Here is a 57,671-nt window from a genome sequence, read left to right as displayed (position 1 = left end):
GAGTAGCGCCATATCATCAACCACTAACAGGCGTTTATTTTTGCCTGCTGGTGTCATTGCCATTCCCGGTAATTTCCAGATACCTTCACTGCCACCCAGCGCTCTCACGCCGTCACTGGTTATCAGTAATAAATCCGGCGCACTGGCAATCACCCCTTCCTGTGATAACGGGCGATAGCGGCTAAAACCTTGCATCGCGTTGTTACCACCGGCGGCGCGGATCATGGCGTCCGCGGCGGTATTTTGACCAGCTGCCATCGGGGTTAAGCCGCCATGACTCATAACAAACAGCACTTTAACCGGCAGTGGTGTGTTGTTCACTGCGGCTAAACGTTGCTGATAGTCTTTGATAAGTGCTCGTCCTTTTTCCTGTTGATGCAGTGCGCTGGCAACAGCATCTATCTTCACTGCCACACTTTCAGGTGCGGTTTGACCCGGTACAGTGACAACATTTACACCACTGTCCGCGACTTGTTTGAGTACCAGTGAAGGTTGCGCCAGCTCACTGACCAGCAGCATGGTCGGCTTCATGGCCAAAATCCCTTCGGCATTAAGCATGCGCATGTAACCAACATCAGGCAGCTTTTGCACTGCCTGAGGCTGTAGACTGGTACTGTCACGAGCCACAATCTCACCACCCGCACCCAGTGCGTAGGCGATTTCTGTGACATCACCGCCAATGGTGACGATACGTTCTGCGGCGAAAGAGTTCAGCGGCAGAAGACAGGCGCTCAGCGACAGAATGAAAGGGAGTGACAGTAACCTTAGTCTCATGCGGCGATATCCTTATTATTGAGGCGAGCAATTTGCTCACGCCATTGCGTTTGTTCTGGCTGGCCTTCAGTACGCTGACCGTAAAGTTGTGCAATTTGGGTGCCATCAGCAGCAAACAGTTCCAAACTGGTCACGAAACCGTCTTTTGTTGGCTTGCGGGTAATCCAACTTTCAGCAATCGTTGTTTCAATCAGATGCAACGTGAAGCGCTTGTTGAAAACATTAATCCAATCTTGATGTGGGGTAACCTTTTCAATCATGCCGGTGAAGATTTGTACACAACCACGGTTGCCCACAAAAATCATGATTTCATTCTGTTCTTGCTGAGCAATGTTCAGCAACTGGGTCAGGGAACTGTTATCAACCTGATAAGCCAGATCATTACCCACGGCGCGGAAGGCTTGCTGACGGGTCAGATTATTGCGTTTGAGCAACTGGAAGAACTGATGCACGTCAGTCATGGCGCGCCATTCAGCATCTACAGCTTCATCGCTGGCTGTCGGTTCAGTGACTTCAGGTGCGCTCAGTGGCTCTAGCTGCAACTCTGGGTTTTCTGTGGTGATAAACTGCGCCAGTAGCGCTTCCCAAGCTGGGATGTCAGTTTGTTCAGTGACATACACTTTATGCAAAGCATCACCTTGAGGGTCGAAGAACTGGATGCTGTGGCGTACACCGTGGCGAGTTTCTTCTGTCAGTGTGAATGCACTGGCCCACTGGTTGAGGAACAGACGTAAATCTAAATTGCGTGGATTGAGGATCAAACCAGCATGACCATTCAAATGTTGATTTTCGTAACGGCCCATTTGCTCATGCACAGCATAGGTGTTGCGGGTGATAGCTTTGACCTCACCGACAGCTTCCAACGCGGCCAGCAGAGTGCGGGCATCACCTTTCAGACGTTTGGCATCATGACCAACGCGGCTGTGGGTCAGTTCCGCTTCTGAAATCCCCATCAGGGTGGCCAAATCACGCGCATATTTGCCCGGATTATCTGCTTTGGCTTGTAGATACTGCTCGTATATTGATTTGCTCATAATAACTTCCTCGTTCTATTGATTTTTTATATGCAGGTGACAGGTAGAAATGATAATCCGGTAATTCGCTGAATGAATTACCGGAAGTGTTATTTCAGACTAACTTTTATGTTCAATTACCACTGATAGCTCACGAAGAACTTCGCGTTACGACCATCCTGTGGCACGCCTTGTGGTGCGTAATACTCTTTATCGAATGCGTTGCCTAAGACGACGGTGGTGGTCACGCCTTTAAACTGCTCCTGTCCTTTATAGCTGACATAGAAGTCATTGAGACCATAACCGGCCTGGCGCTTACCGGTACTTAGCGGCTGAGAGCGGTCAGCAAATGTGGCAATCCAGCCGACGGCGAAACCACTGTTAGCGACCGGAACATCCAGGATGCTGGTGACGGTATCCGGGTTAATGGATTCGAGCCATTTATTGGTATCCTGGTTTTTACCACGCGTACGGTTATAGGCCAGATCCCAATTAAACAGGGCGGTTTTGTAGCTCATGGTGGCATCCCAGCCCCAGATTTTTGCTCTATCGATATTGGCTGAAGTGGTGGTCATGGCCGCCATATTTACCTTGGTATCGATATAGTCTTTAGCTTTGGTATCGAAGTAACTGGCTTTGAATTGCAGGTCATCTTCGGCCATCAGCAGATCGTTAAAGCGCAGCCCAAAACCGTACTCTTGAGTTTCGTTAGTTTCCGGTTTTAAGTTTGGATTGGGCACCCAGTTGTTGGTAATAAAGCGTCCGCCGCCGATAGGAATGGAGAAGTGTTTCGAATCGTTGTACATCTCACCCATAGTCGGTGCGCGGAAAGCTTGAGCATAGGAACCGAACAGCATCAGCCAGTCAGTGGGTGTCACCGTCAGGGCACCGCGTGAGGACCATTTATCGGCATCCACATCAGCATAGCCTTCACTGCTGCCGCGATAGTTGTCGTAACGGGTACCAGCTAAAATGGAAACAGGTAGGTCACGTAAGGTGATTTCATCTTGTAGCCAGCCGGAACCAAAACGAATATCTGCTTGTGGGAAGCTTTCAGTCGCACCGCCCGGTGTTTGCTCTTGTTTATACGCTTCGGTGCCGTAAGTCAGTAAGTGTGATGCAAAGCTGTCGGTGAATAGACGGGTACGGTTCTCCAGCTTGCCACCATTGGTGGTTTGCTTGCGCCCCTCTTCTGGTGTGCCTTGTGGCCGTGTATTGATTTCCACTTCGGAGTAGTAAACCTGCGCTGTAGCATTCAACCACTCTTGGTCAAGGGGGTTAATATTGTATTTAAGTTGAGCATCACGTTGAATTGTCGAACGATTAGCCATGACATTGGTACTGGACGCGGCGCTGGTTTGTGCGTTCTTGGGTTCTATCGCATTGTTGTTGTAATAGCGCAGATTGGCACTCAAAGACTGAATCTGGTCAATACGCCAGGTGCCTTTTGCCAGCACATTACTGATAGTTTCGTCATTCGGTGCATTAAAGCCGTCGCTTTGGCGAATATTGCCGATATCACGAGTACCGAAAGAGAGAATGCCATCAACATCATCCGTGCGGCCAAAGGCGCTGGCGCCTAAGCCAAAGCTGTGATCACCAGTCGCTGCAGAGCTGTAAACTCGATAACCGGTATTTTGACCCGGTGATAATAGGTCGGCGGCATCAACAGTTTCATAAGAAATGACGCCACCCAATGCACCGCTACCATACAGCAGGGCCGATGGACCGCGGACGATTTCAACTCGCTTGACTAGCGCCGGATCGAGGAAAGTTGCATTCATGTGACCGGTATCCGTGCCTTGACGAATACCATCCACCAGAGTGAGGACGCCGGTTTTACCATAACCACGTAATGTGACATCCTGCCCGTTAACACGCCCGCTGCCCGTCACGGTCAGCCCCGGGATTTTACGCAGCATATCTGCGGCGGAGGTGGCGGTTTCGCTGGTGGGGGTGTTGGCTTCAATCACTGTGACCATCATCGGTGCTTCAAAACTGCTGCGCTCATTACCGGTCGCAGTCACTACCATTGTATCGTTAGCGTGTTTTTTGCTGTTGGTTTGAGTGGAAGAAGTATCAGCAGCTTGAACAGCAAGAGGCAAAGTACAAGCGATTGCCAAACTGAGTGAGGACCAGCGGAAACGGTCGGAAGTGGAACGCGGCATGTCGGCAATTCTCCATATTTTTATGCAAAAAAAATCATATGCAAAACAAATAAATAGGTTGCTGGCTGCCTTGATTCTAAAATCTGGGTGGCTTGCGATGTATCCTTTGCCCTTGACGCCACAGCAGTGCTAGCGGGAACCGCTACCTTGCTGTCACGACATTGGCATTGGGTTATTATTTAGTCAGTATCAGTTTCCCTGCTTTGGTCTGGCGCAGTTGGTAGCATTCGCCCTGATGGATGATAAAAGCGACACCGTGCTCTCCCAGCAATTGCTCGCTGGAGACAGACAGGGGCTTGTTGCCCGCTAGAGGTTTGGCCGCAGGCTCGTCATTCATTGTGGGTGCTTTGTTCAACTGTTTATCCATATAACCGGCAAGGCAATGATAACTAATATCAATATGATAATCATTATCAATCATGTTTCGGTGTTACATCAAGACATATTTATTGTTAATTTATTTTTACTCAGCGAACTAATCCGGGATCGATGAGTGCATAAATCTGATGATAGGTCGTGGGCTCTTCGATCATCTGACTCAGCTGAAGGGCAACATCTTCACGAGTCACCAGGCCATGAGCCTCTGCTTGCAGGCAGATAGAGTTTCCCGTCGCGGGTTTATCCAGTAAGCCACCAGGTCGAATCAGGGTATAAGTCAGGTTGCTGGTTTGTAACCAGCTCTCAGCCAGTGACTTCTCGCGCACGGCCTGACCAAAAGCGGCTCGAGCGGCGGGGGAAAGTGTCGGCCAACTATCTCCGCAACCAATGGACGTCACTAAAAGCATACGTTTCAGGCCTAGCTTCTCGGCGGTATCAATGATCAATCGGTTACCTTGATAATCCGCAGTACGACTACCTAATGTCGAAATAATGGCAGCGTCCGGGCCTGCGAGTTGACAGGCCTGATACACACTGTCTGGATCACAGGCATCCCCGCACACTACTGTTAGCCCCTTGCTGCGGATTACGTATCAATAATGTGACAGGGCGCGGGTTCTGGGCTGTATTGGCATATTGGTTTGCCAGCGCAAGCAGATGTGCACCAACGCCATGACCTGCACCGAATATCAACCAGGGTTTCATGGTGTTTCCTTGATTTTTTTATCAAAAACAGACGATTCTTGAGTAAGCTGTTGAGCCAGTTGGTGGAAGGATGCAAGGCCGTCAGCACGTAACTGACGATGTTCATCACGGCCAACATAGACTTTCAGCATCACATCACCTTGCTGATTAAAAAACTGAACCGATGCGGTCGCCATGCCCATAAACGGGCGTTCCAGTAGGGCAATGGCTTGGCAGTTTTGTGATCTGATATGACCGCTAAGACCTTGTTTCTCGCGAAGGTTGAAATAGCCGTGACGATGAAAACCGCTCGGCAGTGGGCCTTTATGTTCCAAAATAATATCGGCGGTATGTACCAGGGTGGTGACATCTCCCCACGCCGTCATACTGTCCCAGACGCGATCAAAATGCTCCGCGCTGACTAATACGCGCTCTGGTAATTCACGTACCACATCAAGTGGGCTGACCTGGTAATCCTGAGCAATTTGTTCCAGCGTGCCATCGGGTTGAGTGGCAAGAAATTCGGCCAAAGAGGGGCTGTTTTGGAGAGTTGGAGCGTTCATGAATGGCTTTCCGTGGTAATAAGTGAAGGAATAATATTTTGCAGAGCCTGCATGATATTACTGGCCCAAAAACGCCCGCTGTTGGTGAGTCGCAAGCAGAAACTCTCATCTTTTAGTAGGTGACTCTGATGCCACTGTGCGATCAATGGCATTAACGGGTAGGGGTCTGTGATTAATTCACTCAAATCTAAACGACCGACTTCGATACCGCTTTGCAATTTAGCTCGCCACAGATGTTCGCCGCTGGCTTGCGTCATCATCATCAATGGTTTTTGCCCGCTGTCGATTAATCGGTAGTAGTTATCCAGACTGCGGTGCTGCATGTAGGCGTGTCCTTGTAAAGATCCTCCCGCACCGCTACCTAATGCAAGACAATCCGCGCCTTGTTTAATCAACAAGTTATAAAGATTTCGTTCACGAGTGGTGCGTGCCCAATGGCTATTACTTAATTGATGCCAGCCGGCTTGGGCGAGGCTCTCAGCGCCGCTGCAGTAAAAATCACACTGCTGCGCCAGTGTCGGCAGCTCTATCCGGTTATTTTCTACCGACTTGGCCAGTGGTGTGGTGGGCAACAGATTAAGGGCATACAGGTCTACACCATCTAATGGCAGTTGGCGCACGATAGCCAAATCTTCCTGCCAGGTTTCCGGTGTTTGATGGGGCAAGCCGAACATTAAATCGCAAACCACAGCGGCACGATCGCGGGAAGCTAGATTCGTCAGAAAATGAATCGCCTCATCACGACTGGCCTTACGGCCCATGCGCTGACGAATGCGGGTATTAAAGGTTTGTACCCCGACAGAGAAACGGTTAGCACCCGCTTCCAGACAAGCATCAATCCGCTCATCATCAAAATTGAAAATTCGCCCTTCAACGGTTATTTCACAGTCAGGAGCTAGCGGTAAGCTTTTACGCAACTGGCTGATAATATTATGCAACTGTTGTGCTGAAAGCGCACTAGGTGTGCCACCACCGAAGTAAATGGCATGAATTGGCCCCCCTTGTAGCAGTGGGCTGCTAGCCTCCAGGCTTAACTCCCGCAGCAGGTAGTCGGTGTAGCGCGCGGTACTGTCAGGCTGCAATGGGTTTTGGTAGAAACCGCAGAAAGTACAATGAGTAGCACAAAACGGAATATGTAAATAAAGCAGACGCTTATTAGGCGGTAGCGCCTTTCTTAGCAGTGCCTGCCAGCTATCCTGAAGTGACTCGGCTGGCAATGGGCGACTATCTCGCCAGGGCATTGTGGCCCAGCGTTTTGGGAAAGGTCGTGGCCCCTGGCGGGCGTGATATGGCATCAAATCAATATTCATAACAGGCTCTATTGCATTCTTAATGATAAATTAAATGATAATCATAAGCATTCGATCAATGAGTAAAGCCAAATATCTTGATCCAAATCATCAAATACAAGCGAAATGTACTCACATTCGTCGGGGTGTAAGAAAGAAACTGGGTTGAGGCGCTTTTATGTCGAAAGCTAAATCGGCGTTATCGCTGTTGGCGGGTAAATATACTGACAAATCGAGAGGCAATAGTTGACGTCGTTAAATGGGCTTTGTGATGGAAACCGCAAAAGAAGAGCAAGTGATGGGAATTTATAAACTGAGGGGGAGTAAAAGAGTGAGAATCTAGTATTTTATGCTGCATATGTGACTGTAAATAGCATGTTAAATTATTGTTTCCGTCTTTTTGACCGTTCCCCGCAATTTTACCCAATAATTCATCGAACTATCGTTTTTGATGCCATTTATTTTTTTAACATTATAAAAACTAATCCTAAAAAAGGAACGTCGACCCCATTGCATTTTTCAAAATAAACAGCTGATCGCATGATCACCTGCATAGTTTTTTGCTGCAATTGTCACATTAATCCAGTTTTTTGTACCGTAGCATCCTGCCATATGAAATACATTGTCCTTAAAAATATTACTCTGCAAGGCTATTAAAAATGAAAATTTACAGCAACTTACCGATAACAATAAATGATGTGATTGAAGCACAGAAAAGATTGCAAGGACATATTTACAAAACCGGGTTAGCGAGGTCGAACTATCTGAGTGAGCGCTGTCATGGAGAGATTTATCTCAAGTTTGAGAATATGCAACGTACCGGGTCATTCAAGATCCGTGGGGCGTTTAATAAGCTCAGCTCACTCAGCGAAGAAGAAAGAAAACAGGGTGTTGTGGCCTGCTCGGCGGGTAACCATGCGCAAGGTGTCTCTCTGTCCTGTGCCATGTTGGGGATTAACAGCAAGGTGGTCATGCCAAATTGCGCGCCTAAATCCAAAATTGCGGCAACCAGTGAATACTCTGCTGAGGTGGTGCTACATGGTGAGAACTTTAATGACACCATTGCTAAAGCCAGCGAAATTATTGAAATGGAAAACCGTATTTTTATCCACCCATTTGATGATGAAAAAGTCATTGCTGGGCAGGGGACAATAGGGCTGGAAATACTCGAAGATCTTTATGACGTCGATAATGTGATTGTACCCATTAGTGGTGGTGGATTAATTTCCGGTATTGCATTGGCGATTAAATCTATTAACCCAACCATTAATATCATTGGTGTACAGTCAGAAAATGTTCATGGCATGGCGGCATCCTATTATAGCGGCAATATTACCAATCACCGTAAAGCTAGCACGCTAGCTGATGGTTGTGATGTCGCTCGCCCAGGCACTTTACCTTTCGAAATAGTTAAAGCACTGGTTACTGATATTGTATTGGTCAGTGAAGATGAAATTAGAAGAAGTATGGTCGATCTTATTCAACGTAATAAGATTATTACTGAAGGCGCAGGAGCATTAGCATCCGCAGCATTATTAAGCGGGAAATTAAAAGATTATATTACAGGTAAAAAAACCGTCAGCATCATATCAGGCGGGAATATTGATTTATCGCGCGTATCACAAATAACGGGACTAGACAGTATTTCGTAAAATATATTAATAAGGAATTTATTAATGCATATCGATAATGCTATTACAACCACAATAGAAACAAAAACGTGGCGCAAATCAGATACCACTTGGACTTTGGGATTATTTGGTACAGCTATCGGGGCCGGGGTTTTATTCTTTCCTATCCGCGCGGGTTTTGGCGGGTTAATTCCTATTTTAATTATGCTAGTGTTGGCATATCCCATCGCCTTCCTCTGCCACCGTGCACTTGCTCGCTTATGTTTATCTGGTAGCAATTGTTCGGGCAATATCACTGAAACTGTCGAAGAACATTTTGGCAAAACCGGTGGTGTGGTTATTACCTTCTTGTATTTCTTTGCCATTTGTCCGCTGCTGTGGATTTATGGTGTGACTATCACCAATACCTTTATGACTTTCTGGGAAAATCAACTCCAGTTAGCGCCATTAAATCGGGGTGTGGTAGCACTAGCGCTATTGCTACTAATGGCCGTGGTCATTTATTTCGGTAAAGACCTAATGGTTAAGGTAATGAGTTTCCTGGTATTCCCGTTTATTGCTTGCCTGGTACTTATCTCACTCTCATTAATTCCTTACTGGAATGCCTCGGTTATTGAACAAGTGGATTTGAGCCAGATTTCGTTGCTAGGGCACGACGGCATATTGGTGACAGTATTGTTGGGGATTTCCATTATGGTGTTCTCCTTCAACTTCTCACCGATTGTTTCTTCTTTCGTGGTGTCGAAACGTGAAGAATACGAACCAGAATTTGGTCGTGAATATACGGAGAAGAAATGCTCTCAGATTATCAGTAGGGCCAGCATATTAATGGTGGCAGTGGTGATGTTCTTCGCCTTTAGCTGCCTATTTACCCTTTCACCACAAAATATGGCGGAAGCCAAGGCACAAAATATTCCAGTCCTGTCTTATTTGGCCAACCATTTTTCTTCGATGGCCGGTAGCCGGTCGACTTTTTCAATCACTCTGGAATACGCCGCTTCGCTAATAGCGCTTGTCGCTATTTTTAAATCTTTCTTCGGACATTATCTCGGTACGTTGGAAGGTCTTAATGGTTTAGTCATTAAGTTCGGTTATCAAGGTGATAAAACAAAAATATCCAGTGGGAAGCTTAATCTGATCAGCATGTTCTTTATTATGGGATCAACCTGGTTAGTGGCTTATATCAATCCTAATATACTCGATTTAATTGAAGCTATGGGCGCACCGATTATTGCTTCGCTACTGTGCCTGTTGCCAATGTACGCTATTCATAAATTACCTTCTCTGGCTCTTTTCAGAGGCCGGCCAGAAAACTATTTTGTCACTATCGTCGGTCTGCTGACCATCTTCAACATCGTCTACAAATTATTATAAGTACGGCGCTAAAAGCCCGTGTTTGACCCAATGAAGCACGGGCGGAGTAATCACATGATATTAAATCCTACAGTTTTGGTTATTAACTGTGGTTCATCATCCATTAAATTTTCAGTACTGACAGCCGACAATTGCGAAGCGGTAATCTCTGGGATTGCCGATGGTATCGGCACTGAAAAGCCTTTTTTGCGGATTGATAGAGTCACACAATTTCAATTGGCTAAATGGAATTATTCTGACGCATTGGCTGCTATTGCCGATGAATTAGAGAAACGTGGTTTGAATAAATCTATTTCACTCATTGGCCACCGAATTGCTCATGGTGGCGAAATATTCAGTGAGTCGGTTTTGATTGATGATCGGGTGGTTGAGGAAATCAAAAAAGTTTCGCCGCTGGCCCCGCTGCATAACTACGCCAATTTACACGGCGTCGAAGCTGCACGTCAGTTATTCCCTGGAATCAAGCAAGTGGCGGTATTTGATACCGGCTTTCATCAGACCTTAAAACCAGAGGCTTATCTCTACGCACTACCTTACCGCTATTTTCGCGAACAAGGGGTACGGCGCTATGGATTTCATGGCACCTCTTATCGTTATGTGGTTGGAGAAGCGGCGAGTGTTCTCGGATTTGACGGCAGCGATTGCGGCTTGATTATCGCGCATCTCGGTAATGGTGCGTCTCTCTGCGCCGTTCAGGATGGTAAAAGTGTCGATACATCAATGGGCATGACACCACTGGAGGGGTTGATTATGGGAACTCGCAGTGGTGACGTCGACTATGGTGCATTGGCCTACCTGGTGCGCCAAACCGGTCAAAGCTTGGAAGACCTGGACCATATGGTGAATAAGGAGTCCGGGTTACTGGGGATCTCCGGTCTATCCGCAGATATGCGCGTGCTGGAAAATGCCTATCACGAGGGGCATGAAGGGGCGTGTCTGGCGATAAATACTTTTGTGCACCGATTGGCACGGCACATCGGCGGGCACGCCAGTTCGCTACGCCGACTCGATGCTCTGATTTTTACTGGGGGGATAGGCGAAAACTCATCATTGATCCGGCAGTTAACACTGGAGCATCTGGCTGTTTTTGGTATTGATATTGATCACACCAAAAATAAACGGTTGCAGCATGGATCATCTCAAATCATCACCACCGCACGTTCACGAGTGACCGCCGCAGTGATACCCACTAATGAAGAAAAAATGATTGCGCTTGATGCTATTCGTCTCGGCTATGCACAACAGAATACGGCCGTTCCTGAGGCTGTTATTTAATTGTTACTGGCATTTCTTCATGAAAATTGATGTAGATGTTAGTAACAAGAAATATACAAACATCTGGCTGGGATTTAGTGGTAACGACTCGTGTAGCGAAATTAACGTTAGGAGTTATATCCAGAAAAACTATCAGCCATGCGTAATAATAATCTACTTGGCATGTTGCTGGATGCTATTGCTCATCGGGAGAACGACCTGAGTATCACCACCCCCTCCTTTATAAAGGGGCGACATAAAATGACTATGTTCTCCATCAGAGAGAATTATTTCTGTGATGGAGAATAATTTTATTTTTTATGTTTCAGTAGACCCGACTCTGGTGTTGATGCATCACGTACGGATACTTCTCTTGCTTTGACAGATGTGTCATTAACTAAGTTTTCTGACTTATCAGAGTGATGTAATGCACCTATTACAGTGGCTCCATGTTGGATGGATAAAGAGTTATATGTAAGGGTGCCACTGATCTTACCATGCTCATCAATATTAATGGTTTCAGCTTTACACTCGCCTTTAACGGAACCATCTATATATAGTTCATCACAGGTGATATTACCCTCAACTCTACCACTGCACATAATACGAATAAGCCCATTATTAACGTGAATATCCCCTTTAACCTCCCCAAAAACTTCAATTTTTCCAGAAGAGGTGAGGTTGCCTTCGACACAAATATCTGTGGCGATAATGGTATGAGGGGATTTCTCATCAGATGATACTCCTGACGGAATATTTGTTTTTTTTGTCAGTAAATCATTACATGTTTTTTTGTTTTTTTTGAACATTTTTAAAATCTGCGATTGTGAACAATGGAGTGTAAATGCGCCGAGTGCAAGGACGGCCCAAACCATCATTGGTACTGTAGAGTATGAGAGACAGGCGGTTAAAGCGATCAGCCAAAAGCTGACACCTAGATAAAAAAAAAGATACCGCTTATTCATGCTGAATTACCTGATCTCCCAAAAAATAAAATGAGAAACTAACTTTTCTTATATTTAAGAGCATATAAGGTACCACGTTTCTTTAATTTATCAATTGATCAAAAAGGCGGACTTTTTGCTGGTATTTAATGGAATGAGATGGAATTGATTTTATTTTTTATAGTGGTATTTTAAATTTATATATTGGTCCGCTATCCTAGGTTAAAATTAGGTATGGGTGATGCAAGTGTCTTATATTGACTATGAAAGTGAATTTTAGTTGGTGCGTTATATGAAATGGTTTGATATTCATTTTATATAGTTGGGATAGGTGCGTTGCGTAAGTCACAGTTTTTAATTGGTTTATTCATTGTATATTACGCATAGCGGTCTTTAAATACAGGTGCTACATATAACCAGAAGGACGAGGTAATGAGTGAGAAAAAAATTCAGTGTATGCTCGATGAGATAAGAGAAATTGCATCGTGGCACTCAGGGGAAAGAGTCAAAGTGGAAATACTTAATCGAAACAATCTAAACTACATCCAAATCACTATTTCTAATAAGACATCTTTAAATATTGAATTTCATCGAACTACTTTATTAGAACCATCAAGTATTCGCTGAAATCTTCTTTTATTTAAAGGACTTAACTTCTATTTGCGATTTTTTTAATATTCACACCAGGGTTTTAATCACTTTCGCTCCCTTCTATTATATGAAAAACTGAGATTTTTTAATTTTCATGTTAATGGATGTCGTTTTTTTCTTCATTGAAGATAAGTTAAGAGGACATAAAGGGACTAAAACGCACGCATATGTAAGGATAGCTTTCATTATGTTTTTTCTCGCCAAACCGATAGTTTATATATATTTCTAGAGGAAAGAGAAAAAATGTTAAATCGCATTAAAATTGTCACTAGTTTTATGTTGGTGTTAGTCATTTTTGGTATGCTACAAATAACGTCCGGTGGGCTATTTTATAGCGCAATCAAGAGTGACAAAGTTAATGTCACCAATTTGCTAGATATTAATCAGAGAGAGTTTGCCGCTTCCACTAGTCGGGTATTGTTAATTCAATCCCGGGGCCTTCTGGCTCGTGCTGCCAATCGCATTCATCTTAATGACTTCGATGCAGTACCCATATTACTACAAGAAACCTCTGCCTTGTTAAAAGAGTCTGAGAAAGATTTCACATATTTTGAAACGCTGCCAACTAAAATGGATATAGGTGCTCAGCAAAATTTTAGACGTAAATTTGATGGCTATCATGATGCTTTAGTTGAATTGGTACAGATGCTGTCTGCAGGTAAAGTGAGAGAGTATTCAGACCATCCTACACAACGTTTCGAGACAGAATTTGAAGAAGCATATAAAAGTTATCGAGATGGATCTGATCGTTTATTTGAATTTGCGGTGACTGATAACGAACGAATGTTCGTCCAGACAATCTGGATGCAGGTTGGTATGTTAGTTATCGTGCTGTTGGTGATTATTTGTGTATGGCTGGGTATCAAACAGACGTTGATCTCTCCACTCAATCGCTTGAATGTCAGTATTCACAGTATCTCCCGTGGGGACTTATCAAAACGTATCGACGTGGAAGGCACTAACGAAATGGGTGTGTTGGCCGATGCATTGCGTCATATGCAGAGCGAGTTGGCGCGCACGGTGGGTGATGTTCGTAGTAGTGCTGATGCAATTTACAGCGGTGCGAGTGAAATCTCTGTTGGAAATAGTGACCTGTCTTCTCGCACAGAACAGCAGGCCGCATCTCTGGAAGAGACCGCCGCGAGTATGGAAGAGTTGACTGCGACGGTGAAGCAGAATGCGGAAAATGCCCGTCAAGCAAGCAACCTGGCGTTGAATGCATCTGAAACAGCACAAAAAGGTGGCAAAGTCGTCGATGATGTAGTGCAGACCATGCGCGATATTGGCGTTAGTTCGCAGAAAATAGCCGATATTATCAGTGTGATCGATGGGATTGCATTCCAAACTAACATCCTGGCACTTAACGCAGCAGTAGAAGCAGCGCGTGCTGGTGAGCAAGGGCGTGGTTTTGCTGTCGTGGCGGGCGAAGTTCGCAACTTGGCCCAGCGCAGTGCCCAGGCTGCTCGTGAAATCAAGAGCTTGATTGAGGACTCAGTTGATCGCGTCGAGGTTGGCTCTACGCTAGTGGAGCGCGCAGGTGAAACTATGGATGAGATCGTTAATGCGGTGACTCGAGTCACTGATATTATGGGTGAAATCGCCTCTGCTTCTGACGAACAAAGCCGTGGTATCGATCAAGTGGGGTTGGCGGTCGTTGAAATGGATCGAGTCACTCAGCAGAACGCCGCGTTAGTAGAAGAGTCTGCAGCAGCAGCGGCAGCGTTGGAAGAACAAGCAAGCCGTCTAACTCAGGCCGTGGCAGTATTCCATATTCAGCAGGAACGTTTGAATGCGTTTGAGCCTTCTGCGCCGAAAGCTGCCCCTGCACCGACTATGGCTACTGCGCGTAAAACCAGTACAGCAAATGAAAGCGATAGCTGGGAAACATTCTGATATTAAAAAGAGTCCTGTTCTGAACTGATTCTGACATGTTGGATAGTTTAGATTAAGTCGCTATTAAGGCCTGAGTTCCGTATTAACGGGTTCAGGCCTTTTAGCTTTTGTTTGATCTGCACGTTATGATTATCTGGGAGGCCACATTCTGTAATAGCGCTAAATAATGGACGTTTATCCCTCATTAACCCGGTAGGACGATTAAATACCCGCGAGAAATTCAAGAGGGTAAACAGTTACGTTCAATTTACTTTTTTGCTAACCAAAGCAAATTATCATTATTCAGTTTTCTGATAATTGCAGAGATAATATCTCTAATACTCTCTTTTTTATTGATGAAGGCATTTTCTCCTGCATTCATACTACGCTTACCATAAAAGGGCGCATTTTTATCTGTAACAACGACGATGATGCCATGGTACTTTTTCTTTCTTAGGATCTCGGTGACCTTTATTCCGTTAAGTATAGGAATATCAGTATCTAAGATGGCAATGTCGGGTTGTATAGCTGTAATCAGTTTAAGTGCTTCGGCACCATCTGTTGCTTCAAATGATACCGTAATACCGGCATTCTCCAGCAAATTTCCGATAATAACGCGAGTTCGTGGATTATCATCGACAATTATAGCTTTTATCGGGCAGCCTTATTCAATATTGGGTGTTGCCTAATTTTCACAATAGATACTTTAAGTGAATGTTCATCCAGGAAATATATTTAATGGGAGAGACTATTCTAAAAAAGTGCATTAAGTTCATGGCGCTGTGCTGTATTTAAGTCATATTCTACATGGGGTTCCAGTGTGCGGCAGTAAAGTGCGATTAACCAATCACCAAGCCAGGCTATATTACTGTGCACCTGATGGTCTAGATCGATCAGGGAAGTATCATGGAGAGTTTTTCTCGGTGAGTTGAACAGGGTTGTACCACGATGAATACGACTTTCTGGTCTCATGTCAGGCGTCACACGATCATAGCCAAGCCAAGTAATAAACTCGTTCAAAATCCGGCAGGAACAGCAGACACTAGCAATCGGATGATCTTTAAAATCGTCAATCATATTAGCGAGATGAGTTTGGAGGCCTGTCTTATAACTTGTCTGGATCAGAATATGACATAACATCTGCAATTGCTGAGGTGTTAGTCCACAGCGTTGAGCCAGTTCAGTATCAAACCCTTTTTTCCGAATATGATTGATCCAGTGACGATAGACGCTGGTTGCGAAGTTGCTTTTATCTTTATCCAATATCAGTGAGCTATCATCGTCATCCAGTAGATTGATTATAAACGGTAAAACTGTCGACTCGCCCTCCTGATCTGACTGTATTATTATCGTCTCCAGTGCCTGCTCAGTAATTGCCAGTTCGTTAAGCAGTTCACCATGGCGATCGGAGCGGGCTTGCAGCGCACGTAGCAGTTCCTCGGCTTCATTTACTGTGAAAGTCATCGTGTGCCGTAGGTGATAAAAGTGTGCCTGTAGCTCTAAATCCCACTTTTCTTGCTGTTGTTGACGTGATGATTTTACGTCTCTGGGATCTGTTGGTAATAAATTGAATCTATACAAATCTTCGCCAGCAAAAGCGAGAATATCCATTCCGGCCAAATCGAGATCGGAATTGGCAAGGGTTAAGGTCATTTCTCTACAGGCATTTAAGAGTGTATGGCGAGGAAGAGAAACGGCTGAAAAGATCACGCCATCAAGAATCGGGCATACTGATATAGTTTCATCGCGCGATGTCTTGTCTTCCTTCAACGGGCGCAGGAAAGCTTGGTCTGGCGACATAAAAGTTTCGATGATCAGTCTTGCCGGGGCCAATATTTGTGAAGAATTATTCAGCCGTTGCAGTATGTGCAGGTGCTTTGACCAGCGGAAAGTGATGTCACTGTCATTATTCCAGAACAATGCAAGTAACTGGGTCAGATCTTCTCTGTTCAGAAAAGGTGCCAGTTCACCAGCTTGCAATCTCAGGGCTGGAGATAGCGGTTGTTGTGAAGAGACGTGGTGTTGCCATGTCTCAATGATGATGTGCATCTCAGAACCGCTAATATGGCTCTGAAGTATTGGTGATTTGCGTGCCTCCAACAGAGATAAGTGTGCGCTGATAGCCTCCTCGCGAACGAAAGCGCCATGATGTGCTATCAGATGACATGCCATATCACTTGGACTCATGAGTGTCAGAGGTAATATATATGGGTCTTCACCTTCACTCCGTCTATGGGTAAAACGTACAGCCATCGGGGTGTCGATAAGGCTTGGCAAGATATGCGCCTGGTAATCTAATGTCGTTCCATCCAGCACAATTTCGATCCGCTGGTTATCGTCAGCCAATATGTCGATAAGTTGTGGCGTGATGGTTGACATCGAAGGGATATGCACCCCTAAGGTCGGCGGTGCTTGCAGCGCAGCATCAGCAGAGTGTTGCTCTAATTTTAGCTGTTGTAAAAAGAGGAGTAGCGCATCAGCTTCATTATCCAGCCATGTATTCTGTTGGCGAGTATTTTGAACCCAGGAGATCAGGGCATCTGGTTTGGTATATGTCATTAGTACAGGTTTCCACTATCAATCCAGTATTCTCTGGCGGCAGTATGGCTATCGGTGAGTGTGTGCAATGAAAGACTAAGACAGTCGCAGGAGACAGGGTTTGTGTCTTGCAATGTGGCTTCAATAAGAATGAGTTCATCGCTATTGGCTTCCCGGCGTAAACGAATATACAGAAGGGCACCACTGGCAAGTGTTCTCGCCAGTTGCGGATCTCGTATATTCAACTGGTAAAGCGGTGTGGCAGGCCAGCGTGGGTTCGCCAGTTGTCGGAAACCCAGCCGAATGTTGCCGCGTATCGCGAGCGTTATTTCCTGTGATGACATCCCGTTATGCTGGATATAGGCGTTTTCTTCAGCCAGCAGATTGTTTTCATCGAGCACACCCAGATAGCGGATGGTTGAACTCGACTGAATATTCCCGGCGCTAAAGTTAAATCCTGCAAGGCGTAGATCCATGGACAGACGATAGAGCATTGCCCCAGTCGCGGCAGTCGTTTTGGGATGATTTTTTTCCTTCTTTTGATTGAAAGGAAAATCAATTGATAGTGGGTAATCTTGCATCCAGACAATGCGGCTTGATGGCACTGGCTGGCGGCGGCGAAAGTAAGTCTGTACGCCAGACAGGCAACTTGGACGGCCAGATAACAGCAGTACGTCGCAGCAATAATATTCTACAACTTCGCATAGCGACTGTAGCGTTTGGGTCAGCGAAAATTGCCCATTTAATAAGGCGTTACTGAGTGTTTGAGGCTCGACTCGCAAGGGGGTTTCTAGCACGTTGAAGGCCCCACCAGCTTGTAGCACCGCGTCCTCGATGTAGGCAAGTACTTGCGGCGTTGGCGTTTGCGCCAATAACGCGCCAAAAGTAGTATCCAGAGTTTGTCCGGTTTCCCAAGCACTTAGCACGGCGTGTCCTAATGGCATGAACAACAGCAACGTAGCTTGCTGACGCAAGACATCACGACCATCGTGACTCAACGATGAGCCAAATAATTGGCGCAGCAGCCCCTCGCTATCCTTGACGCCAGCTAAACGAATAGCCTCTTCCAATGCACGCAGGACTTCCCGACGAATGACTTCCAGCAAAAGGTCATCGCCTGCATTTTTAAATCCTTCGCGAAACAGCAGTTGCGGTGTGATTTTGACATTACTGCTAACCGCGTTATCAATGTCATAACGGGTTATCGCCAAATCTGTTGTGCCACCGCCAATATCGATAGCGGCAACGTGCAGTGTTCGGTTATGAGATCCGTCTTTATCTGGTGTGCGGTCAGGACGAGTGAGAACGCTAAATAGTTTGTCGACTCTGCCATCATAGCGGCGGCTTTCATTGTACAACCAGACCAGTTGGCTACAGGATGCCTCGTCCCAGTCAAGAGAGATTGTTGGTACGGGTACTCTACTATTCGCTTTTTCCACCGGTGTGGTGAAGCCTTCGTCACGTAAATGCCAGTTCAGACTTTTCCATACCAGCGCGATGGCCTCGGTCATATGTTGATGAAAACGTTTTCTTTCTTGGCTCGGCATCGCTGATGGAAGTGTCAGAATAATATGCCGAAGGTAGCGTGGTGCATGACGATGCCCTTTCTGTTGGCGTGACGCCGGGCTATTAATTTGTGCCAGCGTTTGCGCCAATAGCTCGCTTAATATGAGCGTCATTAGCGATGCGCGACTATAGCGAGGGATAAATACCGGCAGGCGTTCATTTTGATCTAATGTATAGAGCGGCGTGCCCTCGTCATTCATTAGGTGCATGAGTGGGAGTGCTGTCGCGAGCGGTTCCTGTTGGTAACCACTAAACCGCCATGGCTCAATGGCTGGGGTGGTATCCCACAAATAGCGACGCGGGCTTGAAAGGCCACTGCCACCTTCGCTGCCGGTGCGCTGTAGTGTCATTTTTTTTGCTTCATCGCCAAGGCGAACGATGGAGGGCCAACTGAACGCGGTTTCGCGCCCACTTTGCAATGAAAAATGCGATTTCCCGAACCGCGCTTCACTAAATTCGATCCGACTGGAGAAAAGTGATGAGCTGATAAGTTGTGGTTGACTGAGTGAGCGCAGGCGTAATTCCGCGCACTGTCTGAGCCCAGCGTTGCTCTGGCCATGATCTTCAATGGTGACACCGCAGGTGTGCGTACTCCCAACATCCAGCACCAAATCGACCGGAATGGCAGGGGTATGGAGTGTCTCGCCACTTAACTGGATCTCGGGTAAAGCCAAATGATTGGCCATGAGATTCAGTAGGTTCAGAAAATGCGCCTGATACTCGAAAGCTTTAAGTGCTGCGGCAATATCGTGTTCGTTGCGCTGTTCACTTTCTTTGGCATAGGTCACAAAGGCCTCGCGTAGCCAGCCGTCAACCCAAGTGTTATCGAGAAATGCAGCGATATCGGCATTGCGCCAGGCGAATGTGAAACGTGCCCCGTTATCGATGTCAGCTTGCGTTGGGGTAAGTTGCGGATTAGCCTCGTTTTCGCTCGGGAGCTGTGTGTCGAAAGCGATACATATTCGCACTGTATTTCCCGCCGCATCAGGCGTATCCAGTCGAAGAAACTGTACACGCGACCAGTTATCAGGGCCGGTTCCTTGTGCCGTGCTCTGGCTACTGCGTAACCAAGGTAGCGGTAACCACACGCCTTCAAGGAGTGCGAGCGAATGTGCTAACAGGACGGTACTTTCTGGCCTGACGATTTCATCTGTATCCCCTGATGGGCTGGGGATAGTAAATTTACCTTCCACTTGGCCTTGTTGGAGATGTAATAGTGGGCCATTAGCCGTTTGGCGGACAAAATATCCTTTGTCCTTCTCACTCAAATCAAGGGACAGACCAAAATCGAGAAATTGAATGCCGCTATCCTGAATCAATGTTACATCGGGCTTATAGTGCACAAGTTCAATTAGCATTTGATTATCCTTTAACTTTATTAAATGTCAGTGAGGTTGACTCTGCGTTTGCCCAGAGTGCGTGACAAATTGCTATATCTCCTGCGCCTGGCTTACAACTAATATCGGGAACGGTCTGCAAGGTTCCGTCGGAACAGCGAGCACGTGACTTGCTTTTCATCGAAAGAGTGCCTGACGGCAGCACACCAGCGGTTATTGTTGCCTGACAAACTTGTTTATCTTTTGATATTTGGATATGGCCTTTGCCATTAGCAATCTGTACGCGCATTGCTGGTAGTTCGCTTTTGTTTCGTTGCGCCTTGGCATACTGCGCTTGCCAGCTTCCATTCAGAAACTTGATAGATCCCGCCTTGATAGAATTGGGGAACATGACAAGTGCGTTTTCAGTCACCAAGGTAGCCTGTGCTGCCGCTTCATGTCCGGCTGGGGCTGGTGGGGCGATAACTGTTGCGTGTTGCAGCGGCAACTTGTTGATAATGACCGCTTGTGGTTCAGGTGATTTTTTAATGGGGTGGTGAGGTATAGCAACACTGCTTAGCTCAATATTGCCTGGCTCAATGGATTGAGGTGCATAGATCGAGGAGTGTAATATAGCTGCGATGCCAACGATAAAGATAATCACTAATCCATAGTAGATAGGGCGCTTGCTATATCGACGGGGAAGCAATGCTGTTGCTGTTTCTGGTGTGTCCGGTATCGCTTCTTGCGCCACAACCGCAGGTTGAAGTGCTTCTTCCGCTAGCTCAACGGGTGGGGCTAATTCTGCCAAAGGCGGTGTTGACGGTATATTCTTTCTCTCACTCAATATGAGAGTGTCCAGAGCACACTGAGCTTGAGGCTGGGATGGGACGATAAATCCCCAGAATGCGATGATGGGTTTCTCATTCTGCAACCAAATGTATTGGGTACCAGGAAACTGAAAAACATGCTTCAAAAGCATAGCAAGCAGTTGCAGTGTCGGGTTCTCCGCCTTTATGGCAAGCTCACGTAGTGTTTCAATCTCATTACGACGTTGCTGTAAATAGTCGAGTGCTTGTTGGCGTAGTGGAATGCTGGCATTAGCCCAAGGCGTGACAGTGCCGTGGCGAGGTGCATACCAATCAATACGCCCATCCTCATTATGACATTGCGGAATTGCCAAACAATCCGCTACGATTTGTAGCCCGCGTAGGCGTAATGCTTCACGTATTTGTAATGCAGAATCAAATACCAACTGACCATGTTCGCCTAATGGCAGGTAATTGCTGCGTAAACCGCTTCGCAGTAGTGGTTTTACCACGTTATATATCCCGTTATTAACGATGAAAATAAAATATTAGTCAGGGGGTATTTTAACGGAATTTGATCGATAAATAAGGTGAAGAGAAAGTGCGAAAAGAAGACGAAAATAGAGTTAATTCACGCATTGGTATGAAGATGAGGACTTAAAATAACAATTTTATAAAATAATACGCAGAGTTATTGCAGAATTGTAAAGTAGGTTTACTATTTTATAACTCTTCTCTATAGAGTCGAAAACCTAAAAAAAAGCTTCCGTTAAAATTGATAACTGGAAGCTAAAGATATGCCTAAATTGAAATATTATAAACACGACCAGAAGTTTTATTTTCAGTTTGCCCATCGGATTCATACAATGAATTCATCATGCCTGAATCTTTGACAAGTTTTTTAAATTCCTGTGCTTTCTTCATGTGCATTTCAAGAAGTAAATAACTTTTATAATTTAGCTCTTTTAGATTTTTTGTTTTTATGACAATCGTTCTCCAGCGATTAGCAAGTTTAGGATTCTCAGAGTAGGGTGTTGTAATACTCTTCTGTAACTCAATTTGCCGACGCTGTGTATCAAAGTAATTAATGGATGATAGTAGGCGACTCTTACTATCAGCGATACACTGGAGTGTCACTGGATTGACTTTAGGAAGACTCAGTTGCTTTATCTCTTCCACAAGAACGTCTTCCTGCTCGTTCAGAAGTTCTTGCAACTTTATTAATTTAACTAATAATTTATCCATGATTCTTAGTAATTAGACCGATTAGGGAAGTTCGAAAATTTCATTCATTAAACACTGGGCGATTTTATCTGTATCGATTACTAACTGCCCTGCTGATATCTGCGCTTTTATACTATTAACACGTTCCATATCGACATCTCGGCTGGTGTCGGTTTTAACTTGCTGAGTAACTTTGCTCAGTTTCACCTGTGTAGCTGATTCTTTATCAGTCTCCTGTGCAGGTAACGCTGTGGATTCGTTTTTCTGGCGTAACGACATGTCTTGTTGTGTTGCGGTGACAGACCGCATTTGGTCTATTCGTTCAATTGCCATTTTCATTCTCCACCTTAAATGGGTAGTCCTGATCTGTTATTTAATACATCGGCGTAGTAAAAAATAACTGAAGCTAGTTTTGCATTTTTATTGTGACTTGCCCGGGGCCGGTGACTTTGCCCGTTAATAACTGACCAGAACGTGTACGAAAGCGCAACATATCATTTAATGCGGCGTTATCTAAAGCCTTACCGATAGTTAATATTTGGAATCCGCTTCCGATGGAGATGATATTGACCTCCTCCCCAGCCAGTACGGACCACTGTTTTCTTAGTTGACTGGTAGTAAAGGGCTGGCCCGCCTTGATCATTCGGGTTGGAATTTTATCGGTTATTTGCTGTGGAGCAAAAATGAGATCAGAAGCTAAATTGTCCAGTGATCCTTTACGTTCTACCATATCGTCTATTTTGATCAGCTGCCCAGGCTGAATATTATGCTTCGCAACCCAATAACGTCCGGTGGCTTTGACACTTACCCGAACAAAGTGGCGTTTTGTTCCACATTTCGCCAATACCGTGAGATTGCCTGACATCCTCTGTGTTTGCCCGCTAAAGGAAAGTTCTGGATTACTGCAAATCGCTTCCAATTGCTTATCTGATGCCAATAGATGTGATTCTAATTTTGGACTGTATTCGCCATCTGCTTTATATTTTTCAGCAATCATCGTCCGTATTTTATCTTCCAATAAAAGAGGAGGGCCTGATGCTGATGACACCGGGAGATAAACGCAAATAGTTAATAAATAAAAATTGCAAATAAACCGAAGACTCACGATAACTTAACCTTTTCTTTCATACTATATGAATGGAAATTCTTCATAATTAAACTGATTTATTCATATCATACAGCAGGTGAGTAATTTGTCGTTCTGATTAAAGATGGCAAAATTGCTTTTACTTATGGTGATGGTTATTTCAAATTGTATCTCTGGGATAAACTATGGTGCTGTCGTATCCAATCAGGCAGTTAAAAGCCGTTATTTATGTCTAGTTTTCAGAGTTTAGATTTTCTGTGTTCTCTCATAAACTATTAAGCATAAGTTAAATGATATAGACAAAGTTCGGACGTTATTATGCTTGATAAACTCGATAATGAACTACGTTTCCAACAGGGGGCATTGCAGTTACTCTCAAAAAGGCAGGATGTTCTTGCTTCTAATATAGCTAACGTAGATACCCCTGGATATCTTGCAAGAGATATCGATTTTTCTCAGCAATTAAAAGACGTCGTCGAAAATAACATTAAAAGGTCAGGAGAAGTATCTCTGAAATTAACTTCAGGGAAGCATATTCCTGCCACTGCACTGCCAATGAATAATGATCAGTTACTTTACCGTATTCCAGATCAGCCAAGTGCAGATGGTAATACAGTAGATATGGATCGCGAGCGCGTTAATTTTGCTGATAACACCATTAAATATCAGACAAGTCTGACGATTCTCAGCTCGCAACTTAAAAACATGATGAGTGTTATCAACCAAGGTTAATTAGCCCATGTCCTTGTTTAGTATTTTCGATATTTCCGGTTCAGCCATGTCCGCACAGTCAAAACGGCTCAATGTTAGTGCCAGCAATATGGCTAACGCAGATAGCGTAGCCGGCCCTGATGGGCAACCCTACCGAGCGCGGCAGGTGATATTTCAAGTTGATGCAGCAGCAGGCCAGGATATTGGTGGCGTGAAAGTTAGTGATGTAGTTGAGAGCGACGCACCCGACCGCTTGTTATACGAACCAGGCAATCCTTTCGCTGACGAGAATGGTTATGTGCGGATGCCGAACGTCGATGTTGTCGGCGAAATGGTGAATACCCTTTCGGCTTCAAGCAGCTATCAGGCAAATGTTGAAGTAATGAATACCGCAAAAACGCTGATGCTGAAAACACTGACATTAGGACAATAAGGAAAACTTAAATGGCCGTATCTCCAGTCACGACCAGCAGCGATAACGCTGCGAATTCACGTAGTTTGGGTAATACCTCGGACGAGTTGTTGAATAGTTTTATGACCTTACTCGTTGCCCAGATGCAAAATCAGGATCCCACTAATCCGATGGACAACAACCAACTGACTTCCCAGCTTGCGCAATTCCAGACTGCAGCAGGGATTGAGCAATTAAATACGACAGTTCTTGGGGTTGGCGCGTTGGTGAACAGCATGCAGCAGATGAACGCAGCTGACTGGGTTGGCCGAACAGTATTAATCGAAGGCAAGCCGGTAGTTTCTACCAGTGAAGACGGAAACCAAGATTTCTCATTCTCGCTTGGCAGCGATGCAGAGAAGGTCACCGTGACGCTAACCGATGATGAAGGCAATACCTATGTGGGTACGCTGAAAGATGTAAAAGCTGGGGTACACACTTACTCGCTAGATGATGTAACAGATTTCCAACCCACAGACCCTCGTGAACAGGCTGATACGACTTTTACAGTCTCTTATTCCGCCATCACCGAAAGTGGCGATTCGCCAAAAATTGTGGAGTTAAAACGGGCGCAAGTAGAGAGCGTCTCCTTCAGCCAGTCTGGCGCGGTATTGCATCTGGGAATAGATGGCACCGCTATGTTAGGTCAGATTTTCCTCGTCCAGTGACGGGTGATAGCAACGATATTTATTAAACCCCTCAGGAAGATAAGTTATGAGTTTTTCGCAAGGTCTTAGCGGTTTAAATGCCGCTTCTCAAGCACTGGATGTTGTGGGTAATAACATTGCCAACTCACAAACAGTTGGCTTTAAATCAGGTTCCATTGCCTTTGCCGACGTTTTTGCCGGCTCCCAAGTTGGGATGGGTGTCCAGGTTGCGGGTGTTAATCAGAATTTCAGCGATGGGGTTCTGGGTATGGGCAACAGTGAGCTGGATATGGGTATCCAAGGGGATGGCTTTTTCCGTCTGGTGAATGAAACAGGTAGCGTATTCTACAGCCGTAACGGCCAGTTCAAGAAAGACGAAAACGGCTATATTATCAACAATCAGGGCATGTACCTGACGGGCTACCAAGCAACAGGTACGCCACCAACTATCCAGCAAGGTGCAGCGGTCGGGCCTATTCAGATCCCATCCGATCAGATGCCAGCAAAAGCTTCAGACGCGGGAACGATGAACGGTAATCTCGACTCTGGCTCAAAAGCTATCGATCAGGATGAATTCCCCTTCGATCCCAAAGTAGGTGATAGCTACACCTATATAAATCAAGTCGATGCTTACGATAGCCTCGGCAATAAACACACCATTAATGTCTACTATGTTAAAACCGATGATAACGAGTGGAAAGCTTACTCAATGGACAGTACCTCTCCTGGTACTCCTGAGTGGCAGGAAACCTCGCTTTCCTTCGATTCCACCGGTCAGTTAAAGACCACACCCGCAACATTGAATGTGCAAGGCAGTTCCCATAACGGCGCGACAGCATTGAATTTTGACTTGGATCTTGCCGGGATGACGCAGCAGGCGACGGAGTCACAGATGGATAGCCTAAGCACGACGGGCTATGCTCCTGGGAAGATGAATGGTTACACCATTGGTGATAACGGTGAGGTTATTGCTTCGTACAGCAATGGACAACGCCAGACTGTCGGACAGATTCTCCTCAGTAACTTCACTAACCCAGGTGGGCTTTCATCCGAAGGGAATAACTGCTGGAGCGAAACACCGGCCTCAGGTCAGCCTACTACCGGTATTTCCGGCTCAGGAAACCTTGGCAAGCTTTATGGTAATCGACTCGAAGCGTCAAATGTGGATTTGAGCCAAGAGATGGTCAACATGATCGTCTTCCAACGTAACTATCAGTCCAACTCCCAAACCATCAGAACCCAGTCTGAGCTATTGCAGACGTTGGTGAATCTAAGTTGATGAAATAACTCTATGGATCATGCCATATACACTGCTTTGGGCGGGGCAAATGCCGCCCTTAATCGTCAGGCTGTCACGAGTAATAACTTGGCTAACGCCACGACGAATGGCTTTCGGGCACAAATTACGGCATATCGCGCCGTACCTGTTAACGGGCCTACTACAGAAACAAGAACGTTAGTTGTGGAATCGACTCCAGGGGTCGATTCCACAATGGGCGCAATTAATACCACTGGGCGTGATCTTGATGTCGCGTTGCCACAGGATGGCTGGCTGGCTGTTGAGCTACCCAACGGAGGCGAGGGTTATACACGTAACGGCAACATAGAAATTGATAGTGAAGGCCAGTTACGTGTACGTGGATTGCCTTTGATGGGGGATGGAGGGCCGATTACAGTTCCTCCACAGTCAGCACTTACTATCGCAACAGACGGCACAATTACTGCTCTTGGAGCTGGAGATGAACCCTCCTCGTTAGCGCAGGTTGGACGTATCAAGTTGGTTACTGCTGAGGCAAAAGCATTAGTTCACGGTGATGATGGCCTGTTTCACACACTTGAGGGCGAAGTGGCTACGTTGCCAGCCGATCCAGATCAACGGCTCATGCCGGGAGCTCTGGAAAGCAGCAATGTGAGTCCGGTGAAATCGATGGTCGATATGATCTCCACCGCTCGGAACTTTGATATGCACATGAAGGTTATCAGCAGCGTCGATAGCAACGAAAGAAGCGCTAACCAGTTGCTAAGTATTGGTTAAGCATAGTCAGGAGAAAGAGAACTATGATTCGTTCTTTATGGATTGCGAAAACCGGCTTGGAAGCCCAGCAGACCAATATGGATGTGATTTCTAATAACCTAGCGAACGTTAGTACCAATGGGTTTAAACGTCAGCGCGCGGTATTTGAAGATCTACTTTATCAAACTCTGCGTCAGCCAGGTGCGCAGTCTTCAGAGCAGACAACCATTCCGTCTGGTTTGCAAATTGGTACTGGTGTTCGCCCCGTCGCGACTGAGCGGTTACATAGCCAGGGAAGTCTGACACAAACCAATAACTCGAAAGATATTGCTATCCAGGGGGGAGGTTTCTTTCAGGTGCAATTACCTGATGGTACAACGGCTTATACTCGCGATGGTTCTTTTCAATTCGATCAGAATGGACAATTGGTAACCTCCAGTGGCTACCCGGTTCAGCCTGCCATTACCATACCGCAAGATGCGCAGATATTGACGGTAGGTAATGACGGTATCGTGAGTGTCACCATTAGCGGGCAGACGGCACCACAGCAGGTAGGACAACTAACATTGAGTACTTTTATCAATGATTCGGGTCTGGAAAGTATTGGTGAAAACCTCTATCGCGAGACTCAGTCTTCAGGTGCGCCTAATGAGTCAACCGCTGGTCTGAATGGTGCGGGAACCTTGCGACAAGGGTATGTGGAAACCTCCAACGTTAACGTCGCTGAAGAGCTGGTTAATATGATCCAGACACAGCGAGCCTATGAAATTAACAGCAAAGCTGTTTCAACATCAGATCAGATGTTGCAGCGGTTGTCGCAACTTTGATTTCAGTCATGGGCCAGAAAATGGCCCATGACTGCCCTACCAGTAGTGAACAAAATGATTAATTTTTTTTGCACCGTTAGGTCTGATATCCATGCGAATAAGGGCCTGTTCAGTTCAGGTTCCCGATGCCTCACTCTACTTATACTTTCGCTATCACTAACTGCTTGTGCGCCATTTATACATAAACCTTTGGTTGGGGGGACGACAACTGCATCACCGCAACCTGCATCGCCTGCTGCTATCAACGGTTCTGTTTTCCAAACGGGGCTGGCGATGAACTACGGTTATCAGCCAATGTTCGAAGATCGCCGTCCGCGTAATGTGGGGGATACTCTAACTATCTTGCTGCAAGAAAATGTCAGTGCGAGCAAAAGCTCATCTGCCAGCGCTTCTCGCGATGGATCTACAGGGCTCTCTTTTGATAAGACCCCCCGTGTATTGCAAGGGGTATTTGGTGGTGATCGCGCCAACGCGGCTATCAGTGGTGAAAGCGATTTCGCCGGCAAAGGTGGTGCGGCAGCAAAAAATACTTTCAGCGGCACCATTACCGTCACTGTGCAGCGGGTGCTGGAAAACGGCAACCTTAGTGTGATTGGGGAAAAACAGATAGCCATTAATCAGGGAACAGAATTTATTCGTTTCTCTGGCGTGGTGAATCCTCGCACCATTAGTGGCAATAACACAGTCGTTTCAACGCAGGTATCCGACGCACGTATTGAATATGTCGGCAACGGATACATCAATGAAGCGCAGCAAATGGGATGGTTGCAGCGTCTATTCCTTAATATTTCTCCATTCTGATTAGCTAACTATGAAAATTAACTTTTTTCCGTTCCGGCAATGGCTGCTATGTGTAGCATGCATATTGGCAATTTCGCATCCTGCTTTTGCAGAGCGGATTCGTGACCTGACGACAATTGAAGGTGTACGTGGTAACTCTTTGATGGGCTATGGTTTGGTCGTGGGCCTGGACGGTACGGGTGACCAGACCATGCAAACGCCTTTCACCACTCAAAGCCTTAACAATATGCTATCGCAACTAGGGATCACTGTTCCTCCAGGTACCAATATGCAGCTTAAAAATGTGGCTGCGGTAATGGTGACTGCTGAATTGCCGCCTTTTTCGCGTACAGGAGAAAAGATTGATGTCGTGGTCTCCTCAATGGGTAACGCGAAAAGTCTGAGGGGGGGCACATTGCTGATGACACCGTTAAAAGGTGTCGATAGTCAGGTTTATGCTCTTGCGCAGGGTAATCTGTTGATGTCTGGGGCCGTGGCTCAAGGGGGCGGCTCACGGGTACAAGTCAATCAGCTCAATGGTGCACGTATTAGTGGTGGGGCGACAGTCGAGCGTGAAGTACCGATGAATTTCGCCAACCAGAACACACTCACGTTGCAACTAATGCAAGAAGATTTCACCGTTGCGCAGGCAATCAGTGACACGATTAATCGCCGGCATGGCTCGGTTGCGATAGCCGAAGATGCGCGCAGTATTCGCCTTTATGCTCCAGTAGATAGTGCGGCCCGGGTTCGTTTTCTGGCCGATATTCAAAACTTGCCGGTAAAAGTGGATGCTGGAGACGCGCGGGTTATCGTCAATTCTCGTACCGGCTCTGTGGTCATGAATCGCCATGTGACACTGGATACCTGTGCGGTAGCGCAGGGTGATCTCACCGTTGAGGTCGCGCGCAATGATATCGTGAGTCAGCCCGATACACCATTGGCTGGTGGACAAACCGTCGTGACACCTAATACGCAGGTTTCGCTGCGTGAGCAAAGTGGCTCGTTACAGAAGGTCAATACTAGCGCTGATCTTAACAATGTTATTCGGGCGCTCAATAAATTGGGTGCAACTCCTAACGATCTGATGTCTATCCTACAATCGATGAAAAGCGCGGGCTGTCTGCGTGCGCGATTGGAGGCCAACTGATGAGCGGTTTTAATCAAGGTGCCGCTTTTGATCTACGTTCGCTTGATAACCTTAAACTGGCGGTCAAAAATGATGCACCAAAAGGTGTTGAGGCTGCCGCCAAGCAAATGGAAGGGCTATTTGTCCAGATGATGCTAAAAAGCATGCGAGAGGCCTCCTTTAAAGGCGGCCTGCTGGATAGTCCTCAGTCGGATATGTTTACCTCAATGTATGACCAACAGATTGCTCAGGAAATTGCGGGGAGCGGGAAGTTGGGATTCGCAGAATTGATTATGTCACAACTCACCGGTGAGAAAGCGGAGACAGGGCGAAGCACCGGTGGCATACCTGTCGAATTGGCGACGAGTCTGGCAAATTTCAAAGGTGTGCAGATGCCAGCCTCGCCACAAACTAACGCACCTCCAGAGGTGCGTAACAACGGATCACGTAGCTCAAGCAGTTTCATCTCACGTATGTTGGCACCCGCCATTGAGGCAAGTGGGCAGAGCGGTATCCCGCATCAACTGATTATCGCTCAAGCTGCACTGGAGTCGGGTTGGGGAGACCGCGAGATACTGACCAAAGATGGAAAACCGAGTCATAACTTGTTTGGTATTAAAGCAACCTCTTCTTGGAAAGGAGAAACCACTGAAATTACTACTACGGAATATATCAATGGTGTACAGCAAAAAGTAAAAGCCACATTTAAAGTTTACCCAAATTATTCTGCTGCCTTGGCGGATTATACCGCGCTGCTGAATAATAATCCGCGCTATAAGGATGTATCGCGAACGTCATCCCCAGAAATAGCGGCAAAAGTGTTGCAGTCGGGTGGATATGCAACTGATCCTAGTTATGCAAGTAAGCTGATTAATATTATTCAGCAGGTAAAGAGTAGTGTTGGGCAGGCTGTAAACGCATATAAACCAGATATTTCTTCATTATTTTAATGTTTAGGGGTTTAGTCGGTTTTTTTTAAACCGATATATGAATTATGGATATTAAGACTTCGTTATAACAGGTGAATTATGAACCTTATGTATCTGGCTCAGGGTGGTCTGAGTTCTGCACAATCTGCTTTAAGTGTTGTTGGTAACAATATTAATAACGCATTAACACCTGGATATAGTCGTCAGAGTATTATGTTGGGTGAAGCAGGCGGCAAAACAACGAACTTCGGCTTCTTTGGCTATGGTGTTCAGGTAAATGATGTACAGCGTGTTTACGATGGTTTTATTAATAACCAGGTACGCGGTGCTCAAACAGAATTTCAAGGTCAATTAAGCCGCTATCAACAAGTTAGCCAAATAGACGATATGTTTGGTGATACAACAAATAATATCTCCGTAGCATTTGGAAATATTTTTGAATCTATGCAGAAGATGAGTAGCGATCCAGTAAATCTCGCTTCTCGTCAGGAAACATACTCGCAATTCAATACGATTAGCTACAAATTCCAGAGTAATAGCAAGACCCTTGATGGGCTTGAGAAAAGTACTAATACGCAAATTAAGCAGTCGGTTGATGATATTAATGATTGCGCTGCACAAGTAGCAAATCTCAATTCACAGATTGAAAAAATATATTTTCAAACTGGAAACTTACCAGCAGATCTGTTGGATCAACGAGATCTCTTGCTGGATAAGCTCAGTGCTCAGGTTGGTATTCGCGTCAATGAAAATACGACTACCGGTCGTGTTGATGTCACGCTGTCAAATGGATTGACGCTGGTCAATGGGGATAAATCTTACGGATTAGAAGCCAAGCCCTCTTCAGCGAATCCTAATGTACTTGAGGTTGCTTATATTGATGCTTCTGGCAACTCCATGTTACTGGATGAAGATAAGTTCAGCGATGGCAAGTTGGGGGGATTATTTAAATTCCGTAATGAAGATCTGGTCACTGCTCGTAACGAGTTGAACCAGTTGGCATTACAGATGGCGAATGAATTCAACGCTGTTAACGCACAGGGTTATGATTTATACGGCAATCCCGGCGGAAATATTTTTAATATTGCTGATCCGGTCGCATTAGCTAACAGTAAAAATAGTAGCGATGCGGCATTAGATGTGAGCTATACCAATATCAGCGATGTGAATGCGACTGATTATACATTGGTGTTTAAAGGGCCTGATGAGTCAGATTGGCAAATCACTACCAGTGATGGCCGCAAAATTACACCTGAAATTGGTGATGACGGTGAGCTGATATTCGAAGGTATTTCGGTGAAACCGAATGGGGTTCCTGAACCAGGGGATAGCTTCCTACTTAACCCGTTATCTGGCGCTGCCGCAGGTATTAGCGTCGCTATCACGGATGGTAGCCAAATCGCAGCATCCAGTTCTTCTGACGTTGAAGATGAGAGCAACAACGAGAATTTGCAAGCCTTACTGGCAGTAAAAGATAAGCAAATTATCGGCAAAGCTACCTTTTCAGAAGCTTACGCTAATATGGTGAGTTCTGTCGGTTCTACCGTTAGTGGGCTAAAAGCTGAAGCCACGACCTCAGCTAAAGTATGCGATCAATGGGAGTTGCAGAAGCAGTCGGTATCGGGTGTTGATATAAATGAAGAGTACATCAACCTCACAATGTTCTCACAATACTACCAGGCGAATGCGCAGGTTTTACAAGCAGCGATTAATATTTTTGACACCATTTTAAGTCTCCGCTGATGATGAACTTTTGAGAATAACCGGGTAAGAAAAGATTTGGAGATAAGTAATGCGCCTTAGTACTAGTTATATGTATCAACGCAACATTGATAATATGTCGAATGCGACTATTAACTACAATGACATTTATTCACGTCTGGCTGCGGGGCAGATTTTGCTGAAACCTTCGGATAATCCTGCCGGAACGTCACAGGCAATTGTCTACCAAAACGCACTTTCAGATATGAATCAATATGATACAGCAAGATTGTACGCTCAGGACTCACTAGGTCTTGAGGACAATGTACTCAACTCTATCTCAAATCTACTCACCAAAAATTTGTCAGAGAAAATTGTAGCGGCGGGTAATGATACTTACACCGATTCAGACCGTCAGGCGCTGGCGATCGAGTTGGAAGGGATTCGCGATAGTCTAATTGACTTAGGTAACAGCAAAAATAGCAGCGGTCGATATATTTTTGGCGGTTACCAAACGGGTACTGAGCCTTTCCTGAAAGATGGGACTTACGTGGGCGGTGATACGGCGATGACGCAGACGGTTGGAGATAGTACCGTGATGCAGGTCGGCCATACGGGCAATAACGTCTTCATGAGTGGTACTGACGACGACCTTTTCGTCGCCTTAAACAAGGCTATTGATGCACTTCAGCAACCGATAGAGACTGATGAAGATCGTGAAGCGCTGCAAGCCACTCTTGATAGCGTGAATAGGTCTCTTAATAACTGCATCGATAATCTGGGAAAAATTCAGGCGGAAGTCGGTACCAACTTGCAGCAATTAGATCAACTTGGCGCCAGTTCTGATATACAACGTATTACTGTTGAAAGCCGTTATCAGCAAACAATAGGCTCAGATTCTGAAGCGATGATTAGTCTTATTACTCAGTCAAAAATGTCAGAGTTTGCACTTAACTCATCTATGCTTGTATTCCAGTCAATGCAAAAGATGTCTCTATTTAACATTCTTTGATATGTTATTTACATGTTGCCGGGAGAGATAACTTTTTCATTATAATCGTTGAAAATAGAAGTCATAAGGCACATTTTTATTTTTGTATAAAATTAGAACGCATCTATGTTGCAGGCTAATATTTAGTCATGCATAAGGCGGTTAAATAAAAGGGATTAGAAAACTAGTTAATCTAGTGGAAGCGGTGGTTACTAGACTCTATCTCTATAAATAGCATATCTAGTTAAACTTCAAATGCTATTTAAAATGAAGTTGATATTGTCATTGGCTTATATGTAGCATATTTCTTTCGCTTATCAGACTATGTACTTTTGATTCAATAAACAATAATAGTACACATGACATGTAGCTTGGAAGATTATTGTGGACGGAATATATACCCCCGAAGGCATTCTTGATAAGAATCAAATATGGGCTAAATATCAATATTTAATTCGGCAGGAAGCATTAAAGTTGCAGGCACGTTTGCCTGCAAGTGTTGAGTTTGATGATCTTATTCAAGCTGGCTCTATTGGTTTTTTAAATGCCATAGAACAGTATGACTCGAAGAAGAGCATTGCGATGAGTACGTATATTTCTTACCGTATTCGTTATGCATTAATCGATGATCTTCGTGAACGTGATTGGGTACCTAGACGTGTTCGTGCAAATAATCGTGAAATAGCCGCTACTATTACTCGTCTGGAGCAAAAAAATGGTGTTTCTGCTACAGAAGCGGAAATAGCGGCAGAAATGGACGTCTCATTACACGATTACCATAAGATGTTGATGGACAGTAACACCAGCCAGTTATATTCACTTGAAGAGTTACAGGAAGAGTTTCTTGATGGCATTGGAGAGATAGCAACGCAACAAGAGTTCCTTGATCCTGCGAATAGTTTGATTTTGCAAAATCTGACCCAGCATGTCAGCGACAAAATTAAAGAACTGTCTGAGCGTGACCAATTATTGCTCAGTTTATACTATCAACAGGATCTCAATATGAAAGAGATTGCTCTAACTTTCGGCATTACCGAGACGCGAGTCAGTCAATTACATAGTCAGGCGATTAAAAGATTACGTGCAAAATTGGATGTCACCCAATAAAAGTTAACGATTATAATAAATAAATGTAAAAATTATATATAAAAACATTTATATCGTTTAAAAATTAGTGTTTAGTAATTTATAAGTTTTTTATAGTGTTATATTTTACATGATTGCATTAAATTAACTCATTGAAAACAAAAAGGTTTGTTATTTGTGATTGATATTTATGATTTTTAATGTAATACGCAAGCAGTGTTTTTTTTTATAAAAATCTAATAATTAGACAATTAGGTTGAATATGCCATCTTTGCGAGGTTAGAGGTGGAAATACTTGTGTCTATCCAGAGAAAAGCGAATAATTATGAGCAGAAGCCAAGGCTCGTAGTTATTATCCGTTGAGCCGTAAGGTTAATGTTGATGCATTTCATTTAGCGAAATGATCGTTTTTTACTGTAATTAGAATAGATAAATTAAATGAACACTGTAGATTATAGCGAGTTACTCCAAAATATTCATAACATCAATCTCTCCTATTTGTTGTTGGCACAGCAATTAATTCGTGAGGACAAATTTTCATCCGGTTTTCGGCTTGGGCTGGAAGAGTCCACTATCGAGATATTGAAAGATTTACCTTTGCCTAAATTGATTAAGCTTTCTACTTGCGGCCAGCTTATTTGTAGATTACGTCTGGATAATGAGGCTGTCATTAATTGCTTGACAAGAGATTCACGTATTGATGCGCTTCAACGTATTCATACAGGTATTGTTCTATCGACTGATTTGCTTGATTCAATTTCAGATGATAATAACTCTTTGGTATCATGATTGGAAATTTAATTATGCAAGATAAAAGCCTTCTAGACGAAATAAAAGAAACAAACATTGCCATGGAGTTAATTTCTCTCGGTGCGAGAATGCAGGTGCTAGAAAACGAAACTAGCCTAAGCCGTAGGAAATTGTTAAGACTGTATAAAGAATTAAAAGGCTGTTCACCGCCTAAAGGATTATTACCATTTTCACCTGACTGGTTTATGGCCTGGGAGCAAAATGTTCATTCATCAATGTTTTATAATATATATCTGTACTTGAAGAAAACTCTGTCTGGTCAGACTATAGAACATATAGTTAAAGCATATAGACTTTATAATGAACAATGCTACGGGAATCAGAGTGAAAAACCGGTATTAGGGTTAACTCGTGCGTGGACATTAGTTCGTTTCATTGATTGTGGAATGATTAAACATACTAAATGTTTTAGTTGTGGCGGTACATTTGTTGTAACACACGAACATGGTGATAAACCCTTTATTTGCAGCTTATGTTGTACACCTTCTCGTGCAGTGAAAAAGACGATGAGTCGTGGTGCGGTAACCCCTCGACCAGCGACTCCAATGTGGAATAATTAGGAATATTTCAAGTCGGATTAAAAACGCATCTTAGTAACATGATGCGAAGTTGCTCTATTTGCTGCGTGAGCTCTCAGTAAATTCAGATGCAATTATTTAAAAGTATTAAGGAGTTATTGTGCTCGTTATTCTCGGATATATCGTTGTACTGGGGACCGTCTTTGGCGGATTCATGCTATCTGGTGGCCAACTTGCTGTTCTTTATCAGCCGACCGAATTACTCATTATCGGCGGTGCTGGTATCGGCGCATTTGTTGTTGGTAATAATGGTAATGCGATAAAAGGAACATTATCGTCATTTCCCAAATTACTTAAGCGTTCGCGTTATACCAAAGAACTCTATATGGACTTACTGGCGATGATTTTTTTGCTATTAGCGAAAAGTCGCCAGGGAGGGTTGGTTGCTTTAGAAAACGATATAGAGGACCCAGAGAATAGCGCTATTTTTGCGGCCTATCCAAGGTTGCTCAATGACCCTATTTTGATGAACTTTTTGATAGATTATCTGCGCCTAATGATCAGTGGCAGCATGAACGCATTCGAAATGGAATCCTTGATGGATGAGGAGATCGAAACCAGTGAACATGAACATGAGGTTTCAGCGGGCAGTTTGAATGTCATGGGTGATGCGTTGCCGGCCTTTGGTATTGTTGCAGCAGTCATGGGTGTAGTGAATGCACTGGCGGCAGCAGATCGACCAGCGGCCGAGATGGGAGAACTGATCGCTCATGCGATGGTCGGTACATTCTTAGGCATCCTGCTTGCTTATGGTTTTATTTTACCGCTGGCATCGTTGTTACGCCAAAAGAGCGCGGAACATATCAAGATGCTGTGTTGTATAAAAGTGACTTTACTTTCAAGCCTGCACGGGTATGCCCCACAAATCGCGGTTGAATTTGGACGTAAAACACTTTTTTCCAGAGAGCGTCCGAGCTTTACGGAACTGGAAGAGCATGTTCGCGAAGTCAAGTCGTCTACCGTTAGCTCAACGGCGGAAAGTGGCTCATGAATAAGAAGCCTCATAACATCATTGTTGTCAAAAAATCGAAAGGTCATGGCGGGGGGCATCACGGAGGCTCCTGGAAAATTGCGTATGCGGACTTTATGACCGCAATGATGGCTTTCTTTTTGGTTATGTGGCTACTGTCAAATTCCACTCCACAGGAGCGGCAGCAAATTGCTGAATATTTTAAGGCTCCTGTGAATGTAGCCCTTTCGAATGGTGATAAAAATAGTCTTAGTGACAGTGTTATTCCTGGTGGCGGAGACGATATGTTGAAGCAGGACGGAGAAGAACTCAGATATGAAAATAATACTGGGCTGCAAGATCTCGATAAATTAAAAGAAAAAATCGAAGAACTAATAGATATCGATCCGCGGCTTAATGATTTCAAATCCAATTTACTACTCACTATTATCGATAGCGGGTTACTGATCCAAATAATTGATAGTCAGGAACGTCCGATGTTCAAAGTTGGTAGCAAGAAGCCTGAAGAATATATGGTACATATTCTTCAGGCCTTGGTGCCTATTCTTAATACTATTCCGAACCGTATGACGCTGACTGGCCACACTGACTCATTACCTTACGCTAATGGTGAAGTTGGTTACAGTAACTGGGAGCTTTCTGCAGATAGATCAAATGCATCTCGTCAGGTTCTTGTGAATGGTGGTTTACATAGCGATAAAATACTTCAAGTCATCGGTGTCGCCAGCAATATGTCGATGGGTGATTCTCCACCTGATGCACCAGCGAACCGTCGTATCACGTTATTAATACTGACTAAGAGCAAAGAGAAAGCGATTTTTCAGGAAGACTCACTTATTCAAAGTATCAATACCGGCGATAACACCGCCGATGTCCAATCCCAATTAAAAATAACCTCTGAGCCGGAACCTAGTGAGAGCCAGGGCAATAAATAATACCCTTCAGGACGAGATAAGATGGATTTCAGTGATTTTTATCAGACTTTTTTTGATGAAGCCGATGAGCTTCTGGCAGATATGGAGAAGCATCTGCTGGAGCTTGATTTTGCCTCTCCTGATACAGAGAGTCTGAATGCCATATTCAGAGCTGCGCATTCAATTAAAGGTGGAGCAGGAACATTCGGATTTACTGTCTTGCAGGAAACGACCCACATACTGGAAAACCTACTGGATGATGCGCGACGCGGTGAACTTCAGCTCAGTAATAACATTATTAATTTGTTTCTGGAGAGTAAAGATATTATGCAGGATCAACTGGATGCGTATAAATCCTCACAGGAACCTGATCAGGAGAGATTTAAATACATCTGCGAAGCACTTCGCCAGATGGCCGAAGAAGCTAAACAGGGCAGTGGCACTCAAAGCATGCAGATTGAAGCTCCCCTTGTGTTGGATGAAGCCATGTTGGCTGTTGATGTAAATATCGCTACACCAGTGGATGTCGTGGATGTGAGTGTGATTCAGGTTGAATTGCGCAAATTAAAAGAATCTGATCGTCAGCCGTTACTTGATGAGTTGGGGCTGCTTGGGACAGTAGAGAATCCACAGCATAAAGGCGACAGCCTGATGTTAGTGCTCAAAACCAAAGAGTCACAAGATGATATTCGGGCGGTACTGGGCTTTCTGCTTGATGACGATGACATTATATTAACGACAGGGGCAGCCGCTGCCTCAGATCCCGTTGATAACATCGAGTCGAGAGAAGAAATACCCTCTATAGCGCCTAAAGCTACGCCTCCAGCCGCGCCGAGAAAACAGGGCCGTAGCCAAGGAACTGAGTCCAGTAGTATCCGGGTTGCCGTGGAAAAAGTTGACCAAATAATCAATCAGGTCGGTGAGTTGATTATTACTCAAGCCATGTTGACTCAGCTTTCAACGCAACTCGATCCTGCGAAATATGAAACGCTTATCTCCAGTATCGCCCAACTAGAACGCAACGCCCGCGATTTACAGCAGTCAGTAATGTCGACCCGTATGATGCCGATGGAATATGTCTTTAGCCGCTTCCCGCGTCTGGTTCATGATCTTGCCGATAAGCTCGGTAAACAAGTGGAACTGACTTTGGTAGGGGGATCCGCTGAGCTGGATAAAAGTGTCATTGAGCGCATTATTGATCCCTTAACTCATCTGGTGCGCAATAGTCTCGATCACGGCATTGAGTCTATGGCCGTGCGCCGCGCAAACGGCAAAGCAGAGCAGGGCAATTTAACATTGTCAGCGGAACATCATGGCGGCAACATTATTATCGAGGTTATTGATGATGGTGCAGGTCTTAATCGCGAGAAAATTCTTGCTCGCGCGCAGTCCCAAGGGCTGCCGGTCAGCGATAGCATGCAGGATGAAGAAGTATGGATGCTGATTTTTGCCGCTGGTTTCTCTACTGCTGAGAAAGTCACCGATGTTTCCGGACGTGGCGTGGGCATGGATGTCGTTCGACGTAATATTCAAGAAATGGGGGGATATGTTGAGATCCACTCAGAGCAAGGTAAAGGCTCAAAAATCCGTATCATTTTGCCTCTGACCCTTGCGATCCTTGATGGCATGTCCATACGTGCTGGGGATGAAATTTATGTTCTTCCTTTAAGTACGGTCATGGAATCGTTACTGCTCAGTGAAAAAGCACTCTACAAAATGGCAGGCGGAGAGTTGGTTCTACAGGTTCGTGAAGAGTACTTACCCTTGATCGAACTGCATAAGATTTTTGATATTCCGAGAGAACCAAACGATCTTAATGAAAGAATTGCGGTGATTGTCCAGGGAGGGGGTAACCGTTATGCATTACTGGTTGACCAACTGGTGGGGCAACATCAGGTTGTCGTGAAAAATATGGAACAAAATTATCGCAAAGTTCCGGGGATCTCTGCTGCGACGATTCTTGGCGATGGTAGCGTGGCATTAATTCTGGATGTAGCAATGCTCACTAGCTTGTCAAAAAATAAATCGCTGTCTACAAATATTAATTAACACTGTATTAAGAAAGGTTAAATAATGAGTTTTTCTAATTCAGATAAAGAGCTCGCCAATGACAATCATGGGCACGAATATTTAATATTCCGGCTAGGTTCAGAGGAATATGGTATTGAAATCCTTAAAGTACAGGAGATCCGCGGCTATGATCGTGTTACCCGGATCGCTAATTCTCCAAATTTTATCGCTGGCGTCACTAATTTGCGCGGTGCGATTGTACCGATCGTTGATTTAAGAGTGAAGTTTCAGCTTAACTCTGCTGAAATTAATGAAAGCACAGTCGTCATTGTGCTCAATTTGGGGGATCGTATTGTGGGTATCGTTGTTGATGGTGTTTCCGATGTACTATCACTTGATGCCGCACAAATTAAGCCCGCACCTGATTTCTCAGTGACATTGTCGACTGAGTATCTACTGGGGCTTGGGGCGCTGGATGAGCGGATGCTGATCCTCGTTGATATTGAAAAGCTTCTGAATAGCGAAGAAATTGCCCTGGTTGAAAAAATGGTTGAATTAGCGTGCTGAGTGCGATTACGCTTTTTTCGATTTAGTCTGCTGTATAAAACACTTCTTATCTCTATGCCCATAGGCAATTTAGCCATATATTATAAGTCTATGGGCTTATTATGAATTAACTCTATTCCCAAACACTCATTATGAGATTGATCAGGCGTTCTGCTGATAACCTCTACTGACCCAGTTAACCCATTCTGAACTTGAGGCTACGCTATTTGGCATGGCCTTTATTCGTTGTTTAATTTCTTTTACGGGCTGGGTATGGTGTTGGGCAAGAGGACAAACTTCATTGTTAACGATGGCAAATCCACTCTATTGCTCACCGGAGCAAGCTGTCTCTATAGCAGTATTGAATAGCCATATCCTTATTTGAGAAACAATACTATCAATCATATTTCGTGATGTTGCTTTAGACGTGCACTCTATATAACAACACTGGAATACTTCACATTGCCTAAAATAATAAAAGAGACTGTGGTGAAACAAAAAAAACCGGCGACTTTCGTCGCCGGTAATAATCATGTCTAACTCTATATCTAACTATGAAGATAGATTAACGCAGCAGAGATAACACGTTCTGTGGAACCTGGTTCGCCTGCGCCAACACTGTAGTACCAGCAGATTGCAGGATGTTAGCACGGCTCATGTTCGATACTTCAGAAGCGAAGTCCGCATCCAGGATACGGGAGCGTGATTCAGACAGGTTGTTTACAGTGTTATCCAAGTTGCTGATAACAGAAGAGAAACGGTTTTGTGATGCACCCAGGCTAGAGCGCAGTGAGTCAACCTGAGCTAATGCATCATCAATTGTTGCCAGCGTTGTCAGGCTTTTACCTGCTGCTTCAGCCTCAGTTGAAAGTACAGCATCAGCTGTAAATTTAATTGAAGCGGGTACAGCATCATCATCCTCTGTTGCTGCTACCTCTGGAGTAATAGCCGCGGTCGCTGAAGTGACTTTGCCATCTTTAACACCGATAAATGCGGTATTACCATCGCTACCGGTATAAGAATAAATTTTACCGTCACCTTGCTCGGCACCAAACAGCTCAGTACTCAGAGCAGTTACATCAGTCGACGTTAAAGTATATTTATCAGCACCAGCAGTCCCACCCTTAACTTCCATATTGGCGGTAACAGCTGTGGTTGCAACCATACTTGTGATGTCAAAACCAGTCATACCCAGTGTGGTGGAGTCCATCTGGCTTAAGTTGATATCAATGGTCTGACCATCGTTAGCACCAACCTGGATACTCAGAGTCTGATCTTTGCTCAGAACTTTCACGCCATTGAATTCAGTTTGTTCAGAGATACGGTTGATTTCTGATAAACGTTGATCGATTTCATCCTGGATAGACTGACGGTCAGACTCAGAGTTAGTACCGTTAGCAGCCTGAACACTCAGACGACGGATATTCTGCAAGTTGTCGTTTATTTCGTTCAGTGCGCCTTCAGTAGTCTGCGCTAAAGAGATACCGTCGTTAGCATTACGAGACGCCTGAGTCAGGCCATTAATGCTTGAAGTAAAGCGGTTGCTAATAGCCTGACCAGCAGCATCATCTTTTGCGCTGTTAATACGCATACCAGATGAAAGGCGCTCAATTGCGGTGCCCAGAGCTGACTGGGATTTATTCAGATTGTTTTGTGCAACCAGGCTCATGGCATTGGTGTTAATTACCTGTGACATATTATTTCCTCTATACGCTACTTGTTGGGCTTGTAATAAATAATCAGTAATACAGTAATGGTTCTGTGCATCACGTATTAAATACATCGGTGTGGAAAAAAATAACTAAATATCCAATGAAGATAAATTTCACAATTAGAAAACTATTTAGAATAAATTTTAGTCCTTAATCAGTGAGTTATCATTTTGTTTTTTATGGGGTTTTTTTTTGTTTGTTTTATTGGCTTTAATAGCTGTTATTTTTGTGCGCTTTTATGTCGATAGCCTTGTGTTTGCTTTCTATATACAGCGTTCTTTTCTATTTATATTTAAGAAGGTCTCTTGTGGAGCAATAGATCGTTGTTTGATAAATTTTCCCCATTTTAATGAGTGTTGAACTTTAGCTTTAGCCAGTAGAACCGATGTATATAAGTATAAAACTATATATTGAGATGGGAGAATGTAATGGCTTCATTAACTTCATTAGGAATTGGTTCTGGGCTTGATACTGCCGGCATGTTGGAGGCGCTCAAAGTCAGCGAACAAATGCGACTTAAGCCCTATACCATGCAACAAGCCAGCTATGAGGCCAAAATTTCTGCGTGGGGTCAGATTTCCAGCTCACTAAATACCCTTAATAAAAGCGTAAAATCGCTACAAGGTGATGCATTTAATACCCTGAGTGTGAGTAGTAATAAAGCATTTACCGCAACGGCAAATTCAGGTGCATATGCGGATACGCATGATATTACGGTGACTCAACTTGCGGCATCACATAAGTTGAAAACCGAGGCCGTGGCGAGTGCTGATGACGCCAGAGGAGAGAAGACTTCCGATAATAACCGCACTTTGATCATCACGCAGAAAGATGGCTCTGAAATGAGTATCGACCTGAAGGATGATGAAACCTCACTGAACCAGATTGCCAAGGCAATTAATAATGAGAATGGCGATGTTACTGCCAGTGTCCAGCGCAGCGACGATGGCTATCAGTTAGTTCTTAGCTCAAAGAGCACCGGTTCTGATGGTGAGATGAGTGTACGAGTTGAAGGCGATTCAAAGCTTGATGACTTTTTACACGTTGACGATGGCGGAAAGCACGTTGATGACATGGGTAATGTCATTCCCGGTGGGCGGGGCGGTAATGATAAAATGACGGCAGTTGCCGACGCCCAAGATGCGAAACTGCGCGTCGATGGCAGTAATTATACCCGTTCAAGCAACAATATTAACGATATTCTGCCCGGTGTGACCCTTGATCTAAAAGCTGTTTCTGAAGATGGAAAATCAGAAACGCTGACGTTGACGAAAGACACGTCGCAAATCAAAACTAGCATTAAAGACTTTGTTGATCAGTACAATGCGTTAATGAATCAGACTAACTCTGCCAGCAAATATGTACCGAACGACAGGACAGCGCTGGGAGATGGTGTCCAAACCCCTAACGCAGAGAACGGTGCTCTGATGGGGGATTCGATGCTGCGCGGTATGATGAATGACATCAAATATACCGTTAACGGCGTTTATGGTAATAGCGATGCAGAATTTAGCTCGCTGGCCGATATCGGAATTAAAATTGATCCATCAACCGGCCTGATGACACTTGATGAATCAAAACTCGATGAGGCCATTGCATCGAATCCGGACGATGTTGCAAATATCTTCATGGATCGTAATGGGAATGAAGGGCTGGCCAGCAAGTTAAGCGGCATCATCACGGACTTTACAGGCGATTCAGAGAAAAAAATCGATGGCTCAATAAAGGCCACTACTGACAGCTTGAATAGCCAGGTGGATGCGGTAAAAGTTCAGATTGAGAAGACTCAGGCACTGATTGATGCACAGGTAGAGCGTTATCGTATTCAGTTTCAAAATCTCGATAAAACCATGGCGCAATTAAACAGTGTAAGCGGTCAATTGGATGCGCTTATCTCGACACTGTGATTCATCGATTTTTTTGGCAGGGGGAGACTCCTGCTTTTCTACGGAGCTAAGAATGTACATATCTCACGGGTCTAACGGTTACGCGCAGGTTGACCTGCAGAGTAAGCTTGCTGGTGCAACACCACATCAACTGATCACTATGTTATTTGATGGTGCTCATAATGCTATCCTGCGGGCGAAAATTTATTTCGCCAACGGTAATGTTGCTAAGCGCGGAGAAATGCTGTCGAAAGCAATTAATATTATTGATAACGGCCTACGTGCGTCACTTAATCATGAGATAGACGAATCGATTACAGGTGATTTAGAAAGCCTATACGAATATATGTCTCGCACACTACTACTGGCTAATTTACAAAATGATCCGGCTAAACTCACTGAAGTGGATGGGTTGTTGATGGATCTTGCCGCGACATGGAAAGAAATTGAGTATCAGCACTGAGGCTAATTATGTCTAATATTGTTATATCCTCTTTTCAAGATATTTATGAAAAGAATACTATTTTACTGAAGGCCGTTCGCGAGGAACAATGGGATGATGTTAGCGAACTCGCTGAAAATTATGTCATTATGCTACGCGATGTTTTTGAAAAATTCCCGCTAGAATTAGATTCCGATGAGAAAGAGTCCCTGCGTGATGTTGTTCAAAGTTTGCAAGATAATGAAAAAGAGCTGGCAGATAGATTAAAGAATCGACTCTCATTCCTGAAAAAGAATATGTCAGCGCTGCATCATGGCAACCAATGTAGCCAACTCTACAACGCGCAATATATGTCAATAATGCCTGCCATTAACTAATTGTATTAAGGCTATTTCCTTTCTACGAAATGAAAATAGCCTTTGCTCTTCATCGCCCTTTCTCAATTATAATTAACAGTGAGCCCATTTCTAACCACGCGTAGCGGTGGGCGGAGCTGTCCTGGTGTTTCAACTGAATAAATAAAATAGTAACTGCCATTGGCTGGCCATGAAGAATTTGGCGTAAACTGGCCGCTAAGCCCATCAAGTTGGTGGCAGGCTTTGGCATGGCAGAGTTTGATCACCAAGTGCTGGGGTGGGGCTGAGTTGAGCAATGATATATGCCATTGAATACGGGTTACTTTAGCACTCGCTGGGATAGACGCAGGGGCATGTAACGGTTGACCTGGCATGTGCTGGCGGCCAACACTGACGTGACCGCCTGCACTATCTTTAGTCCAGGAACCTTGTGAGATGGCCAGTGGCTCAAATGAAAATAAAAATATGGCCAGCATTAAAGTTATTCTCTTGAACATTAGATATTCTCTTTTTCACCACCGATCACGGCGGTCACTCGTACTGTACGGGTACTACTGATCTCCATACTGGAGAGCACGACCAATTGCGGGTGAACTCGGCGCAGGAACCGGGAGAGCATAACGCGTAGCAACGGGTTAACCAGCAGCACAGGGGTGAGTCTTAGCGAGTTTTGCTGGGTAATAGCCTGCTCGGTTTGCGAGAGTAGATTGTTGGCGATACCGGGTTCTATGGCCGTGTTATTCTGGATTGATTGAATAAGCAGACGTTCGAGTGTTGTGTCTAACCCTATGACCTGACACTCATCGCTACCCGGGAACCACTGCTGAGTAATGGCTCGCCCAAGGCGGATCCTCACTTGAGATGTCAGATCGTCAGGATCTGTTATATTGCCGGCAAAATCCGCTAAAGTGTCCACAATGGTGCGCATATCGCGAATTGAAACTCGCTCGGCAAGTAAGTTTTGCAAGACTTTGTGGAACAAGGTCAGTGAGACGACTCCAGGGATAACATCCTCCACCAGTTTAGGCATCTCTTTGGTCACTCTTTCGAGAAGCATCTGCGTCTCTTGGCGGCCAAACAGCTCATCGGTATGCAGAACAATCAGATGATTCAGATGTGTGGCAATAACCGAACTTGGGTCGACAACGGTATAACTGAGTGTCTGAGCCTGTTCGCGAAGCACTTCATCGATCCAGTATGCCGGTAATCCAAAAGCAGGGTCCTGGCAAGGAATGCCGGATAATTCACCTTCGGCGCAGCCTGGATTTATCGCCATCCAGCGCTCTGGCTGGACTTCACCACGACCAATTTCTACACCTTTAAGTAACAGGCGATAAGCCGTGGGTGCCAGATCCAGATTGTCGCGAATATGTACCGATGGCAGCAGGAATCCCATCTCCTGTGCGAATTTCTTACGGATGCCGCGAATACGTGTCAGTAACTGGCCTTCTTGTTTATTATCCACCATCGGAATAAGACGGTAGCCCACCTCAAGTCCAAGCACATCTTCCATCTGTACGTCAGACCAAGAAGCCTCGGCAGATTGCATTTCTTCCGCTCTTTCTTTTCCGGCTTCTTCTTTGGTATTCGAACGTTTCGGTGCTGCTGCTTCTTCTTGTTCGCGTTTGCGCAGCCACCAAGCAAGAGCCAGTAATGAGGCGGTAAATAGCAAGAAGATAAAGTTAGGCATACCAGGAATGATACCCAGCAGGCCAACAACCATGGCAGAGAGTACCATAACGCGTGGGCTGGTCAGCAATTGCCCAACCATCTGTTCACCGACGTCCTGCTCTGTAGATACGCGGGTAACAATAACGCCAGCAGCGGTCGAGATAATCAATGCTGGGAGCTGCGCAACTAGCCCATCGCCGATGGTCAACAGAGTGTAAGTTTCACCCGCTTGGGCAAAGCTCATATCATGCTGAACCATACCGATGATGAGACCGCCGATCATGTTAATTGCCATGATCAATAGCCCCGCGATAGCATCGCCACGAACGAATTTACTGGCACCATCCATCGAACCGTAAAAATCAGCTTCTTGGGTGACGTCTTTACGACGGCGGCGAGCCTCTGCTTCACCAATCAGGCCTGCGTTGAGGTCGGCATCAATAGCCATTTGCTTACCGGGCATGCCGTCCAGGGCGAATCGAGCACCAACTTCGGCAATACGGCCTGCGCCTTTGGTAATTACCATGAAGTTAATAATGATCAGTATGGCGAAGACCACGATACCGATGGCAAAATTGCCACCAACAAGAAAATGACCAAATGCTTCAACCACATGACCGGCTGCTTCTGGGCCTGTATGGCCGTACATCAAGATGACACGAGTGGAAGCAATGTTTAAAGCTAACCTCAACAACGTCGAGAAGAGCAGCACGGTAGGAAATGCAGAAAACTCGAGTGTGTTCTGGTTAAACATTGTGACCAACAGGATCATCAACGATAAGACGATATTGAAGGTAAATAGAGCATCCAGCACGAACGGAGGTAACGGCAGTACCATCATCGCGAGGATCATCATAACCAGAATAGGGCCAGTAAGAATCTGCCACTGTGTCTGTTTTAAATTGGGTAAATGTAATTTTCTGGCTAGGTTTGCCATCAGTTTTTACTCTTTGGTTTGAAAATCCATATTAGCTGGAACGGGTAGATGGTTAGGCACCTTAGGCTTTATGCCCCCGTTATTGCGCCAACGTTTAATGCCATAAACCCAGGCAAGTACTTCCGCAACAGCGCTATAGAGTGATGCGGGGATTTGCTCGCCTGGCTCACAGTGCCGATAGAGCGCGCGTGCCAACATCGGTGCTTCCAGCATGGGTATTGCATGCTGCTGGCCCAACTCACGAATACGTAACGCAATTTCACCCGCACCTTTGGCGAGCACCACTGGCGCTGACATGCCTTTTTCCTGATATGACAGCGCGACAGAGTAATGGGTTGGGTTATTAACAATGACGTCTGCTTTTGGCACATCAGACATCATGCGACTGTGAGCTGCTGCTCGCTGCAACTGACGGATACGGGCCTTAATGTGCGGGTCCCCTTCCTGTTGCTTAAATTCATCACGGATCTCTTGGCGACTCATGCGCAGCTTTTTCCGGTTGCTCATGAACTGGTAAAATACGTCGTAGCCTGCCACTGGAAGCAGAAACATAATGACGGTCAACAGGCCGCGCAGAATCAGCGATAGGGCATCAGCCATGGCATCGTTTATTGGCTCATTGAGTAACTGGATGAAATAGCTCTTGTTCTGAAAGAAGAAGAACGCACCAGCACATCCCACCAGTAATACCTTGAGTACACCTTTTAAAAGTTCGGACAATACCTGGACTGATAACATGCGCTTTAACCCAGAAAGGGGCGATATGCGCTTTAAATCGACTTTTAGCGATTTTGTACTCAGGTTCAAACCACCGATTAACAGCGGCGAAGCAATACCTGTAATAAAGAGTCCAAGCATAAAAGGCAGCAGTGTACTTACCATCATTCCCAGCAGATGATAGGTCTGGTAAAACATCGTATTTACATCAACAACAAGGCCGCTATCGAAGCTCAGTCCTGTATGAAGTAACTTTGCTAAACGGCTTGCCATTTGGCCACCAGCAGCAAACATCAGCGACCACCCCAATAGCAGCATAATTAAAGAAGTTAGCTCTTTTGAGCGTGGAATCTGTCCTTCTTTACGTGCTTTCTCCCGTTTATGGGGAGTGGGGTCTTCTGTTTTTTCTACATCGCTGTCTTGTGACATGGAGATAACCGCAAAGGTAATTCAGCTGATTGGCTAATAAATCGAGCTTTAAAATAGGCAAACACATTCTGGCGCACATAGGCTCCAGAACTGGCTTTCCTTCGTTGAGATATCAGAAACCCAGGCTTTCGAGTAAGTCATCGACCTGATCCTGAGAGGCGACAATACCAACCTTATTTTGGTCGATCTGTGGGCCATTCTTGAGCTCTTTGGGCGCTTCTGTCGCAGCGATATTGGTTTCTGGCATATTCTCCACCAGCACCTGTATCAGTTCTTTCTCCAATGCTTCAATCAGGTTCATCATCCGCTGAATGACTTGGCCGGTGAGGTCCTGGAAGTCCTGTGCCATCATGATCTCCATTAACTGCTCATTCGTTTGGGTAGCGATAACCGGAGCAAGTGTCAGGAATGATCGGGTGTCTTTCACCAGCTCTTTTGCCACCGGCATTTCTACCGGCTCATCGAACCAGTCGTCCCAGCGCGAAGTGAGTGCGAGAGCTTTGCTATTGAGCTCATCCTGCAACGGGCGAGCAATTTCTACGCAATTCAATGCACGATCCGCAGCTTGTGATGTTTTATCCACAATGTAGTTGAGGCGATCCCGAGCATCAGGGATGGCCTCGGCTGCATCCATTATGGCGCGATCGAGGCCAAGGTCAGTCAGGCTGTCACGTAGTAGCCGGGTTAGGTGACCAATACGCGAGAAAATGCTTTGAAAGTTTTTTGTGGATTCTATGTTTGGTTGTGTATCCATTGGTTACCACCCCAACTTTTCAAAGATTTTATTAAGTTTTTCTTCCAGCGTGGCTGCGGTGAATGGCTTAACAACATAACCGTTAGCACCAGCTTGTGCGGCGGCAATGATATTTTCTTTTTTTGCTTCTGCCGTAACCATCAATACAGGCAGATGGCTCAAATTGGGATCTTTACGAATCTCATTTAACAGTTGCAGCCCATCGATGTTAGGCATGTTCCAATCGCTAATCACAAAATCGAATGCTGATTCGCGAAGTTTTCCTAGCGCATCGTGACCATCTTCTGCTTCTTCGACATTGTCGAAGCCGAGATCTTTTAGAAGGTTACGAACAATGCGTCGCATAGTGGCGAAGTCATCAATAACTAAAAAACGTAACTTATTGTCTACCATGATATTTCCCTAATGAGTAAAATTGGTTTGCTACTTGTTCGCTCACATAAGTGATGCGTTAAATCCGGTGAGCCTGTCCCGATATATTTTTGAGAATTCGCTCACTAATTTGGTCAAGATCGGTAATTTCACAGGCTGCATCTAACTTAACGGCCTCTCTCGGCATCCCGTAAATGACGCAGGTTTTTTCACTCTGAGCCAATGTCCATGCCCCTGCTTCGCGCATATCGAGTAGGCCTTGAGCGCCGTCGTTACCCATGCCGGTCAGGATGGCTCCGACGGCGTTTTTACCGGCGGTCTTGGCGACTGACTGCAAAAGTATATCCACAGAAGGGCGATGACGATTCTTTGGCGGGAGTTCGTTAAGACTCAGATGATAGTTAGCGCCGCTGCGAACCAGTTCCATGTGTTTTCCACCAGGAGAAATATAGGCGTGACCCGGTAGTACACGGTCGCCTTCCTCACCTTCTTTTACCGAGATACTGCAAATTTTATTCAGACGTTCGGCAAAGGAATGCGTAAAGCCTGGCGGCATATGCTGGGCAATCACAATCCCTGGGCAGGTAAGTGGCATTGGCATCAGTACATGACGTAATGCTTCCGTTCCGCCTGTAGATGAACCAATGGCGATGATTTTTTCACTACCAAGCAGGGGGCTTTTAATCGTTTTCGGTTTTGCGACTTGATTATCACGACGATAAATTTTTGCCTGTGCGGCCATACGAATCTTTTCTGCAATCAGGTCGCTGTAATTACGCATACTGTTTTGCAGGTCGATTTGCGGTTTTGTAATGAAATCAATGGCCCCAAGCTCTAATGCACTGAGAGTAATTTCAGAACCTTTACTCGTTAGTGAAGAGACCATAATGACGGGCATGGGACGCAGGCGCATGAGGCGTTCAAGAAAGTCCAGGCCATCCATACGCGGCATCTCAACATCTAAGGTCAGCACGTCTGGATTATGAATTTTAATCAAGTCGCGAGCGATTATTGGGTCTAACGCAACCGCCACCATCTCCATATCAGGCTGGCTATTGACGATACTGGTCATGATATTGCGTATCAGCGTAGAATCATCTACGCACATCACTTTGATTTTTCTCATTATTTATGCTCATCCAGGGAGTAAACCGATTGGCCTTTCAGGCGGAATGGCCCGCTAGAATTACTGAAATGTTCCGAATGCCCGACGAATAGCAGGCCTCCGGGTTTAAGCATTTTGGCAAAGCGATTAATAATGGTTTTCTGTGTTTTTTGATCGAAATAGATCAGTACGTTGCGGCAAAAAATGGCGTCAAAAGGTGCCGGAACATTCCATTTAGCATCCATTAAATTGAGTTGCTCGAAATGAACGCAGGAAGCCAGCTCATTCTTCACTTTCGCCATCTGCTCTTGTTCATCCCGGCCTCGCAGGAACCAGCGCCGTTTTTGCTCATCTGTCAGAGACTGCAAATCGCTTAACTGGTAATGTCCCTGCGTCGCTTTTTTTAATACTTCAGTATCAATGTCGGTCGCCCAGACCCGTGGGGTGGTAGATCTACGGCCAAGAGCCTCTTCCAGCGTGATCGCAATGGACCAGGGTTCTTCGCCTGTGGAGGCCGCAGCACACCAAACTGAATAATCAGCCTGGCGTGAACGTGCATGATTAGCCAGTATTGGGAAGTGGTATGCTTCACGAAAAAAGGAAGTCAGATTAGTGGTAAGCGCGTTAATAAATTGCTGCCATTCAGCACCATCTGGATTAGCTTCCAACACCGCAATATATTCTTTGAAAGAAGATATACCCTGTGCACGTAAGTGACGTGAAAGGCGGTTGAAAACCATATCTTTTTTCTGTTCGGTTAGAACGATACCCGCACGGCGGTAAATAAGATCAACAATTTTAGCTAGTTCGTTATCTGCGAGGGTGTACTGAATATATTGATGCGACTCTAATGTTTTACTAAAATTTGTTTTCTTAAACATAGTTGATAACGCTCTGATATTAGCTATCAAAGGCATCCTTCTAAGATGTAGAGTGTGGAGATCTTTAAAACACTATTATGAGAGAACAATATTATTATTTCGTATTTTCATCTCTAACCATCAGTGCTGGCGTATCATTCTCAATGACATAACAGAATTAGACAGACATATTCATTATTTCCTGATAAGCACTAATGAGTTTATTTCTAACCTGAACTCCGAGACTTAATGCGACTGAGGATTTTTGTAATGAAACCATCACATCGTTTAGGCCAATCCCCGGCACTCCGCTCATATAATTCTGTGATTGTGTTTTCGTTTCCGTTTGCAAATCGCTAATATTACTGATGCTTTGAAATAAAATATCAGTAAAATTTAATGACTGTTTATGTTCAAATCCACTGTTGGTTTGCTGAGTGCCTTTGACTTGGCTTTCATGAAGCTGAATTTGCTCCAAAACATTATTCATTGCCTGAATTGGCATCGCCATATTTTTCATTACCTTTTTACATGCTTATTATGTAATTAATATCGCCAGTATAACATGTGCTGAAAACACAGCATTGCGCAAAGAGCTAACGAAAATTTAAGCTTATCGCATATTAGTTACTTGCCTATTCTATGGATAATACACATCGGAATTATCGCCGAGATACAACGGTTGTCCTTCAAATACTGGAAGTGCTGATTGGCAATTGTTATTACGCTGCATTATTAATCTTTACAGGACTATGGCATGAATGCCACAACCACTGGCAACAATAAAAATAGCGCTCTTGAGCTAAAAGCTGCATTCGAAAGAATTCGTGCTAACCCCAAAATCTTATTTGCGATCGCTGCTGCGGCAGCGATTTCCATTGTCATTGCACTTCTATTATGGACCAGGACACCTGATTACCGATTGCTATACAGCAATATTAGCGATCAAGATGCGGGCGCAGTTGTTGCTCAGTTAGCGCAAATGCAGGTTCCTTACCGTTTTGAAGAACATGGCGGGGCGATTTTAGTACCAGCCGATCGTATTTACGAAATTCGTCTGAAACTCGCGCAGCAAGGACTACCCAAAGGTGGAACCGTCGGCTTTGAACTCATGGACCAAGAGAAATTTGGTATCAGTCAGTTCAGCGAACAGGTCAATTATCAGCGCGCACTGGAAGGTGAACTAGCTCGGACGATAGATACACTCGGGCCGGTCACTGCTGCTCGAGTGCATCTGGCACTTCCGAAGCAGTCGCTTTTTGTGCGCGAACAGAAGCAGCCTACGGCTTCTGTAACGCTGACGATTGCCAGCGGAAGAACACTTGAACCAAACCAAGTTAATGCGATTGCTTATCTGATCTCCAGTGCGGTTCCTGGTCTGAGTGCCAGCAATGTCACCATTGTGGATCAGGCAGGGAATCTGCTGACACAAAGTAGCGGGCAAGCAACTCATGCCTCTCAACTGAAATATACCAGTGAAATAGAGAATGATTACCAGAGACGTATTCTCTCGATTCTGACGCCAATTGTCGGTGCCAATAATGTTCGTGCTCAAGTGACAGCTCAGATGGACTTTACCGAGCATGAACAGACAGCGGAGCAATATCAGCCGAACAGTTCACCTGAAAAAATGGCGATTCGTAGTCGTCAGAGCAGTGCTTCAGAGCAGGGCGGACGTAATAGTATCGGCGGTACGCCGGGGGCGTTAAGTAACCAGCCACCGATGCCGACAACTGCTCAGATTGAGCAGCCTACGACACCAACGACGGCAGGAGCGGCGGCTAACCGTACACAAGGGAATACGAATTCGACGGCCGCAGCACCAATACTGCCTTATAACCAGCGCAACGATGAAACCACCAACTATGAGGTGGATCGAACATTAACGCATACGCGTAAAAGTACGGGAACGATTACACGCCTTTCCGTGGCAATTGTGTTGAATCACCAACCGACAGAAAGTGGTGAGAGTGCTGGTTTATCAAAAGAGCAGATGGAGCAAATTAACGCGCTGGCTAAAGAGGCTATTGGTTATTCCAGCACACGTGGCGATACCGTCAATATCGTGAACACGCCTTTTAGTTCGCTTGATGAAAGTATCTCGCCGCCGCTATGGCAGCAGCCAGAATTTATCAACATGCTTATAACGGCGCTGCGCTATTTGCTTATTGCGTTTATCGCTTGGGTGCTGTGGCGTAAAGCGGTGCAACCATTCTGGATGAAGCATCATGAGTTTGCGCTGCAACGTCTTGAGATGGAGAAAGAGGCACGGCAGGCTGAGATCGATGCGAAATCACACCGAGCAGAAGATAACCTGCGGATGAAGGCTCAGCAGAAGGTGCAAAGTGAGCTGAACACACAAAAACTTCGTGAGTTGGCTGAGCATGATCCGCAAGTCATCGCACTGGTTATGCGCCAATGGATGAATAAGGAGCAGAAGTCGTAATGAACGCTTATGAGAAAAGCGCCATCGTCATGATAACGCTGGGTGATGAACGTGCGGCGGAAGTCTTTAAGCATCTTAATGCTCATGAGGTAACGCAGATAAGTAGCGCGATGGTCAGCATGGGGAGCTACACCCACGAACATCTCGCACAGGTTATGAGTGAGTTTCAGCGTGACGCCGGCGAATATGCGGCGCTGAGTATCGATACCAATGAGTATCTACGCAATGTGTTGGTGCGTGCCCTAGGGGAAGAACGCGCACATAGTCTGCTTGAGGATCTCCTGGATACCCAGTCTGGTAATGATGGTATCGAGACGTTGAACTTTATGGAACCTCAGGCGGTTTGTGATCTCATTCGTGAGGAGCATCCGCAGATTATTGCCACTATTTTGGTTCATCTGAAACGTAATCAGGCTGCGGATGTGCTGGCGAAATTCGATGAGCGTGTGCGTAACGATATTATGTTGCGTATCGCTACATTTGGTGGCGTGCAGCCGGTGGCTCTACAGGAACTGACCGAAGTACTCAACAACCTGCTGCATGGTCAAAACCTCAAACGCAGCAAAATGGGAGGCGTGCGCCCAGCGGCAGAGATTCTGAACTTGATGAAGAGTCAGCAAGAAGATGCCGTCATTGCTGCCGTTCGAGAGTTCGATCAAGAACTGGCACAGAAAATTATCGACGAAATGTTCCTGTTCGAAAATCTTGTGGAGATGGAAGACCGCAGTATTCAGCGTATTTTGCAGGATATCGACTCCGAATCGCTCATTGTTGCACTCAAAGGCTCTGATCAGGCACTGCGCGATAAGTTTTTCCGCAATATGTCTCGTCGTCAGTCGGAGATCATGATCGAGGATCTGAACTCGCGTGGCCCAGTGAGAATGTCTCAGGTGGAAACGGAACAGAAAAATATTCTTATGTTGGTAAGACGCCTGGCGGAGAGTGGCGAAATCATTATAGGAGGAGGCGAGGATGTCTACGTCTGATAATGATTCGCAAAAGATGTGGCAGCCTTGGCGACCGACGAACCTGCTAGAGAGCGAGGATGTATCTTTGCCGATAATACGTGCGAGCGTTGATGGTGAAGGCTCCATGTCTGAAGCAAAGCAGCAGGCGGAATTATCACGGTTGTATAAACAGGCCGAAGAAAAAGGATTTGCCAAGGGCAAGGCTCTTGGCTACGAAGACGGTAAAAAAGAGGGCTATGACGCAGGTGTGAAGCAAGGATTGGAGGAGGGGCGTGAAACTGGAAAAACGGAAATGAATGCCCAGCAGGAAGAAGTCACCGCCCGCCTTAAAACACTGCTGCAAAACATGCAAGGAGCGCTTGATAGCCTGGACAGCGTTGTCCCATCGCGATTGGCTCAATTAGCACTAAGTGCTGCGCGTACATTGCTGGGCAAAAATGTGGTGAGTGACAGCACCAATGAGATGCTGCAAAAGCGTATTCAACATTTATTGCATGATGAACCGCTATTTAAAGAGCAAACGCAGATGTGGGTCAGCCCGGAAGATAAGTCATTTATTGCGCAGCAATTTGGTGAAACTCTGGCGGCACGCGGCTGGACATTGAACGGGGACGAAAACATGTTACCCGGAGGCTGTCGTATCACTTCTGATGAGGGGGAGATTGATGAAAGTCTCGAAACTCGTTGGAAAATGCTTTGCACACTCATGCGTGAGGAGCATCAGGAATGACCTCACGGCTGAAATTATGGCTTAACGGACTTGATCGTAAAGAAGAGGCTATCACGGCTCTACCCATGCGCCGTCAGTATGGCAAGCTGGTGCGAGCAACCGGTCTGGTTATGGAGGCTATTGGCCTTAAGTTACCGATTGGAACACTCTGTATAGTTGAGTGCGCGCGTGGTGGCGAGCAGCAATACGTTGAAAGTGAAGTCGTCGGTTTTAATGGTCAGACACTCTTTTTGATGCCGCTGGAAAATGTCGATGGTGTGCTACCGGGTGCGCGCGTATTCGCTGAAGAGGGGGATGCAGGCGGTAAACAGTTGCCACTTGGTGACGTGCTGCTTGGCCGGGTGTTGGATGCCAGAGCGCGCCCGTTAGACGGCCTGCCACCGCCATCGGTGGTACATCGGGGAGAACTCTTCACACCGCCGTTTAACCCATTGCTACGTGATCCAATAAAAGATGTTCTGGACGTTGGTGTTCGGGCGATCAATGGTCTGCTGACTGTAGGTCGCGGTCAGCGTATGGGGCTGTTTGCAGGCTCGGGCGTGGGTAAAAGTGTCCTGCTAGGCATGATGGCTCGCTACACTAAAGCTGATGTCATTGTCGTTGGGCTTATTGGTGAGCGTGGACGTGAAGTTAAAGATTTCATTGAGAATATCCTCGGTAAAGAGGGCATTAGTCGCTCGGTGGTGATCGCTGCGCCAGCCGATGTCTCGCCAATTTTACGTATGCAAGGCGCAGTTTATGCAACCCGCATTGCAGAGGATTTCCGTAGTCGTGGTTTAAATGTACTACTGATTATGGATTCGTTGACCCGTTACGCGATGGCACAACGCGAGATTGCCTTGGCCATCGGCGAGCCACCTGCGACTAAAGGCTATCCGCCTTCAGTATTTGCCAAGCTCCCTGCACTTGTTGAACGTGCGGGTAACGGTATTAAAGGTGGGGGATCGATTACCGCATTTTATACCGTTCTGACCGAGGGTGATGATCAGCAGGATCCTATTGCCGACTCTGCTCGCGCCATTCTTGACGGACATATCGTTCTCTCCCGACGCTTAGCGGAATCGGGGCACTATCCGGCGATTGATATCGAAGCATCTATCAGCCGGGCAATGACAGAACTTATCGCCCCGGCCCACTACAAAAAAGTGCAACGGTTCAAGCAGCTTCTCTCCTCATTCCAGCGTAACCGAGACCTGATTAGCGTCGGCGCTTATGCTGCTGGTAGTGACCCCTTACTTGATCAGGCGATAGAACTTTATCCACAGCTTGAAAGTTATCTACAGCAGGGAATCTATGATCAGAGCGAATATGAAGAGTCTTATACGCAGCTAGAGTCGTTGTTTCCTAAAAATCCCGAGACGTAAAGTAGAGTAAAAAATGGCCGCTCAAACCCCCATGGATATATTACGTGATCTTGCTGACAAGAAGCTAAGTGATACCACCACTCATTTAGGGAAGATGCGTCAGGAATTTGTCCAGGCGAACAATCAGCTTGAATGTCTGGAAAATTATGAACGCGAATATTGCCAGCAAATGCAATCCAACATGGTCGGAGAGGGAATGACGATTATTGATATGTTATCTCGTCAATCTTTTATCGACTCACTGAATAAGGTTGTTTCTCATCAGACGCAGCAAGTGGCGATATGTGAAACCCAGGTCGACAACGCAGTGAGCATGTGGCGTAAGGATAAGCAGCGGCTAAATGCTTTTGACGCGTTGAAACAGCGCTCTGAAGCGATTCGTTTGCTACAGGAGAATCGGCGAGACCAAAAAATGATGGATGAGTTCGCTCAACGAGCATCACGAAGGGAATATTAAGATGATCATCAATGCAATACCGACAGAATTAACGACTACCAGCGCACTAACGGAAGTATCGTTGGGTGAAGAGGGCGATTTTGCGGCGCAAATGTCAGATTTGCTGGCTAAATTAACCCCTGCAGCTCCTGAGGGGGAGGACAGTTCTCAACCCCAAACAGATGAGGATCTGGATGAGGAGATTCATGCCATCAATCTTCCGGCTGCTATAACAGCTGATGTTCTTATTGGAAAGG

The 57,671-nt window shown here is 45.4% G+C and carries 54 protein-coding genes and 1 pseudogene (2 of these 55 only partly in view); 31 read left to right on the top strand and 24 right to left on the bottom strand.

The genetic code is table 11. The features are described from left to right. The 7 genes and pseudogenes from ACF3VQ_RS19345 to hutW all read right to left on the bottom strand — a co-directional run. Nucleotides 1-774: the 5' portion of a hemin ABC transporter substrate-binding protein gene (locus ACF3VQ_RS19345; protein ID WP_392432598.1), read on the bottom strand. Its footprint begins 66 nt before the window's first position; the window shows 774 of its 840 coding nt (coding positions 1-774); the start codon lies at nucleotides 772-774; the stop codon falls past the left edge of the window. Next, nucleotides 771-1,808 carry a hemin-degrading factor gene (locus tag ACF3VQ_RS19340; protein WP_392432597.1) on the bottom strand — a complete coding sequence of 346 codons (1,038 nt, stop codon included), beginning with the start codon at nucleotides 1,806-1,808 and terminating at the stop codon, nucleotides 771-773. The genes ACF3VQ_RS19345 and ACF3VQ_RS19340 overlap by 4 nt, the downstream gene beginning before the upstream one ends. Before the next feature lie 116 nt (nucleotides 1,809-1,924). Then, nucleotides 1,925-3,955: a TonB-dependent hemoglobin/transferrin/lactoferrin family receptor gene (locus tag ACF3VQ_RS19335; protein WP_392432596.1), complete on the bottom strand. Its 2,031-nt coding sequence runs from the start codon at nucleotides 3,953-3,955 to the stop codon at nucleotides 1,925-1,927. 175 nt (nucleotides 3,956-4,130) lie between these two features. Then, nucleotides 4,131-4,376: a hemin uptake protein HemP gene (hemP, locus tag ACF3VQ_RS19330; protein ID WP_392432595.1), complete on the bottom strand. Its 246-nt coding sequence runs from the start codon at nucleotides 4,374-4,376 to the stop codon at nucleotides 4,131-4,133. Nucleotides 4,377-4,422: 46 nt separating this feature from the next. Further along, nucleotides 4,423-5,038 (bottom strand): annotated as a pseudogene (locus ACF3VQ_RS19325) (NAD(P)-binding oxidoreductase). After that, nucleotides 5,035-5,580 carry a heme utilization cystosolic carrier protein HutX gene (gene hutX / locus ACF3VQ_RS19320; protein ID WP_392432594.1) on the bottom strand — a complete coding sequence of 182 codons (546 nt, stop codon included), beginning with the start codon at nucleotides 5,578-5,580 and terminating at the stop codon, nucleotides 5,035-5,037. Before hutX ends, ACF3VQ_RS19325 begins: the two are co-directional and overlap by 4 nt. Next, complete coding sequence (gene hutW, locus ACF3VQ_RS19315; RefSeq protein ID WP_392432593.1) at nucleotides 5,577-6,890, bottom strand: heme anaerobic degradation radical SAM methyltransferase ChuW/HutW; 1,314 nt, start codon at nucleotides 6,888-6,890, stop codon at nucleotides 5,577-5,579. The genes hutX and hutW overlap by 4 nt, the downstream gene beginning before the upstream one ends. A gap of 638 nt (nucleotides 6,891-7,528) precedes the next feature. On the opposite strand from hutW, the gene tdcB reads away from it, so the two are divergent. Genes tdcB through tdcD form a run of 3 tightly spaced genes read left to right on the top strand, consistent with a single transcriptional unit; the run spans nucleotide 7,529 to nucleotide 11,149 of the window. Next, a complete protein-coding gene (tdcB, locus tag ACF3VQ_RS19310; RefSeq protein ID WP_392432592.1) occupies nucleotides 7,529-8,521 on the top strand; it encodes a bifunctional threonine ammonia-lyase/L-serine ammonia-lyase TdcB in 993 nt (330 codons plus the stop codon). Between the two features lie 24 nt (nucleotides 8,522-8,545). After that, nucleotides 8,546-9,874 (top strand): threonine/serine transporter TdcC, encoded by a 1,329-nt coding sequence (gene tdcC / locus ACF3VQ_RS19305; protein ID WP_392432591.1) that lies wholly within the window; start codon nucleotides 8,546-8,548, stop codon nucleotides 9,872-9,874. A gap of 54 nt (nucleotides 9,875-9,928) precedes the next feature. Then, nucleotides 9,929-11,149, top strand: a complete 1,221-nt coding sequence (gene tdcD, locus ACF3VQ_RS19300; protein ID WP_392432590.1) for a propionate kinase — start codon at nucleotides 9,929-9,931, stop codon at nucleotides 11,147-11,149. Between the two features lie 290 nt (nucleotides 11,150-11,439). Here the strand turns inward: tdcD and ACF3VQ_RS19295 are convergent, their stop codons facing one another. Beyond that, nucleotides 11,440-12,093: a polymer-forming cytoskeletal protein gene (locus ACF3VQ_RS19295; protein ID WP_392432589.1), complete on the bottom strand. Its 654-nt coding sequence runs from the start codon at nucleotides 12,091-12,093 to the stop codon at nucleotides 11,440-11,442. Nucleotides 12,094-12,966: 873 nt separating this feature from the next. Here ACF3VQ_RS19295 and ACF3VQ_RS19290 point away from each other — a divergent pair. Beyond that, nucleotides 12,967-14,616 (top strand): methyl-accepting chemotaxis protein, encoded by a 1,650-nt coding sequence (locus tag ACF3VQ_RS19290; RefSeq protein ID WP_392432588.1) that lies wholly within the window; start codon nucleotides 12,967-12,969, stop codon nucleotides 14,614-14,616. Nucleotides 14,617-14,863: 247 nt separating this feature from the next. Here the strand turns inward: ACF3VQ_RS19290 and ACF3VQ_RS19285 are convergent, their stop codons facing one another. The 7 genes from ACF3VQ_RS19285 to flgA all read right to left on the bottom strand — a co-directional run bounded on the left by ACF3VQ_RS19285 (nucleotide 14,864) and on the right by flgA (nucleotide 23,153). After that, nucleotides 14,864-15,196 (bottom strand): response regulator, encoded by a 333-nt coding sequence (locus tag ACF3VQ_RS19285; protein WP_392432587.1) that lies wholly within the window; start codon nucleotides 15,194-15,196, stop codon nucleotides 14,864-14,866. A 152-nt stretch (nucleotides 15,197-15,348) separates the two neighbouring features. Then, entirely contained in the window at nucleotides 15,349-17,154 is a 1,806-nt protein-coding gene (locus ACF3VQ_RS19280) for a virulence factor SrfC family protein (protein ID WP_392432586.1), read from the bottom strand. Continuing rightward, a complete protein-coding gene (locus tag ACF3VQ_RS19275) occupies nucleotides 17,154-20,057 on the bottom strand; it encodes a virulence factor SrfB (protein WP_392432585.1) in 2,904 nt (967 codons plus the stop codon). The genes ACF3VQ_RS19280 and ACF3VQ_RS19275 overlap by 1 nt, the downstream gene beginning before the upstream one ends. A 4-nt stretch (nucleotides 20,058-20,061) precedes the next feature. Then, nucleotides 20,062-21,336, bottom strand: a complete 1,275-nt coding sequence (locus ACF3VQ_RS19270) for an SrfA family protein (RefSeq protein WP_392432584.1) — start codon at nucleotides 21,334-21,336, stop codon at nucleotides 20,062-20,064. Between the two features lie 289 nt (nucleotides 21,337-21,625). Further along, nucleotides 21,626-22,069 (bottom strand): flagella synthesis protein FlgN, encoded by a 444-nt coding sequence (locus ACF3VQ_RS19265; RefSeq protein WP_392432583.1) that lies wholly within the window; start codon nucleotides 22,067-22,069, stop codon nucleotides 21,626-21,628. A 21-nt stretch (nucleotides 22,070-22,090) separates the two neighbouring features. Then, nucleotides 22,091-22,387, bottom strand: a complete 297-nt coding sequence (gene flgM, locus ACF3VQ_RS19260; protein ID WP_392432582.1) for a flagellar biosynthesis anti-sigma factor FlgM — start codon at nucleotides 22,385-22,387, stop codon at nucleotides 22,091-22,093. Between the two features lie 67 nt (nucleotides 22,388-22,454). Beyond that, nucleotides 22,455-23,153, bottom strand: coding sequence for a flagellar basal body P-ring formation chaperone FlgA (gene flgA / locus ACF3VQ_RS19255; protein ID WP_392432581.1), 699 nt, complete (start codon nucleotides 23,151-23,153; stop codon nucleotides 22,455-22,457). Nucleotides 23,154-23,453: 300 nt separating this feature from the next. Between flgA and flgB the strand changes: the two genes are divergently transcribed. From flgB to cheW, 18 genes are all read left to right on the top strand, one after another. Continuing rightward, a complete protein-coding gene (flgB, locus tag ACF3VQ_RS19250) occupies nucleotides 23,454-23,867 on the top strand; it encodes a flagellar basal body rod protein FlgB (protein WP_392432580.1) in 414 nt (137 codons plus the stop codon). Between the two features lie 7 nt (nucleotides 23,868-23,874). Further along, the gene (flgC, locus tag ACF3VQ_RS19245) at nucleotides 23,875-24,279 is read left to right on the top strand and encodes a flagellar basal body rod protein FlgC (RefSeq protein WP_392432579.1); all 405 of its coding nucleotides are present in this window, start codon (nucleotides 23,875-23,877) and stop codon (nucleotides 24,277-24,279) included. An 11-nt stretch (nucleotides 24,280-24,290) separates the two neighbouring features. Further along, a complete protein-coding gene (locus ACF3VQ_RS19240) occupies nucleotides 24,291-24,965 on the top strand; it encodes a flagellar hook assembly protein FlgD (RefSeq protein ID WP_392432578.1) in 675 nt (224 codons plus the stop codon). 46 nt (nucleotides 24,966-25,011) lie between these two features. Beyond that, nucleotides 25,012-26,223 carry a flagellar hook protein FlgE gene (gene flgE, locus ACF3VQ_RS19235; protein ID WP_392432577.1) on the top strand — a complete coding sequence of 404 codons (1,212 nt, stop codon included), beginning with the start codon at nucleotides 25,012-25,014 and terminating at the stop codon, nucleotides 26,221-26,223. 12 nt (nucleotides 26,224-26,235) lie between these two features. Further along, on the top strand, nucleotides 26,236-26,979 hold the full coding sequence (locus ACF3VQ_RS19230) for a flagellar basal body rod protein FlgF (RefSeq protein ID WP_392432576.1): 744 nt from the start codon (nucleotides 26,236-26,238) through the stop codon (nucleotides 26,977-26,979). A 23-nt stretch (nucleotides 26,980-27,002) separates the two neighbouring features. Further along, complete coding sequence (gene flgG, locus ACF3VQ_RS19225; protein WP_392432575.1) at nucleotides 27,003-27,785, top strand: flagellar basal-body rod protein FlgG; 783 nt, start codon at nucleotides 27,003-27,005, stop codon at nucleotides 27,783-27,785. Between the two features lie 54 nt (nucleotides 27,786-27,839). Beyond that, on the top strand, nucleotides 27,840-28,586 hold the full coding sequence (locus tag ACF3VQ_RS19220; protein ID WP_392435711.1) for a flagellar basal body L-ring protein FlgH: 747 nt from the start codon (nucleotides 27,840-27,842) through the stop codon (nucleotides 28,584-28,586). A 10-nt stretch (nucleotides 28,587-28,596) separates the two neighbouring features. Further along, the gene (locus tag ACF3VQ_RS19215; protein WP_392432574.1) at nucleotides 28,597-29,715 is read left to right on the top strand and encodes a flagellar basal body P-ring protein FlgI; all 1,119 of its coding nucleotides are present in this window, start codon (nucleotides 28,597-28,599) and stop codon (nucleotides 29,713-29,715) included. Next, a complete protein-coding gene (gene flgJ / locus ACF3VQ_RS19210) occupies nucleotides 29,715-30,644 on the top strand; it encodes a flagellar assembly peptidoglycan hydrolase FlgJ (RefSeq protein WP_392432573.1) in 930 nt (309 codons plus the stop codon). Before ACF3VQ_RS19215 ends, flgJ begins: the two co-directional genes overlap by 1 nt. Nucleotides 30,645-30,722: 78 nt before the next feature. Further along, the gene (flgK, locus tag ACF3VQ_RS19205; RefSeq protein ID WP_392432572.1) at nucleotides 30,723-32,366 is read left to right on the top strand and encodes a flagellar hook-associated protein FlgK; all 1,644 of its coding nucleotides are present in this window, start codon (nucleotides 30,723-30,725) and stop codon (nucleotides 32,364-32,366) included. 49 nt (nucleotides 32,367-32,415) lie between these two features. Continuing rightward, the gene (gene flgL, locus ACF3VQ_RS19200) at nucleotides 32,416-33,336 is read left to right on the top strand and encodes a flagellar hook-associated protein FlgL (protein ID WP_392432571.1); all 921 of its coding nucleotides are present in this window, start codon (nucleotides 32,416-32,418) and stop codon (nucleotides 33,334-33,336) included. Between the two features lie 363 nt (nucleotides 33,337-33,699). Next, nucleotides 33,700-34,422 (top strand): RNA polymerase sigma factor FliA, encoded by a 723-nt coding sequence (locus tag ACF3VQ_RS19195; protein WP_392432570.1) that lies wholly within the window; start codon nucleotides 33,700-33,702, stop codon nucleotides 34,420-34,422. A gap of 417 nt (nucleotides 34,423-34,839) precedes the next feature. After that, the gene (gene flhD / locus ACF3VQ_RS19190) at nucleotides 34,840-35,190 is read left to right on the top strand and encodes a flagellar transcriptional regulator FlhD (protein ID WP_392432569.1); all 351 of its coding nucleotides are present in this window, start codon (nucleotides 34,840-34,842) and stop codon (nucleotides 35,188-35,190) included. 14 nt (nucleotides 35,191-35,204) lie between these two features. Further along, nucleotides 35,205-35,771: a flagellar transcriptional regulator FlhC gene (gene flhC / locus ACF3VQ_RS19185; RefSeq protein WP_392432568.1), complete on the top strand. Its 567-nt coding sequence runs from the start codon at nucleotides 35,205-35,207 to the stop codon at nucleotides 35,769-35,771. A gap of 118 nt (nucleotides 35,772-35,889) precedes the next feature. Next, on the top strand, nucleotides 35,890-36,780 hold the full coding sequence (gene motA / locus ACF3VQ_RS19180; protein ID WP_392432567.1) for a flagellar motor stator protein MotA: 891 nt from the start codon (nucleotides 35,890-35,892) through the stop codon (nucleotides 36,778-36,780). After that, entirely contained in the window at nucleotides 36,777-37,694 is a 918-nt protein-coding gene (motB, locus tag ACF3VQ_RS19175; protein ID WP_392432566.1) for a flagellar motor protein MotB, read from the top strand. The genes motA and motB overlap by 4 nt, the downstream gene beginning before the upstream one ends. A gap of 21 nt (nucleotides 37,695-37,715) precedes the next feature. After that, nucleotides 37,716-39,722, top strand: coding sequence for a chemotaxis protein CheA (cheA, locus tag ACF3VQ_RS19170; protein WP_392432565.1), 2,007 nt, complete (start codon nucleotides 37,716-37,718; stop codon nucleotides 39,720-39,722). Nucleotides 39,723-39,746: 24 nt separating this feature from the next. Next, nucleotides 39,747-40,250: a chemotaxis protein CheW gene (gene cheW, locus ACF3VQ_RS19165; RefSeq protein ID WP_392432564.1), complete on the top strand. Its 504-nt coding sequence runs from the start codon at nucleotides 39,747-39,749 to the stop codon at nucleotides 40,248-40,250. A 544-nt stretch (nucleotides 40,251-40,794) separates the two neighbouring features. Here the strand turns inward: cheW and ACF3VQ_RS19160 are convergent. Next, nucleotides 40,795-41,925 carry a FliC/FljB family flagellin gene (locus tag ACF3VQ_RS19160; RefSeq protein ID WP_392432563.1) on the bottom strand — a complete coding sequence of 377 codons (1,131 nt, stop codon included), beginning with the start codon at nucleotides 41,923-41,925 and terminating at the stop codon, nucleotides 40,795-40,797. 444 nt (nucleotides 41,926-42,369) lie between these two features. On the opposite strand from ACF3VQ_RS19160, the gene fliD reads away from it, so the two are divergent. The 3 genes from fliD to ACF3VQ_RS19145 are packed head-to-tail and all read left to right on the top strand — an operon-like array spanning nucleotide 42,370 to nucleotide 44,646. Further along, on the top strand, nucleotides 42,370-43,848 hold the full coding sequence (fliD, locus tag ACF3VQ_RS19155; protein WP_392432562.1) for a flagellar filament capping protein FliD: 1,479 nt from the start codon (nucleotides 42,370-42,372) through the stop codon (nucleotides 43,846-43,848). A 52-nt stretch (nucleotides 43,849-43,900) separates the two neighbouring features. Continuing rightward, the gene (gene fliS, locus ACF3VQ_RS19150; protein WP_392432561.1) at nucleotides 43,901-44,290 is read left to right on the top strand and encodes a flagellar export chaperone FliS; all 390 of its coding nucleotides are present in this window, start codon (nucleotides 43,901-43,903) and stop codon (nucleotides 44,288-44,290) included. Between the two features lie 8 nt (nucleotides 44,291-44,298). After that, nucleotides 44,299-44,646, top strand: coding sequence for a flagellar protein FliT (locus tag ACF3VQ_RS19145; protein ID WP_392432560.1), 348 nt, complete (start codon nucleotides 44,299-44,301; stop codon nucleotides 44,644-44,646). Between the two features lie 62 nt (nucleotides 44,647-44,708). Here the strand turns inward: ACF3VQ_RS19145 and ACF3VQ_RS19140 are convergent, their stop codons facing one another. The 8 genes from ACF3VQ_RS19140 to fliE form a co-directional block, all read right to left on the bottom strand. Further along, the gene (locus ACF3VQ_RS19140; protein WP_392432559.1) at nucleotides 44,709-45,122 is read right to left on the bottom strand and encodes a flagellar protein FlhE; all 414 of its coding nucleotides are present in this window, start codon (nucleotides 45,120-45,122) and stop codon (nucleotides 44,709-44,711) included. After that, nucleotides 45,122-47,233 carry a flagellar biosynthesis protein FlhA gene (flhA, locus tag ACF3VQ_RS19135; RefSeq protein ID WP_392432558.1) on the bottom strand — a complete coding sequence of 704 codons (2,112 nt, stop codon included), beginning with the start codon at nucleotides 47,231-47,233 and terminating at the stop codon, nucleotides 45,122-45,124. Before flhA ends, ACF3VQ_RS19140 begins: the two co-directional genes overlap by 1 nt. Nucleotides 47,234-47,239: 6 nt before the next feature. Then, nucleotides 47,240-48,379, bottom strand: coding sequence for a flagellar biosynthesis protein FlhB (flhB, locus tag ACF3VQ_RS19130; protein WP_392432557.1), 1,140 nt, complete (start codon nucleotides 48,377-48,379; stop codon nucleotides 47,240-47,242). Between the two features lie 112 nt (nucleotides 48,380-48,491). After that, nucleotides 48,492-49,133, bottom strand: a complete 642-nt coding sequence (cheZ, locus tag ACF3VQ_RS19125) for a protein phosphatase CheZ (RefSeq protein WP_392432556.1) — start codon at nucleotides 49,131-49,133, stop codon at nucleotides 48,492-48,494. Between the two features lie 3 nt (nucleotides 49,134-49,136). Next, nucleotides 49,137-49,526, bottom strand: coding sequence for a chemotaxis response regulator CheY (cheY, locus tag ACF3VQ_RS19120; protein WP_392432555.1), 390 nt, complete (start codon nucleotides 49,524-49,526; stop codon nucleotides 49,137-49,139). A gap of 58 nt (nucleotides 49,527-49,584) precedes the next feature. Then, nucleotides 49,585-50,631, bottom strand: coding sequence for a chemotaxis response regulator protein-glutamate methylesterase (locus ACF3VQ_RS19115; protein WP_392432554.1), 1,047 nt, complete (start codon nucleotides 50,629-50,631; stop codon nucleotides 49,585-49,587). Next, the gene (locus tag ACF3VQ_RS19110) at nucleotides 50,631-51,491 is read right to left on the bottom strand and encodes a CheR family methyltransferase (RefSeq protein WP_392432553.1); all 861 of its coding nucleotides are present in this window, start codon (nucleotides 51,489-51,491) and stop codon (nucleotides 50,631-50,633) included. The genes ACF3VQ_RS19115 and ACF3VQ_RS19110 overlap by 1 nt, the downstream gene beginning before the upstream one ends. 157 nt (nucleotides 51,492-51,648) lie before the next feature. Further along, complete coding sequence (gene fliE / locus ACF3VQ_RS19105) at nucleotides 51,649-51,981, bottom strand: flagellar hook-basal body complex protein FliE (protein WP_392432552.1); 333 nt, start codon at nucleotides 51,979-51,981, stop codon at nucleotides 51,649-51,651. Between the two features lie 246 nt (nucleotides 51,982-52,227). On the opposite strand from fliE, the gene fliF reads away from it, so the two are divergent. The 6 genes in view from fliF to ACF3VQ_RS19075 are tightly spaced (at most 13 nt apart) and all read left to right on the top strand, a layout consistent with a single transcriptional unit that may run on beyond the window. Next, complete coding sequence (gene fliF, locus ACF3VQ_RS19100) at nucleotides 52,228-53,916, top strand: flagellar basal-body MS-ring/collar protein FliF (protein WP_392432551.1); 1,689 nt, start codon at nucleotides 52,228-52,230, stop codon at nucleotides 53,914-53,916. Next, nucleotides 53,916-54,902: a flagellar motor switch protein FliG gene (gene fliG, locus ACF3VQ_RS19095; RefSeq protein ID WP_392432550.1), complete on the top strand. Its 987-nt coding sequence runs from the start codon at nucleotides 53,916-53,918 to the stop codon at nucleotides 54,900-54,902. The genes fliF and fliG overlap by 1 nt, the downstream gene beginning before the upstream one ends. After that, nucleotides 54,889-55,614 carry a flagellar assembly protein FliH gene (locus tag ACF3VQ_RS19090; protein WP_392432549.1) on the top strand — a complete coding sequence of 242 codons (726 nt, stop codon included), beginning with the start codon at nucleotides 54,889-54,891 and terminating at the stop codon, nucleotides 55,612-55,614. Before fliG ends, ACF3VQ_RS19090 begins: the two co-directional genes overlap by 14 nt. Beyond that, a complete protein-coding gene (gene fliI / locus ACF3VQ_RS19085; RefSeq protein WP_392432548.1) occupies nucleotides 55,611-56,978 on the top strand; it encodes a flagellar protein export ATPase FliI in 1,368 nt (455 codons plus the stop codon). The genes ACF3VQ_RS19090 and fliI overlap by 4 nt, the downstream gene beginning before the upstream one ends. Before the next feature lie 13 nt (nucleotides 56,979-56,991). Then, nucleotides 56,992-57,435 carry a flagellar export protein FliJ gene (gene fliJ / locus ACF3VQ_RS19080; protein ID WP_392432547.1) on the top strand — a complete coding sequence of 148 codons (444 nt, stop codon included), beginning with the start codon at nucleotides 56,992-56,994 and terminating at the stop codon, nucleotides 57,433-57,435. Nucleotide 57,436: 1 nt separating this feature from the next. Then, a protein-coding gene (locus ACF3VQ_RS19075; RefSeq protein WP_392432546.1) for a flagellar hook-length control protein FliK crosses the window boundary here: on the top strand, nucleotides 57,437-57,671 show its 5' portion. The gene runs 869 nt beyond the window's last position; 235 of the gene's 1,104 nt are visible here — the first part of the coding sequence; the start codon lies at nucleotides 57,437-57,439; its stop codon lies beyond the right edge, outside the window.

Source organism: Yersinia fenwicki, from assembly GCF_043099325.1.
GTDB lineage: Bacteria > Pseudomonadota > Gammaproteobacteria > Enterobacterales > Enterobacteriaceae > Yersinia.
The sequence above is the reverse complement of the archived record's forward strand: the minus strand, read 5'-3'. Positions and strand labels throughout refer to the sequence as shown.

Excerpts from the sequence above, each read along its gene's own strand:
- ACF3VQ_RS19340 (WP_392432597.1), bottom strand. The coding sequence starts at position 1,808 with ATGAGCAAATCAATATACGAGCAGTATCTACAAGCCAAAGCAGATAAT.
- ACF3VQ_RS19335 (WP_392432596.1), bottom strand. The coding sequence starts at position 3,955 with ATGCCGCGTTCCACTTCCGACCGTTTCCGCTGGTCCTCACTCAGTTTG.
- hemP (WP_392432595.1), bottom strand. The coding sequence starts at position 4,376 with ATGATTGATAATGATTATCATATTGATATTAGTTATCATTGCCTTGCC.
- hutX (WP_392432594.1), bottom strand. The coding sequence starts at position 5,580 with ATGAACGCTCCAACTCTCCAAAACAGCCCCTCTTTGGCCGAATTTCTT.
- hutW (WP_392432593.1), bottom strand. The coding sequence starts at position 6,890 with ATGAATATTGATTTGATGCCATATCACGCCCGCCAGGGGCCACGACCT.
- tdcB (WP_392432592.1), top strand. The coding sequence starts at position 7,529 with ATGAAAATTTACAGCAACTTACCGATAACAATAAATGATGTGATTGAA.
- tdcC (WP_392432591.1), top strand. The coding sequence starts at position 8,546 with ATGCATATCGATAATGCTATTACAACCACAATAGAAACAAAAACGTGG.
- tdcD (WP_392432590.1), top strand. The coding sequence starts at position 9,929 with ATGATATTAAATCCTACAGTTTTGGTTATTAACTGTGGTTCATCATCC.
- ACF3VQ_RS19295 (WP_392432589.1), bottom strand. The coding sequence starts at position 12,093 with ATGAATAAGCGGTATCTTTTTTTTTATCTAGGTGTCAGCTTTTGGCTG.
- ACF3VQ_RS19290 (WP_392432588.1), top strand. The coding sequence starts at position 12,967 with ATGTTAAATCGCATTAAAATTGTCACTAGTTTTATGTTGGTGTTAGTC.
- ACF3VQ_RS19280 (WP_392432586.1), bottom strand. The coding sequence starts at position 17,154 with ATGACATATACCAAACCAGATGCCCTGATCTCCTGGGTTCAAAATACT.
- ACF3VQ_RS19275 (WP_392432585.1), bottom strand. The coding sequence starts at position 20,057 with ATGCTAATTGAACTTGTGCACTATAAGCCCGATGTAACATTGATTCAG.
- ACF3VQ_RS19265 (WP_392432583.1), bottom strand. The coding sequence starts at position 22,069 with ATGGATAAATTATTAGTTAAATTAATAAAGTTGCAAGAACTTCTGAAC.
- flgM (WP_392432582.1), bottom strand. The coding sequence starts at position 22,387 with ATGAAAATGGCAATTGAACGAATAGACCAAATGCGGTCTGTCACCGCA.
- flgB (WP_392432580.1), top strand. The coding sequence starts at position 23,454 with ATGCTTGATAAACTCGATAATGAACTACGTTTCCAACAGGGGGCATTG.
- flgC (WP_392432579.1), top strand. The coding sequence starts at position 23,875 with ATGTCCTTGTTTAGTATTTTCGATATTTCCGGTTCAGCCATGTCCGCA.
- ACF3VQ_RS19240 (WP_392432578.1), top strand. The coding sequence starts at position 24,291 with ATGGCCGTATCTCCAGTCACGACCAGCAGCGATAACGCTGCGAATTCA.
- flgE (WP_392432577.1), top strand. The coding sequence starts at position 25,012 with ATGAGTTTTTCGCAAGGTCTTAGCGGTTTAAATGCCGCTTCTCAAGCA.
- ACF3VQ_RS19230 (WP_392432576.1), top strand. The coding sequence starts at position 26,236 with ATGGATCATGCCATATACACTGCTTTGGGCGGGGCAAATGCCGCCCTT.
- flgG (WP_392432575.1), top strand. The coding sequence starts at position 27,003 with ATGATTCGTTCTTTATGGATTGCGAAAACCGGCTTGGAAGCCCAGCAG.
- ACF3VQ_RS19220 (WP_392435711.1), top strand. The coding sequence starts at position 27,840 with ATGATTAATTTTTTTTGCACCGTTAGGTCTGATATCCATGCGAATAAG.
- ACF3VQ_RS19215 (WP_392432574.1), top strand. The coding sequence starts at position 28,597 with ATGAAAATTAACTTTTTTCCGTTCCGGCAATGGCTGCTATGTGTAGCA.
- flgJ (WP_392432573.1), top strand. The coding sequence starts at position 29,715 with ATGAGCGGTTTTAATCAAGGTGCCGCTTTTGATCTACGTTCGCTTGAT.
- flgK (WP_392432572.1), top strand. The coding sequence starts at position 30,723 with ATGAACCTTATGTATCTGGCTCAGGGTGGTCTGAGTTCTGCACAATCT.
- flgL (WP_392432571.1), top strand. The coding sequence starts at position 32,416 with ATGCGCCTTAGTACTAGTTATATGTATCAACGCAACATTGATAATATG.
- flhD (WP_392432569.1), top strand. The coding sequence starts at position 34,840 with ATGAACACTGTAGATTATAGCGAGTTACTCCAAAATATTCATAACATC.
- flhC (WP_392432568.1), top strand. The coding sequence starts at position 35,205 with ATGCAAGATAAAAGCCTTCTAGACGAAATAAAAGAAACAAACATTGCC.
- motB (WP_392432566.1), top strand. The coding sequence starts at position 36,777 with ATGAATAAGAAGCCTCATAACATCATTGTTGTCAAAAAATCGAAAGGT.
- cheA (WP_392432565.1), top strand. The coding sequence starts at position 37,716 with ATGGATTTCAGTGATTTTTATCAGACTTTTTTTGATGAAGCCGATGAG.
- cheW (WP_392432564.1), top strand. The coding sequence starts at position 39,747 with ATGAGTTTTTCTAATTCAGATAAAGAGCTCGCCAATGACAATCATGGG.
- ACF3VQ_RS19160 (WP_392432563.1), bottom strand. The coding sequence starts at position 41,925 with ATGTCACAGGTAATTAACACCAATGCCATGAGCCTGGTTGCACAAAAC.
- fliD (WP_392432562.1), top strand. The coding sequence starts at position 42,370 with ATGGCTTCATTAACTTCATTAGGAATTGGTTCTGGGCTTGATACTGCC.
- fliS (WP_392432561.1), top strand. The coding sequence starts at position 43,901 with ATGTACATATCTCACGGGTCTAACGGTTACGCGCAGGTTGACCTGCAG.
- ACF3VQ_RS19145 (WP_392432560.1), top strand. The coding sequence starts at position 44,299 with ATGTCTAATATTGTTATATCCTCTTTTCAAGATATTTATGAAAAGAAT.
- ACF3VQ_RS19140 (WP_392432559.1), bottom strand. The coding sequence starts at position 45,122 with ATGTTCAAGAGAATAACTTTAATGCTGGCCATATTTTTATTTTCATTT.
- flhA (WP_392432558.1), bottom strand. The coding sequence starts at position 47,233 with ATGGCAAACCTAGCCAGAAAATTACATTTACCCAATTTAAAACAGACA.
- flhB (WP_392432557.1), bottom strand. The coding sequence starts at position 48,379 with ATGTCACAAGACAGCGATGTAGAAAAAACAGAAGACCCCACTCCCCAT.
- cheZ (WP_392432556.1), bottom strand. The coding sequence starts at position 49,133 with ATGGATACACAACCAAACATAGAATCCACAAAAAACTTTCAAAGCATT.
- cheY (WP_392432555.1), bottom strand. The coding sequence starts at position 49,526 with ATGGTAGACAATAAGTTACGTTTTTTAGTTATTGATGACTTCGCCACT.
- ACF3VQ_RS19115 (WP_392432554.1), bottom strand. The coding sequence starts at position 50,631 with ATGAGAAAAATCAAAGTGATGTGCGTAGATGATTCTACGCTGATACGC.
- ACF3VQ_RS19110 (WP_392432553.1), bottom strand. The coding sequence starts at position 51,491 with ATGTTTAAGAAAACAAATTTTAGTAAAACATTAGAGTCGCATCAATAT.
- fliE (WP_392432552.1), bottom strand. The coding sequence starts at position 51,981 with ATGGCGATGCCAATTCAGGCAATGAATAATGTTTTGGAGCAAATTCAG.
- fliF (WP_392432551.1), top strand. The coding sequence starts at position 52,228 with ATGAATGCCACAACCACTGGCAACAATAAAAATAGCGCTCTTGAGCTA.
- fliG (WP_392432550.1), top strand. The coding sequence starts at position 53,916 with ATGAACGCTTATGAGAAAAGCGCCATCGTCATGATAACGCTGGGTGAT.
- ACF3VQ_RS19090 (WP_392432549.1), top strand. The coding sequence starts at position 54,889 with ATGTCTACGTCTGATAATGATTCGCAAAAGATGTGGCAGCCTTGGCGA.
- fliI (WP_392432548.1), top strand. The coding sequence starts at position 55,611 with ATGACCTCACGGCTGAAATTATGGCTTAACGGACTTGATCGTAAAGAA.
- fliJ (WP_392432547.1), top strand. The coding sequence starts at position 56,992 with ATGGCCGCTCAAACCCCCATGGATATATTACGTGATCTTGCTGACAAG.